This is a genomic window from Streptomyces sp. NPDC048417 (assembly GCF_040651615.1).
Lineage (GTDB): Bacteria > Actinomycetota > Actinomycetes > Streptomycetales > Streptomycetaceae > Streptomyces.
This window is the reverse complement of the sequence record NZ_JBEZKI010000006.1, coordinates 172,340-228,535: the sequence shown is the minus strand read 5'-3', so window position 1 is coordinate 228,535 and position 56,196 is coordinate 172,340. Positions and strand designations below refer to the sequence as shown.

Annotated in this window: 48 protein-coding genes; 30 read left to right on the top strand and 18 right to left on the bottom strand. The window is 71.5% G+C overall.

Translation table 11 applies throughout. The annotated features are described in order from the left end of the window. Positions 1 to 363 precede the first annotated feature (363 nt). From AB0D59_RS12020 to AB0D59_RS12010, 3 genes are all read left to right on the top strand, one after another. On the top strand, positions 364 to 1,890 hold the full coding sequence (locus tag AB0D59_RS12020) for a tetratricopeptide repeat protein (protein WP_362563987.1): 1,527 nt from the start codon (positions 364 to 366) through the stop codon (positions 1,888 to 1,890). 124 nt (positions 1,891 to 2,014) lie between these two features. Beyond that, positions 2,015 to 2,710, top strand: a complete 696-nt coding sequence (locus AB0D59_RS12015; RefSeq protein ID WP_362563985.1) for an alpha/beta hydrolase — start codon at positions 2,015 to 2,017, stop codon at positions 2,708 to 2,710. 99 nt (positions 2,711 to 2,809) lie between these two features. Then, complete coding sequence (locus AB0D59_RS12010) at positions 2,810 to 3,652, top strand: alpha/beta hydrolase (RefSeq protein ID WP_362563983.1); 843 nt, start codon at positions 2,810 to 2,812, stop codon at positions 3,650 to 3,652. 58 nt (positions 3,653 to 3,710) lie between these two features. On the opposite strand, the gene AB0D59_RS12005 is transcribed toward AB0D59_RS12010, so the two are convergent. The 6 genes from AB0D59_RS12005 to AB0D59_RS11980 form a co-directional block, all read right to left on the bottom strand. Further along, a complete protein-coding gene (locus tag AB0D59_RS12005; RefSeq protein ID WP_362563982.1) occupies positions 3,711 to 4,376 on the bottom strand; it encodes a TMEM175 family protein in 666 nt (221 codons plus the stop codon). Positions 4,377 to 4,522: 146 nt separating this feature from the next. Continuing rightward, positions 4,523 to 6,367, bottom strand: a complete 1,845-nt coding sequence (locus tag AB0D59_RS12000; protein ID WP_362563980.1) for a M1 family aminopeptidase — start codon at positions 6,365 to 6,367, stop codon at positions 4,523 to 4,525. 160 nt (positions 6,368 to 6,527) lie between these two features. Next, entirely contained in the window at positions 6,528 to 7,127 is a 600-nt protein-coding gene (locus AB0D59_RS11995) for a hypothetical protein (protein ID WP_362563978.1), read from the bottom strand. Beyond that, entirely contained in the window at positions 7,124 to 8,824 is a 1,701-nt protein-coding gene (locus tag AB0D59_RS11990; RefSeq protein WP_362563977.1) for a PHP domain-containing protein, read from the bottom strand. Before AB0D59_RS11990 ends, AB0D59_RS11995 begins: the two co-directional genes overlap by 4 nt. Positions 8,825 to 9,150: 326 nt before the next feature. Beyond that, positions 9,151 to 11,343 carry a catalase/peroxidase HPI gene (gene katG / locus AB0D59_RS11985; RefSeq protein ID WP_362563975.1) on the bottom strand — a complete coding sequence of 731 codons (2,193 nt, stop codon included), beginning with the start codon at positions 11,341 to 11,343 and terminating at the stop codon, positions 9,151 to 9,153. A 36-nt stretch (positions 11,344 to 11,379) separates the two neighbouring features. Beyond that, a complete protein-coding gene (locus tag AB0D59_RS11980; RefSeq protein WP_362563973.1) occupies positions 11,380 to 11,817 on the bottom strand; it encodes a Fur family transcriptional regulator in 438 nt (145 codons plus the stop codon). Positions 11,818 to 12,027: 210 nt separating this feature from the next. Between AB0D59_RS11980 and AB0D59_RS11975 the strand changes: the two genes are divergently transcribed. From AB0D59_RS11975 to AB0D59_RS11955, 5 genes are all read left to right on the top strand, one after another. Next, positions 12,028 to 12,402, top strand: coding sequence for a sortase-dependent protein (locus AB0D59_RS11975; RefSeq protein WP_362563971.1), 375 nt, complete (start codon positions 12,028 to 12,030; stop codon positions 12,400 to 12,402). Then, positions 12,399 to 13,007 (top strand): class F sortase, encoded by a 609-nt coding sequence (locus AB0D59_RS11970; protein WP_362563970.1) that lies wholly within the window; start codon positions 12,399 to 12,401, stop codon positions 13,005 to 13,007. The genes AB0D59_RS11975 and AB0D59_RS11970 overlap by 4 nt, the downstream gene beginning before the upstream one ends. 94 nt (positions 13,008 to 13,101) lie before the next feature. Continuing rightward, entirely contained in the window at positions 13,102 to 13,593 is a 492-nt protein-coding gene (locus AB0D59_RS11965; protein ID WP_362563968.1) for an RNA polymerase sigma factor, read from the top strand. Further along, positions 13,577 to 14,035, top strand: coding sequence for a hypothetical protein (locus AB0D59_RS11960; RefSeq protein ID WP_362563967.1), 459 nt, complete (start codon positions 13,577 to 13,579; stop codon positions 14,033 to 14,035). The genes AB0D59_RS11965 and AB0D59_RS11960 overlap by 17 nt, the downstream gene beginning before the upstream one ends. Positions 14,036 to 14,397: 362 nt before the next feature. Continuing rightward, a complete protein-coding gene (locus tag AB0D59_RS11955) occupies positions 14,398 to 15,519 on the top strand; it encodes an acyltransferase (protein WP_362563965.1) in 1,122 nt (373 codons plus the stop codon). A gap of 4 nt (positions 15,520 to 15,523) precedes the next feature. Here AB0D59_RS11955 and AB0D59_RS11950 read toward each other — a convergent pair whose 3' ends face one another. Together AB0D59_RS11950 and AB0D59_RS11945 are read right to left on the bottom strand one after the other, a co-directional pair. Continuing rightward, positions 15,524 to 17,656 (bottom strand): discoidin domain-containing protein, encoded by a 2,133-nt coding sequence (locus tag AB0D59_RS11950; RefSeq protein ID WP_362563964.1) that lies wholly within the window; start codon positions 17,654 to 17,656, stop codon positions 15,524 to 15,526. Positions 17,657 to 17,833: 177 nt separating this feature from the next. After that, the gene (locus AB0D59_RS11945) at positions 17,834 to 18,538 is read right to left on the bottom strand and encodes an SDR family oxidoreductase (RefSeq protein WP_362563961.1); all 705 of its coding nucleotides are present in this window, start codon (positions 18,536 to 18,538) and stop codon (positions 17,834 to 17,836) included. A gap of 289 nt (positions 18,539 to 18,827) precedes the next feature. Here AB0D59_RS11945 and AB0D59_RS11940 point away from each other — a divergent pair, with 289 nt between their 5' ends. Together AB0D59_RS11940 and AB0D59_RS11935 are read left to right on the top strand one after the other, a co-directional pair. Further along, positions 18,828 to 19,748, top strand: coding sequence for an SGNH/GDSL hydrolase family protein (locus AB0D59_RS11940; protein ID WP_362563959.1), 921 nt, complete (start codon positions 18,828 to 18,830; stop codon positions 19,746 to 19,748). Positions 19,749 to 19,882: 134 nt separating this feature from the next. Then, positions 19,883 to 20,374, top strand: coding sequence for a peptidylprolyl isomerase (locus AB0D59_RS11935; RefSeq protein WP_360478482.1), 492 nt, complete (start codon positions 19,883 to 19,885; stop codon positions 20,372 to 20,374). 43 nt (positions 20,375 to 20,417) lie between these two features. Here AB0D59_RS11935 and AB0D59_RS11930 read toward each other — a convergent pair whose 3' ends face one another. The 4 genes from AB0D59_RS11930 to AB0D59_RS11915 all read right to left on the bottom strand — a co-directional run bounded on the left by AB0D59_RS11930 (position 20,418) and on the right by AB0D59_RS11915 (position 25,851). After that, a complete protein-coding gene (locus AB0D59_RS11930; RefSeq protein ID WP_362564176.1) occupies positions 20,418 to 21,422 on the bottom strand; it encodes an MASE1 domain-containing protein in 1,005 nt (334 codons plus the stop codon). Positions 21,423 to 21,612: 190 nt separating this feature from the next. Further along, positions 21,613 to 22,440, bottom strand: a complete 828-nt coding sequence (locus AB0D59_RS11925; protein ID WP_362563956.1) for a PP2C family protein-serine/threonine phosphatase — start codon at positions 22,438 to 22,440, stop codon at positions 21,613 to 21,615. Between the two features lie 185 nt (positions 22,441 to 22,625). Further along, positions 22,626 to 23,729 (bottom strand): GNAT family N-acetyltransferase, encoded by a 1,104-nt coding sequence (locus tag AB0D59_RS11920; RefSeq protein WP_362563953.1) that lies wholly within the window; start codon positions 23,727 to 23,729, stop codon positions 22,626 to 22,628. A 310-nt stretch (positions 23,730 to 24,039) separates the two neighbouring features. After that, complete coding sequence (locus AB0D59_RS11915; RefSeq protein ID WP_362563951.1) at positions 24,040 to 25,851, bottom strand: FAD-binding dehydrogenase; 1,812 nt, start codon at positions 25,849 to 25,851, stop codon at positions 24,040 to 24,042. Between the two features lie 329 nt (positions 25,852 to 26,180). On the opposite strand from AB0D59_RS11915, the gene AB0D59_RS11910 reads away from it, so the two are divergent. From AB0D59_RS11910 to AB0D59_RS11890, 5 genes are read left to right on the top strand one after another with little or no spacing between them, the layout of a single operon-like run. Next, positions 26,181 to 27,272, top strand: a complete 1,092-nt coding sequence (locus AB0D59_RS11910; RefSeq protein WP_362563949.1) for a substrate-binding domain-containing protein — start codon at positions 26,181 to 26,183, stop codon at positions 27,270 to 27,272. A gap of 23 nt (positions 27,273 to 27,295) precedes the next feature. Beyond that, a complete protein-coding gene (locus AB0D59_RS11905) occupies positions 27,296 to 28,384 on the top strand; it encodes a mandelate racemase/muconate lactonizing enzyme family protein (protein ID WP_362563946.1) in 1,089 nt (362 codons plus the stop codon). Then, entirely contained in the window at positions 28,381 to 29,445 is a 1,065-nt protein-coding gene (locus AB0D59_RS11900) for an ABC transporter permease (RefSeq protein WP_362563944.1), read from the top strand. The genes AB0D59_RS11905 and AB0D59_RS11900 overlap by 4 nt, the downstream gene beginning before the upstream one ends. Continuing rightward, a complete protein-coding gene (locus AB0D59_RS11895; protein ID WP_362563942.1) occupies positions 29,442 to 30,461 on the top strand; it encodes an ABC transporter permease in 1,020 nt (339 codons plus the stop codon). The genes AB0D59_RS11900 and AB0D59_RS11895 overlap by 4 nt, the downstream gene beginning before the upstream one ends. Beyond that, entirely contained in the window at positions 30,458 to 31,981 is a 1,524-nt protein-coding gene (locus AB0D59_RS11890) for a sugar ABC transporter ATP-binding protein (RefSeq protein WP_362563939.1), read from the top strand. Before AB0D59_RS11895 ends, AB0D59_RS11890 begins: the two co-directional genes overlap by 4 nt. Before the next feature lie 73 nt (positions 31,982 to 32,054). Here the strand turns inward: AB0D59_RS11890 and AB0D59_RS11885 are convergent, their stop codons facing one another. Then, a complete protein-coding gene (locus tag AB0D59_RS11885) occupies positions 32,055 to 32,813 on the bottom strand; it encodes a GntR family transcriptional regulator (protein ID WP_362563936.1) in 759 nt (252 codons plus the stop codon). A gap of 158 nt (positions 32,814 to 32,971) precedes the next feature. On the opposite strand from AB0D59_RS11885, the gene AB0D59_RS11880 reads away from it, so the two are divergent. The 6 genes from AB0D59_RS11880 (at position 32,972) to AB0D59_RS11855 (ending at position 38,470) form a co-directional block, all read left to right on the top strand. After that, positions 32,972 to 33,706 (top strand): DUF2071 domain-containing protein, encoded by a 735-nt coding sequence (locus tag AB0D59_RS11880; RefSeq protein ID WP_362563933.1) that lies wholly within the window; start codon positions 32,972 to 32,974, stop codon positions 33,704 to 33,706. A 119-nt stretch (positions 33,707 to 33,825) separates the two neighbouring features. Next, complete coding sequence (locus AB0D59_RS11875; protein WP_362563931.1) at positions 33,826 to 35,046, top strand: chitinase; 1,221 nt, start codon at positions 33,826 to 33,828, stop codon at positions 35,044 to 35,046. 129 nt (positions 35,047 to 35,175) lie between these two features. Further along, complete coding sequence (locus AB0D59_RS11870) at positions 35,176 to 35,952, top strand: polysaccharide lyase family 7 protein (RefSeq protein ID WP_362563928.1); 777 nt, start codon at positions 35,176 to 35,178, stop codon at positions 35,950 to 35,952. Between the two features lie 87 nt (positions 35,953 to 36,039). Continuing rightward, positions 36,040 to 36,840 carry a DUF4389 domain-containing protein gene (locus AB0D59_RS11865; RefSeq protein WP_362563925.1) on the top strand — a complete coding sequence of 267 codons (801 nt, stop codon included), beginning with the start codon at positions 36,040 to 36,042 and terminating at the stop codon, positions 36,838 to 36,840. Between the two features lie 42 nt (positions 36,841 to 36,882). Further along, positions 36,883 to 37,338 carry a hypothetical protein gene (locus AB0D59_RS11860; protein ID WP_362563924.1) on the top strand — a complete coding sequence of 152 codons (456 nt, stop codon included), beginning with the start codon at positions 36,883 to 36,885 and terminating at the stop codon, positions 37,336 to 37,338. A 154-nt stretch (positions 37,339 to 37,492) separates the two neighbouring features. After that, positions 37,493 to 38,470: a hypothetical protein gene (locus tag AB0D59_RS11855; protein ID WP_362563921.1), complete on the top strand. Its 978-nt coding sequence runs from the start codon at positions 37,493 to 37,495 to the stop codon at positions 38,468 to 38,470. Between the two features lie 57 nt (positions 38,471 to 38,527). Here AB0D59_RS11855 and AB0D59_RS11850 read toward each other — a convergent pair whose 3' ends face one another. Both AB0D59_RS11850 and AB0D59_RS11845 read right to left on the bottom strand, forming a co-directional pair. Continuing rightward, positions 38,528 to 41,902, bottom strand: coding sequence for a pyruvate carboxylase (locus tag AB0D59_RS11850; RefSeq protein WP_362563919.1), 3,375 nt, complete (start codon positions 41,900 to 41,902; stop codon positions 38,528 to 38,530). A gap of 190 nt (positions 41,903 to 42,092) precedes the next feature. Then, complete coding sequence (locus tag AB0D59_RS11845; RefSeq protein ID WP_362563917.1) at positions 42,093 to 42,914, bottom strand: hypothetical protein; 822 nt, start codon at positions 42,912 to 42,914, stop codon at positions 42,093 to 42,095. A 263-nt stretch (positions 42,915 to 43,177) separates the two neighbouring features. On the opposite strand from AB0D59_RS11845, the gene bla reads away from it, so the two are divergent. From bla to AB0D59_RS11810, 7 genes are all read left to right on the top strand, one after another. After that, on the top strand, positions 43,178 to 44,053 hold the full coding sequence (gene bla, locus AB0D59_RS11840) for a class A beta-lactamase (RefSeq protein ID WP_362563914.1): 876 nt from the start codon (positions 43,178 to 43,180) through the stop codon (positions 44,051 to 44,053). Between the two features lie 181 nt (positions 44,054 to 44,234). Further along, positions 44,235 to 45,833 carry an ATP-binding protein gene (locus AB0D59_RS11835; protein WP_362563911.1) on the top strand — a complete coding sequence of 533 codons (1,599 nt, stop codon included), beginning with the start codon at positions 44,235 to 44,237 and terminating at the stop codon, positions 45,831 to 45,833. Further along, positions 45,830 to 46,237 (top strand): roadblock/LC7 domain-containing protein, encoded by a 408-nt coding sequence (locus tag AB0D59_RS11830; protein WP_362563908.1) that lies wholly within the window; start codon positions 45,830 to 45,832, stop codon positions 46,235 to 46,237. The genes AB0D59_RS11835 and AB0D59_RS11830 overlap by 4 nt, the downstream gene beginning before the upstream one ends. Next, positions 46,234 to 46,581: a DUF742 domain-containing protein gene (locus tag AB0D59_RS11825; protein WP_362563906.1), complete on the top strand. Its 348-nt coding sequence runs from the start codon at positions 46,234 to 46,236 to the stop codon at positions 46,579 to 46,581. Before AB0D59_RS11830 ends, AB0D59_RS11825 begins: the two co-directional genes overlap by 4 nt. 13 nt (positions 46,582 to 46,594) lie before the next feature. Then, positions 46,595 to 47,188 (top strand): ATP/GTP-binding protein, encoded by a 594-nt coding sequence (locus AB0D59_RS11820; protein WP_362564175.1) that lies wholly within the window; start codon positions 46,595 to 46,597, stop codon positions 47,186 to 47,188. Then, positions 47,185 to 48,393 carry a cytochrome P450 gene (locus tag AB0D59_RS11815; protein ID WP_362563904.1) on the top strand — a complete coding sequence of 403 codons (1,209 nt, stop codon included), beginning with the start codon at positions 47,185 to 47,187 and terminating at the stop codon, positions 48,391 to 48,393. The genes AB0D59_RS11820 and AB0D59_RS11815 overlap by 4 nt, the downstream gene beginning before the upstream one ends. Positions 48,394 to 48,465: 72 nt before the next feature. Continuing rightward, on the top strand, positions 48,466 to 49,692 hold the full coding sequence (locus tag AB0D59_RS11810) for a cytochrome P450 (protein ID WP_362563901.1): 1,227 nt from the start codon (positions 48,466 to 48,468) through the stop codon (positions 49,690 to 49,692). Here AB0D59_RS11810 and AB0D59_RS11805 read toward each other — a convergent pair. Continuing rightward, the gene (locus AB0D59_RS11805) at positions 49,689 to 50,852 is read right to left on the bottom strand and encodes an NAD-dependent formate dehydrogenase (protein ID WP_362563898.1); all 1,164 of its coding nucleotides are present in this window, start codon (positions 50,850 to 50,852) and stop codon (positions 49,689 to 49,691) included. The two genes, AB0D59_RS11810 and AB0D59_RS11805, sit on opposite strands and share 4 nt — an antisense overlap. A gap of 106 nt (positions 50,853 to 50,958) precedes the next feature. Continuing rightward, positions 50,959 to 51,891: a LysR substrate-binding domain-containing protein gene (locus tag AB0D59_RS11800; protein ID WP_362563896.1), complete on the bottom strand. Its 933-nt coding sequence runs from the start codon at positions 51,889 to 51,891 to the stop codon at positions 50,959 to 50,961. A 274-nt stretch (positions 51,892 to 52,165) separates the two neighbouring features. Here AB0D59_RS11800 and AB0D59_RS11795 point away from each other — a divergent pair, with 274 nt between their 5' ends. After that, on the top strand, positions 52,166 to 53,155 hold the full coding sequence (locus AB0D59_RS11795; protein ID WP_362563893.1) for an aldo/keto reductase: 990 nt from the start codon (positions 52,166 to 52,168) through the stop codon (positions 53,153 to 53,155). Between the two features lie 214 nt (positions 53,156 to 53,369). Next, entirely contained in the window at positions 53,370 to 54,554 is a 1,185-nt protein-coding gene (locus tag AB0D59_RS11790; protein WP_362563891.1) for a PP2C family protein-serine/threonine phosphatase, read from the top strand. On the opposite strand, the gene AB0D59_RS11785 is transcribed toward AB0D59_RS11790, so the two are convergent. Continuing rightward, positions 54,534 to 56,189 carry a carboxylesterase family protein gene (locus AB0D59_RS11785; protein WP_362563890.1) on the bottom strand — a complete coding sequence of 552 codons (1,656 nt, stop codon included), beginning with the start codon at positions 56,187 to 56,189 and terminating at the stop codon, positions 54,534 to 54,536. The genes AB0D59_RS11790 and AB0D59_RS11785 overlap by 21 nt on opposite strands. Positions 56,190 to 56,196 lie beyond the last annotated feature (7 nt).

The window sequence follows — 56,196 nt, the reverse complement described above, 5'->3', positions numbered from 1 at the left end:
GGCTCGTCACCGGCTCGGCCGGGCTCGGCAAGACCACCTTCGCCGTCCGCGCCGCCCACGCCGTGCGGCCGGGCTTTCCCGACGGGGTGCTCTTCCTCGACCTGTTCGGCATGTCCCAGCGGCCGCTGGCCGTCGACGACGCCCTGGCGCTGCTGCTGGGAGCGCTCGGTGTCGCGGAGCAGCAGTTGCCGGCCGACGCCCACGCGCGTGCCTCCCTGTACCGCTCGCTGCTGCGGGACCGGCGGGTCCTCGTCGTCCTCGACAACGCCGCGTCCGAGGAGCAGGTGCGCCCGCTGCTGCCGGGCGGGGGGCGCGGCCCGGGCGCTGGTCACCAGCCGGCGGCTGCTGTCCGGCCTGGAGGGCGTGCGCAGGCTCGTCCTGGGCCCGCTGCAGATGCCGGAGGCCACCGAACTGCTGACCGGCATTCTCGGCGCACGGTCCGCCACGGACGGGGAGTCGGCGCTCACCCGGCTCGCGCAGCTGTGCGGCGGGCTGCCGCTGGCACTGCGGATCATCGGCAACCGGCTGGTGAGCCGGCCCGGCTGGAGCGCCGACGAACTCGCCCACCGGCTGGCCGACGAGGAGCGCCGCCTCGACCAGTTCAGGGCCGGCGACCTCAAGATCGCCAACGCGTTCGGGATGTCGTACGAGCAACTCGCCCCCACCGCGCGGCGGATCTTCCGCAGGCTCGCCGTCGTGCCCGGGCGGGACTTCGACGCCGCCCTCGCCGCGGTGGTCGGCGGGACCTCGGCCGAGGACGCCTGGGACGCGCTCGACGACCTCGTCGACCTGGGCCTGTTGCAGGACACCGCCGCGGGCCGGTACCGCTTCCACGATCTGGTCAGGCTCTTCGCCCGTGACCGGTTGCAGCAGGAGGAGACCGCCACCGAGAGCGAGGCGCTCACCGAGCGGACCACGTCCTGGCTGCTGCGCACCGCCACGACGGCGGGTGCCTGGTTCGGGCCCGTGCACGGCCGCCCGGACAAGGAGGGCACCGGCCTGGCCTTGCCCGCGTCCCCGGAGGAGGCCGACGGGTGGCTGCGTGCCAACGCGGACAACTGGCTGGGCGCGTTGCGGCTCGCGGCTGCCGACGGCCGGCATGCCGTGGTGCTGGACTGCGCCGAGGCGATGGAGTGGTACTCCGACCGGTGGCTGCACGGTCCGCACTGGAACGAGGTCTTCACCCTCGGCGCGCGGGCCGCCGCCGCCCTCGGTGACCGGGCGCGGCACGCGGCCCAGCTGAACCACGTGGCCTGGGTGCACGGGGTCCAGACCCGGGACGCGGAGGCCGTCCTGCGGTACACGGCCGAGGCGATGGACCTGGCCACCCTCAGCGGCGCGACGGCGCAGGTCGCGTGGGCGCACTGCTACGCCGTACCGGGGTACCGGCTGCTCGGGCGGCTCGACGAGGCCGCCGCGTCGGCGTCCCGGGCGGCGGAGATGTTCAAGGGGCTCGGTGACGCCGACGCCTACTGTTCGAGCCTGATCAACCTCGGGCTCTGCCTGCGGGATCTGGGGCGCTACGAGGAGGCGCTGGAGAGTCTGCGTGAGGTGGTCGCCCTGGCGAGCGACGAGGGCTCGGGGATGACCCCGGGCACCGCGGAGTTCATCCGGCGGCACACGCTGGTCCCGCTCGGCAAGTGCCTGGCGCTGCTGGGCCGTCGGGGCGAGGCCATCGCGGCGCTGGTCGAGGCCACCGCTCCCGGGGAGCGGTTCGATCCCAGCCACTGGTATGCCGACGGTCTGGAGAACCTCGCGGCGCTGCTGGCCGAGGAGGGCCGGACCGGCGAGAGCAGGCGGGCCTACACGGTCGCGGCCAGGATGTTCGAGGCGCTCGGCGACGCCGCGGCGCACACCCGCTGTGCGGCGCGGGCGGCCGCCATGCCGTGATCCACCGGACGGTGTGAAGTGCCGTGGTTCTGCGTGCTGTTCTGCGTGGTCCACCCGGGCCCGCGCGACTTGACTGGGGCGCATCGGACAGGCGTGGGGCCTGTCCCTCCAGGTCAGGGGCATCATGACGACCATCAGGAACATCGTGCTCGTACACGGTGGCTTCGTGGACGGATCGGGCTGGCAGGGCGTGCACGAGCAGCTGACCGCCGACGGCTACCGGGTCGCGATCGTCCAGAATCCGACGCTGTCGCTCGCGGGTGACGTGGCCGCCACCCATCAGGTCCTCGACGACCTCGACGGTCCCGCCGTCCTGGTCGGGCACTCCTACGGCGGTGCCGTCATCACCGAGGCGGGCCACCACCCCGGTGTCGCCGCGCTCGTCTACATCGCCGCGTTCGCCCCCGACAAGGGCGAGTCAGTCAACATGCTGGTCTCCGACCCGGCGCCCGGCGCACCGGTGCCGCCGATCCTGCCGCCCCGGGACGGGTTCCTGTTCCTGGACCGGGAGAAGTTCGCGGCCTCCTTCGCCGCCGACGTGCCCGAGGCGCAGGCGGCGTTCATGGCAGACGCGCAGGTGCCGTGGGGCCTGGACGCGGCCGGCGGGGCGGTCACCGAACCGGCCTGGCGGGTCAGGCCGTCCTGGTACCTGGTCGCCACCGACGACCGGATGATCCCGCCACCCGTGCAGCACACCATGGCCGAACGCGCCGGGGCGACGGTCACCGAGACCCCGGGCAGCCACGCCGTCTACGTCTCGCGCCCGGCCTCGGTGGCGGCCGTCATCGCCCAGGCCGCCGAGGGCACCGACAAGTCCTGACCTGCGCCGAGGGTTTCCGGGCAGCGTACGACCGCCTCGCCGGACGGCCCCTCGGCCCGGCGAGGCGCACTTCCCCGCACATCACACAGGAGCCACCTCATGCAGGACCGTCCCACGTTCTCGCGCCGCAGCGTGCTCGCCACCGGAGCGGCCGCAGCCGCGACGTCGGCCCTCCTCACCCCGTCCGTCGCCTCCGCCGCGACCACCGAGCGGAGCGCGTCCAGGGTCAAGCCGACCGTCGTGCTGGTGCACGGCGGCTTCGCCGACGCCTCCGGCTGGAACGGCGTCGTCGCCGAGCTCCAGCACGCCGGTTACGACTGCATCGCGCCCGCCAACCCGCTGCGCGGCCTGCCCACGGACGTGCCCTACCTGGCCAGTGTCCTCGCCTCGATCGAGGGTCCGATCGTCCTGGTCGCGCACTCCTACGGCGGCGCCGTCATGACCAACGCGGCGGCCGGCAACGACAACGTCAAGGCGCTGGTCTACATCGCCTCGTTCGCCCCAGCCGAGGGCGAGCAGCTCGGCGTCCTGCTCAACAAGTACCCGGGTTCGCTGATCGCGGACGCCAGCAGGGCGGTCCCCTTCACCAACGCCGACGGCTCCACCGGAACCGACCTCTACCTGACGGCGGACAAGTTCCGGGCGGCCTTCTGCGCCGACCTGCCCGTCGCCACCACGCGGCTGATGCAGGCGACCCAGCGGCCCTTCAGCGCCTCCTCGCTGACCGACGTCACCCAGGCCGCCGCCTGGCGCACCATCCCGTCCTTCGGCCTGGTGGCCGGCGAGGACAAGGCCATCCCGCCGGCGCTGGAGCGCTTCTTCTACGAGCGCGCGGGCGCCAAGAAGGTCATCGAGGTGCCGGGCGCGTCCCACGTGCCGATGATCAGCCACCCGAGGACCACCGCGCGCTTCGTCGAGACGGCCGTCAGGGCGACCTGCTGACCGTCCGCCGCCCCGTCGCCCCGGCCCGCATCCAGCGGGCCGGGGCTGCGCGCCGCCCTCAGCTCCCGGGCTCTTCCTCGGCCGGCACCCCGGCGGGGCTCTCCGCGGGCCTGCGGTGCACGGCGCGGACCGGGATCGACAGCAGCCACCAGTACTTGGCGAGGCCCGGTGACCAGAACGCCACCGGGATCGCCGTGGCGAAGACCAGCACGACCAGGAGGTTGCCGCGGACCACCTTCCGCAGCCGCCCGGGGTCCGTGTCCGGGGTGGCCAGCGAGGGTGCGGTCAGCAGCCGCAGGTACATCGCGCACAGGAGGCCGAGGGACAGGGCGATCGCGCCCGAGTAGCAGGCCGTCGCCGTGGTCGTCTCCCCGTACTGGCTGAGCAGCTTGGTCGGGAACGGCAGCGCTGCCACGACCGCGAGCAGGGCGAAGTACAGGTAGAGCAGCCGGCGGTCGACTTCGGCGATCAGCGTGAACAGGGCGTGCTGGGTCAGCCAGAGCACGCCGATGACGGCGAAGCTCAGCAGGTACGCGCCGATCGCGGGGAACAACTCCCGCACGGCGTGGGCGACTTCGGAGTTGTGCAGGCCCTCTGGGACATTGATGTCGAGGGCGAGCAGGGTGATGGCGATGGCGAACACGGCGTCGCCGAGCATCGCCAGCCGTTCCGGTGCCACGGAGACCTCGCGGCGACGGAGGGCAAGGGGGCGGGACTGGTTCATGGAGGCTGTACCACGGCATTCCTCGGCGTACGGGACGACGGAAGGATTACCACACCGCGGTGTACGCCAGGATCGGGAACGGCCCCGACGTGGGACGGCCTTGACCAACGGCCGTCCCACGCCCGGGCGTACGGGCCGGTCGTGCGTCAGCCGATGATGCGGTGGGTGGTCCAGAACGACGTCAGGTCGGTGGTCGTGGCCGCCTGTGCGGCGGCCTTGAACTCGGCCGTGGTCGAGACGCCGTACCAGTGCGAAGTGGCGTAGTCCTTCAGGAGTTTGGCCATCACCGTGTCACCCAGGGTGCGGCGCAGATCGTGCAGGGCGCACTTGCCGTAGCCGTAGACGACGGTGGAGTAGCGGGACGAGTGGGCGTCCCAGTAGGCCATCGAGTTGGTGATGTTCTCCGCGGACGAGGCCCAGGAGACGCTGTTCCAGCAGTTCGTGCCGGTGCTGCCCAGGGCCAGGTCGGTGGCGTAGTCGGTGAACGCCTCGTCCAGCCAGGGGCTGTTGTACTCGTCGTCGCCGACGATGCCGTAGAACCACTGGTGGCCGATCTCATGGGTGAGCGCCGTGGTGCTGACCAGGTCGAGGACGAAGCCGGGGTACTCCATGCCGCCGAACCAGAAGTTGTTGTCGATGACGGCGTCCAGCTCGCCGTACGGGTAGGCGCCGAAGCGGCCCGCGTGGGCGTCGACCGCGGTCTTGGCGGTGGTGAGCATGGACTGCGCGCTGGACGAACTGATGCCCGAGACCGAGTAGATGTTGATCGGGGTGCCCGCCGTCGAGGTACCCGAGATCTTGGTGAACGGGCCCGCCGCCCACGCGAAGTCGCGGACCTTGGACGCGGTGGCCGTGGTGACCGTGCGTCCGCTGGTGCCGGGGGTGTCGACCGAGGTGCCGGTGGCCGGGACCAGCAGGGTGGTCGGGTGGTCCAGGGTCACCTTGAAGTCGGCGGCCAGGGAGTAGAAGGACTCACCGTTGTTCGTGTACGGGTCCAGGTGCCAGCCCGAGCCGTCCTTGATGGCGAGGACCGGCAGCGCGTTGCCGATCATGCTGAACGCGCCGTCGTAGCCGAACCGGTCGGCGCCGCTCGGGACGGTGATCCCCAGGTCGAAGCCGATCGTGGTCGACTGGCCCTGGGCCAGCGGGGTCGGCAGCGCGATCTGGAGGGCCGTGCAGGCGACCGAGAGGGCGCCCGCGGTGCCGCCGGTGACGTTGGTGACCGTGATCGGCGGCGCGGAGCAGGTGCCGTGGTAGTTGTCCCACAGCCGCAGGTACACCTCGGTGAGCGGGGTGGCCGAGGCGTTGGTGAAGGTCGCGCTCTCGTGTCCGGTCCAGACGGTACCGGCGGTGTTGCTGCTGAGACTGACGGTGTACGACGGGGCGGCCGGCGTGCGCGTCGAGTCGGCCGGCGGGGCGGTGTCGCCGGAGGTGTTGAGGGCGATGTCGTCCAGGACGAAGCTCGTCTGGAGACTGGAGTCCTCGGTGCCGGTGAAGGCAAGGCTCACGGTCTGGCCGGCGAACGCCGACACGTCGAACGACTTCTGGACGTAGCCGGTGGCCTTGTTCAGGTTCGAGTACGTCGCCAGGGTCGTGCTGCCGATCTTCGCCGTGAGTTTGTCGTACGCGGTGGACGAGGTCGTCTCGGCGGTGTCGATGTGCAGCCAGAAGGTGAGGGTGGCGCTGCTGCACCCGGACGGGATCGTGACGCTCTGGGAGAGCGTGTCGGTGTGCGTGCTGCCGACGCCGTCGAGCCAGGCGAAGCTCGTGCCGCCGTGGGCGCTCTGCCCGGTGCGGCTGGTGATCACACTGGTCGAGGACTGGGTCCAGGACGAAGTGCCGCTCTCCAAGCCGCCGTTGGCGACCACCTGGGTCGGAGTGCAGGCCGCCTCCTCGGCGGCCGACGCCGTGCTGCCGGGGAGCAGGGCCGCGGCCAGCGCCGCGATGGCCAACGCACTGGTGACGAAGGCCTTGTGGGGGGTCGATCTCACACGAAACTCCTTTGCGGCGACCGGGATCCCGGTCTGCTCGGTGATCGCCTGTCCGGCTGGGGTGCGCCGGGGAGCGGCCACGGGTAACGCGTTACGAGTGGTGCGAGTCCGAAGCCTGACAGAGTTGACCAGGCCATGTCACTAAGGGATATCCCGCGCGTCAGAGATGGTCCGCGCAGCACGGGGTGGGGTTGGGGACCTCGAAGGGGGCCAGCAGGCCGCCTGCCGCCGGGACCAGGGGCAGGGTGAGGACACCGTCCCGCCACTCCGGGCGAACGTGGTCCTGCGTCAGGACCCCGGTGCCGGGCGGGATTTCGTCGGCCGGTGCGCCGAGTACCACGAGGCGTTCGATGGCGGTGCGGTCGAGTACGGCGCCCGCGGTGACCGTGCCGGTGAGGTGCCGCACGCCCGGGTAGACCACGGCCCGGCCGGAGGCGCGGGGTGCGGCGGCCGCCCGGCGGGCGGCGTCCACCACGTCGCCCGGGCCGTGGGTGCGGTCGGCCCAGGCGAGGCCGGTGCCCTCCGGAAGCGCTGTCAGCAGCTCCCGCCACACCGCGTCCGGGTCCGGGACGGCCAGCGAAACCGCCGTACCCCGGCGCTCGTCGGTGCGGTACAGGTGGGTGCAGGCGAACGCGCTCCCCGGGAGCGCCAGTCGGTCCAGCAGCTCATGGATCAGGTGGTCCGCCTCGCGCAGGGTCGCCGTACCGGCGTCCACCCCGATGACGGAGTGGACGGCGGCGACGTGGTGCGGGAACGTCATGCGGGCAGGACCCACATCGGGTTGGAGTAGAACCACAGGTCCTTCCACGGGTCGGCGTCGCCGAGGACGTCGATGGCCGGGCCCGCCGGGTCCACGGACGCACCGTGGATGCCGACCGCCGAACGGTTGCCGTCGGTGCCGCGCAGCCGGACGTAGACCGGCTTGTCGAGGCGGCCGAGGGAGTACGTCAGCCGGACCGCACCGGTGGCCTTGTTGACCTCGAAGGACTTCACGACCTTGGTGGCGGGCGTGGCGAAGGTGTCCTTGTCGCTCACCTTGCCGGTGACATCGCCCTGGATGACGTCGACGCGGGCCAGGGACGGCACGAACTGGGACCAGTTGGGGCCGTTGGCGAGGCTGATCTCGATGACCAGGTCGACCTTGCTGCCCTTGCGGACCTGGAGCACCCCGCCCAGGGTCACCTCGTGGGAGCCGGAGCGCAGCTGGGCGTTCAGGCCGCTGATCAGGCCTCCGTGGTCGACCCAGACCCGGCCGGCCCGGATGCCGTCCATGACGGCCTGGTAGGAGAAGGAGGCGGCGCCGACGTGGGTGCGGGAGTACTGGCCGGGCCAGAAGTCGGTGTCGGTGAGGCTGATGCCGCCGCCGTAGACCGGGGCGTTGTAACGGCCGTTGGCGTTGAAGTCGCTGTTCGGACCGCGGACGGCGGCGTCGGCGTACACGTTGTGGGAGTCGGAGTTGGCGGTGATCCACCAGGGCCTGCCCTCGGCGAGCAGGCTGTCCCACAGGCCGCCGACGGTGGCGGTCATCCAGTCGAAGCCGCCCCAGGTGCGGTAACTCTCCAGCGGGTAGCCGGCGAAGGAGTCGGCGCTCGGGCTGCCGTCGTAGATGCCACGCGCGCCGCCGGGGCCGTTCGGCTTGGGCAGGCCGCCGGCCTGGTGGCCGGGGGCGCCCTCCATGCCGACGGCGATCGACGGCTGGGCGTCGCGCCAGGCGCGGATCTCGTGCGGGGAGTCGATGCCCTTGCGCGCCGGGTGGTTGGCGAGGAACAGGGCGTCCCTGACCTTGCGGCGCTGCACCTGCTCGGCGAGGAAGTCGAGGCCGGAGATGGCCAGCGCCTCGTTCGCGGGGGTGCTCGCGGAGGCGCCCTTCACCGAGCCGTCGAAGGAGTTCTCGAACTCCTTGAGTACGGCCACCTCGTTCCTGCCGGGGTGCACGAAGACCGTGCCGTGCTCGGCGGCCGGGATGTTCCACTCCAGGCCCTGGAAGACCAGGGTGTCGTCGATCTCGTCACGGGCCGCGACGATGTCCGGGTTGACCTTCTCGACACCGATCTTGGCGTGCGCCTCGCTGCCGTGGTCGGTGATGACCATCCAGTCCAGGCCGTTCGCGTTGCCCTGCCGGACGTGGTCGACGACCCGGTACTTGGCGTCCGAGCTGTACTGGGTGTGGATGTGGTGGTCACCGGCCAGCCACAGGTAGCCGCCGGAGCGGCCGCCCTGGGAGTGGGAGGAGGAGACCGAGGCGGCGGCCTGACCCGCGCCGGCGAGGACGCTGCCGGCCGCGAGACCCGCGCCGAGCAGACCGGTGCGGCGCAGCATCGAGCGGCGGGAGAGCTGACCGGGCGTCAGCTCCTCGTCGGGGACCGCCAGATCGAGAGCGGGCGGCAGCGACGAGGCGTCGGCGTCCGTGTGGTGATGGTGGTGATGACCGTGGTCGTGGCTGTGACCGTGGCTCATGCGCGAACTCCCGCGGGCGGTCGGTACGGGGGGTGACTCCGGGACGTGCAGAGTCTGCGAAGGTCGCGTGAACAACGGGAGTCGAGGTCATGGTGAGGTAAAGAACCGCTGATGTGCAGCACACTACGGGGAGTTGGAACGTAAAGCCGCGCACGCGGACGGTAAAGCCGACCGCGTCGGCCGTACGGCCGCGCACGCGTGGACCGTGCGGCCGCACACGCGTGGACCGTGCGGCCGCACACGCGTGGACCGTGCGGCCGCGCACGAAGACGCCCGGGCCGGCCGATGTGGCCGGCCCGGGCGTCGGGCACCGGGCTTCGCCGGGATCAGACCAGGTCGAACCGGTCCGCGTTGGCGACCTTCGTCCAGGCGGCGACGAAGTCCTTCACGAACTTCTCCTTGGCGTCGTCGCTCGCGTAGACCTCGGCGACCGCGCGCAGCTCGGAGTTGGAGCCGAAGACCAGGTCGGCACGGGTGCCGGTCCACTTGACCGCGCCGGTGGCGAGGTCACGGCCCTCGAAGGTGGTCTGGTCCTCGGAGGTCGACTTCCACTCCGTGCCGTAGTCGAGCAGGTTGGCGAAGAAGTCGTTGGTCAGCACGCCCGGGGTCGCGGTGAGGACACCGTGCTTCGACCCACCCTGGTTGGCGCCGAGCACCCGCAGACCGCCGACCAGGACGGTCAGCTCGGGGGCGCTGAGGCCGAGCAGGTTGGCGCGGTCCAGGAGCAGGTACTCGGCCGGCAGGCGGTTGCCCTTGCCGAGGTAGTTGCGGAAGCCGTCGGCCTTCGGCTCCAGGGCCGCGAAGGACTCGGCGTCCGTGTGCTCGTCGGTCGCGTCGACCCGGCCCGCGGTGAAGGGCACCTCGATGTCGACGCCGGCGTCCTTGGCGGCCTTCTCCACCGCGGCGGCACCACCGAGGACGATCAGGTCGGCGAGGGAGACCTTCCTGGCACCGGAGTTGAACTCCTGCTGGACGCCCTCGAGGACGCGCAGCACCTGGGCCAGCTCGTCGGGGTCGTTCGCCTCCCAGCCGCGCTGCGGCTCCAGGCGGATCCGGGCGCCGTTGGCACCGCCGCGCTTGTCGCTGCCGCGGTACGTCGAGGCCGACGCCCAGGCGGTGGAGACCAGCTGCGAGACCGTCAGGCCCGAGTCGAGGAGCTTGGCCTTGAGAGCCGCCACGTCGGCGGCGTCGATGACCTCGCCCTCGGCCGCCGGCAGCGGGTCCTGCCACAGCAGGGTCTCCGCCGGGACCTCCGGGCCGAGGTACAGGGACTTCGGGCCCATGTCACGGTGGGTCAGCTTGTACCAGGCGCGGGCGAAGGCGTCCGCGAACTCCGCGGGGTTCTCGTGGAACCGGCGGGAGATGGGCTCGTAGATCGGGTCGAAGCGCAGCGACAGGTCGGTGGTGAGCATCGTGGGCAGACGCTTCTTCGACGGGTCGTGCGCGTCGGGGATGATCGCCTCGGCATCCTTGGCGACCCACTGCTTGGCGCCTGCCGGGGACTCGGTCAGCTCCCACTCGTAGCCGAAGAGGATGTCGAAGAAGTCGTTGCTCCACCGGGTGGGCTTGGTGGTCCAGGTGACCTCCAGGCCGCTGGTGATCGCGTCCCCGCCCTTGCCGGTGCCGTAGGTGCTCTTCCAGCCGAGGCCCTGCTGCTCGATCGGGGCGCCCTCGGGGTCGGCGCCCACGTTCTCCGCGGGGCCGGCGCCGTGGGTCTTGCCGAAGGTGTGGCCACCGGCGATGAGGGCGACGGTCTCCTCGTCGTTCATCGCCATGCGGCGGAAGGTCTCGCGGATGTCGCGAGCCGCGGCGATCGGGTCCGGGTTGCCGTTGGGGCCCTCCGGGTTGACGTAGATGAGGCCCATCTGGACGGCGCCGAGCGGGCTCTCCAGGTCACGGTCGCCGGTGTAACGCTGGTCGTCCAGCCAGACCTTCTCGGGACCCCAGTAGACGTCCTCCTCCGGCTCCCAGACGTCCTCGCGGCCGCCGCCGAAGCCGAAGGTCTCGAAGCCCATCGACTCCAGGGCCACGTTGCCGGTGAGGATCATGAGGTCGGCCCAGGAGATGGCCTGGCCGTACTTCTTCTTGACCGGCCACAGCAGGCGGCGGGCCTTGTCCAGGTTGCCGTTGTCCGGCCAGCTGTTGAGCGGGGCGAAGCGCTGCTGGCCGGCGCCGGCGCCGCCGCGGCCGTCGGAGATGCGGTAGGTGCCCGCGCTGTGCCAGGCCATCCGGATCATCAGCGGGCCGTAGTTGCCGAAGTCGGCCGGCCACCAGTCCTGCGACGTGGTGAGCACCTCCGCGATGTCCCGTTTCACGGCCGCGAGATCAAGGCCCTGGAACGCCTCGGCGTAGTCGAAACCCTCGTCGAGCGGGTTCGCGACGGCGGGGTTCTTGGCAAGGATCTTCAGGTTGAGGCCCTCGGGCCACCACTGGCGGTTGCCGCCGCCCTGGGTGGGGTGCGGGGCACGGTCGTGCGCGACCGGGCACTTGCCCGCGGCGTTCTCCTGGGTCTCCGACATGGGGGAAATCCTTCCGGAAGGGGCGGATCAACGTACTCAGGAATTACTGACGGTGGAGCAGTCGGGGCACAGGCCCCAGTAGATGACCTCGGCCTCGTCGATGGCGAAGCCGTGGTCGTCCGAGGCGGTCAGGCAGGGGGCGTCGCCGACCGCGCAGTCGACGTCGGCGACGGCACCGCACGACCGGCACAGGACGTGGTGGTGGTTGTCACCGACGCGCCCCTCGAACCGGGCCGGGCTGCCGGCCGGTTCGATACGGCGCACGAGTCCTGCCGTGGTGAGCGCGTGCAGCGCGTCGTACACGGCCTGAAGCGATATGTGGCCCACGCGCTGGCGGACGCCCGAGGCGACCCCTTCGACGTCGAGATGGTCGCCGTTGCGAACGGTCTCCAGCAGCGCGACGCGGGCGGCCGTCACCCGCAGGCCGGCACCACGCAGCTCGTCGGCGGTGGTCGGGGGCTGGGATGCGGTCATGGCGCCAACCTATCCTCATAAACACGAGTGATTCAAGAAAACAAACCGTTCAAGTTTGGTGCGGAGGCGGACAACCCCCACCTCTCGGCCACCATCCTTCGCGGGCTTTGCCATCTCTTTACAACCCGTCCCGGCGCCGGGTCGTCTCTCCGCTCGATCCGTTACTCAGCCCGCCCTGACCACCGCGGGCCGACGAAAGAGAGCGTCTCCATGCGCCGAACTGTCCTGAGCGCCACGGCACTCGCCTGCACCGCCGTCCTGGCCGGCACCGTGCCCGCGTTCGCCGCCGGCACCAGCCCCAGCCCGGTGCCCACCGTGGCACCGTCCGCCGCCGCCTCCGCGGAACCCTCCGCCGTCCCCTCCCAGGCGCGGTCCGCCGAGCCCACCCGGGCCTCGACCCCCGCACCGACCCGGGACAGCGGCCAGGTCGCGGCCGTGCCCCAGGGCGCGCCCGACACCGGGGTGGCGGAGCCGTCCTCGGACTCCGAGACCGAGAGCGCCCTGATCGGCGGCGGCACGGCGGCGGCGCTCGCCGCGGGCGCCGTGGTGTTCGCCGTGCGTCGCCGCCGGGCGACCGGGGCATGACCTCGCTCTCCAGGCGCGCCTTCGTCACCGCCGCGACGGCCTCGCTGCTGGCGGGCTGTGCGGGCCAGGCGGCCCACTCGACGGCCACCACCGTCCGCCGCGAGCAGCCGCCGGCGCCCTCGTCGTCCGCCACGCCGACCGCGCTCGGGCGTTCCGCGCCGGTCCGGCTGCGCATCCCGGCGATCGGCGTCGACACCCCGCTGCTGCGGCTGGGTCTGGCGGCCGACGGCACGGTGCAGGTACCGCCGATCACCGCGCACGACCGGGCCGGCTGGTACCGCCACTCCCCCACCCCGGGGCAGGTCGGCCCGTCGGTGATCCTCGGCCATGTCACGGTCGGCGCCTACGGTGACGGCGTCTTCCGCCGCCTCGCGGAGCTGCACCGGGGCGAGCAGGCCGTGGCACGTCTGGAGAACGGCCGGTCGGCGGTGTTCACCGTCGACGAGGTGCGTACGGTCGCCAAAACCGAGTTCCCGACCGAGGACGTGTACGGGGACGTGGACCGCCCGGAGCTGCGGCTGATCACCTGCGGCGGCCCGCGCGGCGGCGACGGCTACCTCGACAACGTGATCGTCTTCGCCACGCTGACCGGCACGACAGCCTGACCCGGCGGACAGGGATGCGGGACCGGTGGAACGTACCGAACCGGTTCCGCATCCTCCTCATCGTCCCCGACGAGTCCTTCGACCCTGGAGAACGTTGAAACGGTCCCGTGACAAGGCTGCGTCCGAGCTGTTCGCCGCCCTGTACCCGCGCCTGGCCGGCTGGTGCCGCCGTCTGGTCGACGACGACGAGACGGCGCACGAGATCGCCTCGGAGGCGTTCACCCGGCTGTGGGCCCGGTGGACGTCGGTGGAGGAGCCCCGCGGGTTCCTCTACGTCACCGCGGCCAATCTCGTCCGGGACCACTGGCGCAAGCTGGAGCGCGAGCGCCGGGCCGTGCGCCGCGTCGGCTCGGAGGCCGCGACCCGCCCGCACCCCGAGCAGGCGGATCCCTCGGTACGGCTGCTGGTGCAGTCGCTGCCGGAGCGACTGCGCGTCCCGATCCTGCTGCACTACTACGCTGACATGCCGATCCGGGAGGTGTCCGAGCTGACCGGGCGCAAGGAGGGAACCGTCAAGGCCGATCTGCACGCGGCCCGTGAACTGCTCCGCGGCCATCTGAGGAGAAGCCTTGACCACACGCTTTGACGAGGAGCCGGAGTTCGACGGCCCCGACGATCCCCTCACCGTCGTCATGCGGCCGCCGGCCGCCTATCTGGGCCCGCCGCCGGGCCGCTACGAGGAGATCCGGCGGGCCGCGGGCCGCCGCCGGCTGGTGCGCGCGGCGGCCGGGGCGGGGGTGACCTGTGCCGTCGCCCTCCTGGTCGCCCTGCCGCTGCGTCTGACGGCGCCCTCGGCGCCGGTGACCCCGCGGGTGCCCCTCGCGCCGCCGGCCGTCAGTCCCACCGCCCCGCACCGCCCTCCGGCGACCCAGGCACCCGCCAGCCCCACACCGAGCCCCAGCACCGCGCCCGGGCAGCGCCGCTCCACCCAGGTCCCCACCCGTGGAGCGTCGACGGCTCCCTCGGCGGTGCGGGTCGCGCCTTCCGAGGACCGGCGGAGCGCCGACGCCACGCCGTCCCCGTCATAACGTCAGAACGGCATAGGCGGCAGAGGCGGCGGAGGCGGCAGAGGCGGCAGAGGCGGCAGAGCGGCGTCAATATGACGAAGGGTGACATCACCCGTTCGTGCCCCCGTGTTTCGGCGCGCCGCCTGTACTGCGAACGCGCGGGCCAGGGCGTCAGGGCGGGGGGTACGGCGCCCCGTGAGGGCCGCGGTCCCTGTCCGCCGTCCGGGTAGGGTCGCACCCGCCCGTCCGGCCGCCGCGGCCCGTTTGGCCGAGGCCACTGCTCGGCGTTGGTGTGATGTTTCATACGAGGCCGGAATGAAAGGTGTGGAACGGGCAACGTTCCGTTTCATGCTCCACGCGCGAACCCTCCGGCAGGTGACTCGATGACGACGGCGACCACGGCCCCTCCGACCGCTCCGGCCGCCGCGCCACCCTCCCGTACCCAGCCGTCCGCCCCCGCCCCCTCGCTGCCGTCCCTCACCGGGCTGAGATGGATGGCGGCACTGCTGGTCTTCGGACTGCACGTGCACAACTTCCGTTACTTCGGCGGCACCGGCGCCCGCTTCATGTCCTGGGGATTCGAGGCCGGCGCCTCAGGGGTGTCGTTCTTCTTCGTGCTGTCCGGGTTCGTCCTGATGTGGTCCGGGCGGCCGGGCGACCGGGCACGGCGTTTCTGGTGGCGACGCGTCGCCCGGGTCTACCCGGTGCACCTGGTGACCGTCGTCATCGCCCTGGTGATGGCCCTCACGCTGCCCCGCCAGCCGAAGCCGACCCTGCCGCAGGGCCTGGCCGACGTCTTCCTGGTGCACTCCTGGTGGCGGCCGTGGTGGCAGACGCTGGACCCGGTCAGCTGGTCGCTGGCCTGCGAGGCCTTCTTCTACGCCGCGTTCCCGCTGCTGGCCCTGGTGCTGCGCCGACTGGACGTGCGGGGCGCCAGACTGCTGGCCGGGCTGTCCGTGCTCGCGGTGCTGGTGCTGGCCTGGACGGACTCCCACCACTGGTGGGACCAGCCGATCAGCTCCTTCCCCGCGGCCCGGCTGCCCGAGTTCGTGCTCGGCGCGGCCGCCGCGCGGCTGGTGCAGCTCGGCCGCTGGCGCGGCCCCGGTCTGGAGGCATCGCTCGCGCTGGCGATCATCGGTTACTTCCTGGTCCCGCAGTTCACCGACGAGTACGCGGCCACCGCCTGCACCATCATGGGCTTCGCGCTGCTCATCCCGGCGGCCGCCCTCGCGGACCTGCGCGGGCTGCCCTCGCTGTGGCGCCGTCGGTGGCTGGTGCGCCTCGGGGAGCTGTCGTTCGCGTTCTACATGGTCCATCTGCTGGTGCTGCGGGCGGGCACCCACCTGCTCGGCACCCGCCCGCGCTTCGGCCTGCTCACCGGGGCGGCCGCCGCCACCGTCGCGTTCGCCGTGTCGCTGGGCCTGTCCTGGCTCCTCTACGAGGGCGTGGAGCGGCCCGCACGACGGCTGCTGCTGCGGCGCCCGGCCCGGCGGACGACGGCCTAGCCGGCTACGGGAACTGCGTCACCTTGGAGGGGGTCGTGCTGGTCCCCGAGGTCGGCGATCCGGTGGTGTTGACGACGTGGGCGTACTGGCCCATGCCACCCAGCGAAATCACCAGCAGGTCGTGCATCTTGATCCCCGAACCGGTCGGCACCTGGAAGCCGTTGGACTGCACGATCGACGGATCGGCCGTGTAGTTGCAGTAGCTGCCAAGACCCCATGCCTCATGGCTGGTCACGGTGTCGGCGACCTTGTAGGCCGCGTAGCCGACGACGCCGTCGTGGGTGATGGCGGCGGCGTTCGGGGCGTCGTAGGCCTTCTCGTTCTGGAAGAAGATCGTGCGCCCTCTCTCCCCGTTCCAGTAGACGTCGTACTTGTTGAAGTGCTCGACGAACAGGCCGGTGGCGAGGACGTCGTTGCCGTTGACCCTGAGGCCGTAGTCGGCGCGGTTGGTGTCCCAGCCGACCCCGCTGCCGTGGTCGGCGCGCCAGAGCCAGGTGTGGTCGATGATGACGTTGTTGCTGTTGACGACCACGGAGTTGGTGGCGAGGCCGGGTCCGGCACCGCCGACGCGGACGAACACGTCCTGCATGCTGGTCGGGTTGGCGGAGTGGTCTGCGGTGGAGCCGGGGTCGCCGATCCGCAGCAGGGTGTCGGAGTTGACCGAGCCGGCGTCGATGAGGAACCCGGCGAGCTTCACGCCGTCGACGTCGGCCACGTGCATGGCGTCGATGCCGTTGTCCGGAACCAGGGTGGCCAGGCCCAGGCCGAGGACAACGGTGTTGGCGCGGGTGACGTTGATGGTCTGGTTGAGGTGGTAGACGCCCGGGGTGAAGAGCAGGTTGAGGCCCTGGGCGAGGGCCTGGTTGATGGTGGCGGCGGTGGCGCCGGCCTTGACGACGTAGAACTGGTCAAGCGGCAGCGAGGTGCCCGCGTTGGTCGGCCAGGAGACACCCCGGGCGTTGGTGCGCTTCGCCGGGACGAAGACCTTGTAGGTGCTGCCGTCCAGGTACAGGAACGGCTTCTCGCGCGAGACCGGGGTTGTGTCCAGCGTGGTGTACGGGCCGGAGTCGAAGTTGGTCGCGGGTGCGCCCTGGACGCCGGAGAAGGTCATGTTCCAGACGCCGTTGGTCCAGCCGCCGACCGAGCTGTCACGGGTGTACCACTGCTGCTGGGAGTACGGGCCGACCGTGCCGTCGATCTTCGAGTCGGCGATGTAGCCGCCCGAGGCCCAGCCGTAGCCGTTCGGGGCCAGGTTGAGGCCGCCCTTGACGTGGATGCGACGGAAGGGGGCCGCCTGAGCCACGGCCCAGCGGTCCGTCCCGTTCGACGGTGTGATGGCGAGGTTCTCCGCCGAACGCCAGAAGTTCTGCGTGGCGTTGCCGTTGAACCAGCCGGCGTCGACCGTCACATCACCGTTGATCTGGGTGTCGTCGGGGTTGAGACCGAGGCCGGAGATCGAGGTGTAGAAGCCGATCTGGGCGTTGATGCCGTTGTAGGTGCCCGGCTTGAGCAGGAACTGGTAGCGGCCGGTGCCGAACTGGGCCGACTCCTGCTGGGCGAAGACGGAGTCGAACTTCTGCTGGAGGTTCGGCGTGGACGGGTCGACGACGATCACGTTGGGGCCGAGGTCGCCGCCGCCCTGGACCGGGGGTGTGCCGGTGGTGGTGCCGAAGACCTGGAACTCCCAGAGCGAGTAGCCGTACTGGGTGGCGCGGTGCACGCCCTGCATCCGGACGTAACGGCCCTGGCCGGAGACGGAGAGGGTGTCGGTGCCGCCGTCCCCGCCGGTGACCGACGTGAGGTCGGTCCAGCTGCTGCCGTTCGCGGAGATCTGGACCTTGTAGTCCTTGCCGTAGGCGGTCTCCCAGTTGAGGACCACCTGGGAGACCGTGGCGGTGGCGCCGAGGTCGACCTGAAGCCACTGGTCGTCGGTGAATGCCGACGACCAGCGGGTGCCGGTGTTGCCGTCGACCGCGTTCGCCGCGGCGGTGCCGGCGTTCTCCTCGGAGGAGGCGGTGGCCGTCTTCCCCTGGGACAGGGGCGTGTCGGCGGCCTGGGCCGCCGGCGCGTGCACGGTGGGCAGGGCGAGCAGCGCCGCCATGGCGGCGAGCGCTACGCCCAGGGATCTCAGTCTCATCAGCGGCTCCCTGAGATGGGCACGGGACACGCCCGACGGGCGTGCCTCCGTGCTTAGTTCAGGATTTGATTTAAGTGATGAGGCAACCGGGGGACAACCCTTCGGCACCGGAATTCTCGACGGCCGCCCCTTCGCGACCGGGCGAAGGGAGGCCGACGGGCGGTCAGGGGGACCGGGTCACCGGGCGGCGAGTTGCCGGTACATGGCGGCGGGGTCGCCGGACAGGGCGCCCTTGGCCCAGCGGGTGAGCTCGTCGGCGAGTACCTCGAAGGCGTCCGACTCGACGCCGTCGAGGGCGGCCGCGGCGATGTCCCGCGCCTTCGCCTTGGGCGCGTCGACGTGGGCCGCCATGTCGGTGTCGACATAGCCCATGTGCAGGCCGGTGACGCCGATGCCCTGCGGCTGGAGCGCCAGGCGCAGGCTGTTGGTCTGCGACCAGAAGGCCGATTTGGAGGCGCTGTAGGCACCGCCTTCGGCCACCCAGGACAGCACCGAGTGGACGTTCAGGATGTGGCCGCCGCCATTGCGCTCGATCAGCGGGACGAAGGCGCGGGTGAGCAGCAGCGGCCCGTAGAAGTTGATCTCGAACTCGCGGCGGATGTCGTCGAGCGAGGAGGTCAGGAAGCGGGTGCCGGTGGCGACCCCCGCGTTGTTGACCAGGATGGTGACGTCCTGGGCCTGCTCGGCGACCGCGGCCACCGAGTCGGGGTCGGTCACCTCCAGCGCCAGCGCCACCGCGTCGGGGTGGGTGACGGAGCGCGGGTCGCGGGCGGTGGCGTAGACCTTGCTCGCGCCGCGTGCGTACAACTCCTCCACCAGCGCCTTTCCGACGCCCCGGCTGCCGCCGGTGACGAGGACGACGGAACCCTTGATCGCGGTCATGACACTCACACTCCAGAGTAGGGACAGAGTCAGGAAACCGATCGGTTTCCGACGACTGCGACCATCGTAAACCGATCGGTTTCCCCTTTCAATCGCGGAGGGTGACACCTGCCCCCGGGGCACACCGGATGCCCTTACGGGCAGGGCGGGTTACTCGATCCAGTTCATTGCGTCCGACCTCTGGCTCCGGACTCCTACCGGGCGGTATACAGACCCCCGACACACACACGCGTGCGGGCCGCCCGTCGGGACCGGTTCCGTGCGCGTCCTGGTTCCAGGGGGGATCTCCATGGCGTACGGCACCTCGTCCGACGGTTCGGCGAGACGGCACCGGCGCAAGGCCGCCGTGGCGGCGGCGCTGGGCGGCTGCGCCCTGGTGGCCGCGTCCACGACACCGGCCGCGGCGCACGGCGGCGACCACCACGGCGGTCACGACCGCGGTACGAGCTACGCGGCGCTCGGCGATTCCTACACCTCGGGCCCCGTGATCCCGACGCAGGTCGACGCCGACTGCGCCCGCTCCGACCACAACTACCCCTCGCTGGTGGCGGCGGCGCGGCATGTCAGCGCGTTCAAGGACGTGAGCTGCGGCGGTGCGACGACCGCGGAGATGTGGAAGGCGCAGGGCACCAACGGCCCTCAGCTCGACGCCGTCCGGCGGGACACCGACCTGGTGACGGTCCAGATCGGCGGCAACGACATCGGGTTCAGCTCCATTATCGGCACCTGCGCGACGCTCGGTGCCACGGACCTGACGGGCAACCCCTGCCAGCGGTACTACAACGCCTCCGGCACCGACCAGCTGACGATCAGGATCGCGCAGACCGCGCCCAAGGTCGACAAGGTGCTGCGGGCCGTCCGCGCCCGGGCCCCGCACGCCCGGATCCTGGTCGTCGGCTACCCCGACCTGCTGCCCGACGACGGCAGCGGCTGCTATCCGACGGTGCCCTTCGCCGCCAAGGACTTCCCCTACCTCCGGGACGTCGGCAAGCGGCTGAACCTCATGCTGCGCATGGTGGCCGCGTGGAACGGCGCCCGCTACGTGGACACCTACGGCCCGACCGTCGGCCACGACATGTGCAAGGCCCCCGCCGACCGCTGGATCGAGCCCCTCCAGCCGACCTCACCGGCGGCTCCCGCCCACCCCAACGCCAAGGGCGAGGCGGCCATGGCCGGGGCGGTACTGGAGCGGCTGGACAGTCGCTACTAGCCGCCGGTCGGTAGCGGCTCGGGCCCCGTGTCCCACCGGGATGCCGGCGCCCGAGCGGCTCGGACGGCCCGACACCCCGGTCCGTCCGCACCCATGGGAGGGACCGGGGGACGGTTCGCGATAGGTTGACCTGCATGAGCGACAACGTTTATTTCGACATCTCGATCAACAACGAGCCGGCCGGCCGGATCGTGTTCAACCTGTTCGACGACGTGGTCCCGAAGACGGCCCGCAACTTCCGTGAGCTCGCCACCGGGCAGAACGGCTTCGGCTACGCCGGTTCGGGGTTCCACCGGGTCATCCCCCAGTTCATGCTCCAGGGCGGTGACTTCACCCGCGGTGACGGCACCGGCGGCAAGAGCATCTACGGCGAGAAGTTCCAGGACGAGAACTTCCAGCTCAAGCACGACCGCAAGTACCTGCTGAGCATGGCCAACGCGGGCCCGCACACCAACGGCTCGCAGTTCTTCGTCACCACCGTGCTGACGCCGTGGCTGGACGGCAAGCACGTGGTCTTCGGCGAGGTCGTCGAGGGCTCGGAGATCGTCGACAAGATCGAGGGCTACGGCAGCTCCAGCGGTGCGCCGAAGGCCAAGATCGAGATCACGGCCAGCGGCACCGTCTGACAACGGCCCCCCACACGTGAACGGTGACCGGGCGACCGCCCGGTCACCGTTCGTCCCGTGCGCGCCGGAGTTCCTCGACCTCCGGCGGGGCGCGACCGGCCGGGTGATCGTGCGCGCTGAGGTGTTCCAGGGCCTCGGCGAGTTCCTGGCAGGCCTCCTCGACGGAGAGCCGGGTGTGGTGCTGCTCGGTGATCACGGCTGAGAGCAGCAGCGCGGTCAGGGCCAGCGCGCCGTTGAACAACTGCAGCTTCAGCATCACCTCGACGGGGGACAGCCCGGCGAACGCGCCGACGCCGTCCGTCGCGGCGACCGTGGCCATGACAGAGGTGAACAGGGCGGACAGCATGCTTCCCGCCAGCCGGAACCGCAACGCGGCCCAGATCAGCAGCGGGTAGACGAGGAAGAGCGCGCTCAACGAGCTGTGCGTGGCCACCGGGACCAGGACGGCCGTGACCACCGCGAGGGCCAGCGCCTCCTTCCGGCGGGCCGGCGAGGGGAACCGGCGGGCTTCGAGCAGCACCAGCAGGACCGGGGCGACGATCAGGACGCCCATCGCGTCGCCGGCCCACCACGCCAGCCAGATCGGCCAGACGCCGCTCACGGCGAGCTTCCCGGCGAGGATCAGCGTGACCACGTCGATGGTGGAGCTGATCAGCATGGCGGCGAGCGCCCCGAGGAACACCAGGGCGAGGCCGTCCCGCAGCCGGCTCAGGTCGGTCCGGAACCCGACCCGCCGCAGCATCACGTAGGCGCAGACCGGCCCGGCCGTGTTGCCGAGCAGAATGCCCACGATGTCGGGCCCGGGCGTGCCGATGGACAGCACGAGGAACAGGGCGCCGAGCGAGATGCCCGGCCAGCAGGCCAGACCGAGGACCAGCAAGCAGGCCAGCGCCACGCCGGTCGGCGGATAGATCGGGGTGAAGACGGCGCCCTCGACGGTGAGCCGGCGCAGCAGGCCGAGCCGCCCGGACGCGAAGTAGCAGGCGGCGACGGCCAGCGTCCGAAGGGCGTAGACGGCCGGGCGGCGCGGATCCTGGATACCCACCACAGCAGCCATCAGACACCGAGGCGGCCGGGTCGGCGAGGCGGGAGCCGCCTGCGGCTGACGTGCCGGGCCCAGGCCGGCCGCCGACGCCCCCGCGTTCGAGGGGAACAACCACCGCCGGGCCGTCGCCCACGCCCCCCAGCTGACGTACCCGGCCGACGGCCGTGCCGCCGGCGCGTGGGGTCGAGGGCCCTTACGGTGTGAGGTCGAGGCCGTCGTGCCCCACGACCAGGACCGCCGCGTCGTCCTCGTGGCCCACCTGTTCCGCGCCCTTGATCACGGCGGCGGCCAGGGAGTGTGCCTCGATGCCGGCGACGGCGGCGATACCGGCGAGCCGTACCACCTGGTCGAGCCCCTCCTCGATGCTCATCGACGGCCCTTCCACCACCCCGTCCGTGAGCAGGACGAACATGCCCCCGGTGGTGAGCCGGAACCGGGACACCGGGTACTCGATGCCCGGTTCGATGCCCAGCGGCGGCCCGCCCTCGTCCTCGCCGACCCCGGACTTTCCGTCGGCGGTGGCCCAGACGAACGGGATGTGGCCGGCCCGGGCGCTCTCCAGGACCCCGGTCTCCGGGTCGAGCCGCATGAACGTGCAGGTGGCGAAGAGGTCGCTGCCGAGGGAGACCAGCAGGTCGTTCGTCCGGGCGAGCAGTTCCCCCGGCTCGCTGGTCACCGAGGCGAGCGCCCGTAGCGCCGCCCTGACCTGGCCCATGAAGGCGGCCGCCTCGATGTTGTGGCCCTGGACGTCGCCTATGGACAGGCCTATGCGCCCGTCGGGCAGGGTGAAGGCGTCGTACCAGTCGCCGCCCACGTTGAGCCCGTAGGTGGCGGGCGCGTACCGGACGGCCAGGTGGAAGCGGGGGGTGTCGGGCAGGTCGCGCGGCAGCATGCCGCGCTGGAGTGCGATGGCCAGCTCGACCTGGGAGCGCTGGTACTCGGCCCGCTCGCGTGCCTGTGCGGTGAGCGACCTGAGTCTGACCAGCAGCTCGTCGTCGTCCATTGAGCGCTTGCGGGGCATGGATCACTCCGGCCGAGGCGGCAGCCTTCCAGGGCAAACCCCTGAATTCTCACCTTTACAGGATCATAGTGCGAATGGCGGGCGGGAGGTCGGCCGCCCCGGCGACGGCCGGGCGTGGCCGGCCGTCGCCGTCCTGACCACGGGACGGCCCGGCGGGCGGGGCTCGCGGTCAGGACCGGGGGGGTTCACCCCTGGCGGATCCCGTCGGGGCGGCGCGAGGCGCGCAGCGTGCCGACCGTCTTGAGCAGCCGGTCCGCCGGATCGCGCAGCCGGGGATGGGCGAGGACGGTGTTGCGCAGGCCGCGGACCGGGCGGCGCCACAGCCGGTGCGCGGCCGCCACCGGATGGGTGCGGGTGGCGAATCCCTCACCCACCCGCAGTTCGCGGGTCTTGAGCCAGTCCTTGTACTCCTTGTCCCCGCGCCCGAGGTCGACGAGGGTCACACCGCCACGCGCCGCGCCCTCGGCGGTGCGCAGATGCATCATCAACCCGGGCGAGTAGTAGTGCAGTTCGGGGTCGTAGGCGGTGAACCAGGCAGCCAGTACGGTGCCCGAGCGCGGCCCGAAGTGCGCGGCCACCGGGCGGTCACCCGCGTAGAGCACGGACAGCACGCCGGTGAAGTGTTCCTCGCGGACATGGAAGAGATGGTCCACGAGGTCGACGATCCAGGGGCGGGCGAAGCGGTCCATGCGTCCGGTCCGCCGGTACTGGGCGGACTTCCAGCGCATCAGGGTGCGCAGGGCCGCCGGGTCGCGCTCGTCGAACTCGAAGCGCAGGTCGCCGATGTCGCGGCCGAGGCGCCGTTCCTTCTTCAGCGTGGTCTTCGCCAGGCCGGGGTAGGTGGCGCGCAGCCACTCGGGGTAACCACCGTCGCCGGGTTTGACGTCGATCACCGGCGAGGCGAACGTCCCGGTGACATGGCCGGCGAACGGTCCCTGCTCGGCGACCAGATGGTCGAACTCGAAGATGGACATCCCGCACGCGCTCAGCAACTCCTGGGCGTCCCAGGTGACTCCGGGACGGTGCACCAGTGCCTGGCAGTCGGAGAGGCCGAGGCCGACGGCCCGGCCCACGCCGAAGGCGTTGCGCTCGTACGGGAGGAAGCCGACGGGTTCGCCGCCGTCGCGCAGGACCGCCACCCGTACGCCCCCGCGGTGTCTGCCGACACCGATCGTGAACTCCGGGGCCAGAAAGGGATTGGCGTACTCCGGTGAATCGTCCATCGCGTGGTGCCAGGCCCGGCGGAGTGACTGGGTCAGCTCGCCGGGTCTGTGGATCGTGATGTCCACCTCAGATCAACCGCCCTTCGGTTGACGAGGTGTGTGGCGCATGACTCCGGGACCGACTCCCGGACGGGCCTCTGCACTGGCCTCTGGATCGCACGGGCGACCACTCCCCCCCATAACGCGGATTCCGCGTTCCGCCGTTGCTACGAACAGCTCCTGTTCCCCGCCGTACACCTGCTGTCCGCGACCGGCGACGGGGTCGCCGGTCCGGAGGTGTCGCTCAAACGTCGCGAAACAGTACGCACGCTGTCAAGGGTGCCACTGTCACGGCGGGATGGGGGTGGGGTGACTCGGACTTTCCCGGTGCTTTCCGTCAGGTCGCCGTCGCCGCGGCCGCCGCCCGGCCCGCCTGCCGGCCCGAGAAGAGGCAACCGCCGAGGAAGGTGCCCTCCAGCGAGCGGTAGCCGTGCACCCCGCCGCCGCCGAAGCCGGCGACCTCACCGGCGGCGTACAGACCGGCGATCGGGGAGCCGTCGCTGTTCAGGACGCGTCCGGAGAGGTCGGTCTGGAGGCCGCCGAGGGTCTTGCGGGTCAGGATGTTGAGCCGGACGGCGATCAGCGGGCCGGCGCTGGAGTCCAGGATCCGGTGGATCGGCGCCGTACGGCTGAGGGAGTCGCCGATGTAGCTCAGGGCGTTGCGGATGCCCTGGACCTGGACGTCCTTGGTGTACGGGTTGTCGATCTCGCGGTCGCGGGCCTCGATCTGCCGTTTGAGGTCGGCGAGGTCGATGAGGTGGTCGCCGGTCAGCTTGTTCATGCCGGTGACGAGGTCGGTGAGGTTGTCGGCGACCACGAAGTCGACGCCGTTGTTCTTGAACTTCTCGATGGGCTCCGGGGTCTGCCAGATCCGGGACAGCAGTTGCCAGACGTTCTTGTTGGTGAGGTCGGGGTTCTGCTCGGAGCCGGAGAGCGCGAACTCCTTGGCGATGATCTTCTGGGTGGTGACGAACCAGGAGTAGTCGTAGCCGGAGGCGGTGATCGACCCCAGCGTGTGCAGGGTGTCGTAACCAGGTACGTCGGGGGTGTTGAAGCGTCGGCCCTTCGCGTCGAACCACATCGAGGACGGGCCGGGCAGGATGCGGATGCCGTGGTTCGGCCAGATCGGGGCGTAGTTGCGCAGGCCCTCGGTGTAGTGCCACATCCGGTCGGGGTTGACGATCCGGCCGCCCGCCTGCTGGGTGATGGCCAGCATCCGGCCGTCCACGTGCGCGGGGACCCCGGTCACCATGAACTTGGGCGGGTTGCCGAGCCGCGCCGGCCAGTTCTGCCGTACGAGGTCGTGGTTGGCTCCGATGCCGCCCGAGGTGACCACCACGACCGGGGCCCGCAGTTCGAAGTCGCCGACGACGGTACGGCTGCTCGGGGTGCCCCGGGCCGCGCTGCTGGGCTCCAGGATCGCGCCCCGCACGCCGGTCACGGCACCCGCGGTGGTCACCAACTCGTCCACCCGGTGGCGGAACCTGAAGGTCACCTTGCCGGCGGCGACCGCCGCCCGCACCTTCTTCTCGAAGGGTTCGACGACGGCCGGCCCGGTGCCCCAGGTGACGTGGAAGCGGGGCACCGAGTTGCCGTGGCCGTCCGCGAGGCCGCCGCCGCGCTCGGCCCAGCCCACGATCGGGAACCACTGCACGCCGAGGCCGGAGAGCCACGAGCGCTTCTCGCCGGAGGCGAAGTCCACATACGACTGGGCCCACTTGTAGGCCCAGTAGTCCTGGCCCCTCGGGTCGTCGACGTCCCGGTCGAAGCCGGCCGTGCCGAGCCAGTCCTGCCAGGCGAGGTCGTGGGAGTCCTTGACGCCCATCAGCCGCTGTTCGTCGGAGTCGACGAAGAAGAGCCCGCCGAAGGACCAGAACGCCTGGCCGCCCAGGCTCGCCTCCGGTTCCTGGTCGAGGAGCAGCACCTTGCGGCCGGCAGCGGCGAGTTCGGCGGTGGCGACCAGGCCGGCGAGGCCGTGGCCGACGACGATCGCGTCCGCGTCCTGGGACTCGGCGGCGGACGCCCCCGCCTGACTGAGGGCCATTCCGGCGAGCGTGCCGCCTGCCACCGTCAGCACCTGACGGCGGGTGAAACGGGACGACTGCTCGGCGCCGTTGGTCGCGTCGGCGCCTGCTCTGGGATTCTCCATGGGTGGGGGTGCCTTCCGTACGGATGCGGGCGGTGCGGGAGACATGTCCGAGACTGCCGAGACGGCAGGGTGTTACCGACGGTAGCCCAAGGTGGCGGGCGGCGGCCAGAGTTCTGCACAGAGGGATTGTCAGATAGCCCAAGGCAGCGACAGGCCCACCATGAGCAAGCGGTTTCCTATAGGATTCTGCGCGTGCCGGGTGAATCCGGACCGAGATCGGCCTACGTCTCCGCTGATCAAAACCGTTCTTGTCACAAACCTTGACGCACGCGCCTCCCTGACCCACGATCTCCGCATCGATTTCCTATCTGATTCAGCAGGGGTGGGCGATGCGCTTCCCGACCAGATCCGTCCTGCCCGGGCTTCTCACAGCGGCCTTGCTCGTCGCGGGGACGGCGGCCTGCACCTACCGCAACGCCCCCGGCCCCGCCGCCGGTCAGGCCACGACGGGCCAACGGACCGGCGGCGGTGCCGAGTTGACGGACGGCTCCCGGACCGAGGTCGCCCTCGTGCCCGGGGGTGCCCATCCCTACTTCCAGCCCTGGAAGGCGGCGGGCGCCGGCGCGAAGAAGACGTACCGACTCGGGGCCGTCACCTTCGACGAGACGGCCGAGTGGGACCAGCAGAAGCAGAACAACCTGCTGTCCACGCTCGCGGCGCGCGGCTACAACGCCTTCGGCGTGTTCGGGGTCTCCCCCACGGACATCAACACGACCTTCGCGGACCTCAAGTCGCAGGGCTTCCCGGTGGCCTCCCTCGGCTCCTGTCCGGCGGGCGGCACGGACGAGGCCGACTTCTGCCTCTCCACGAACGTCGAACTCGCCGCCTACAAGGCCACGAAGGCGGCCATCGAGGCCATGGGCGGCAAGGGCACCCTGGTCCATCTGACCGGCAACAACGTGGATGCCAACACCCAGTTGCGGATCAAGGGCGTCGCCCGGGCGGTCAAGGAGTCCGGCGGCAAGGTTCGGCTTCTGCAGACCGTCACCGACATCGACACCGACCTGGGGACCGCGCAGAAGGCGGTGTCCGACCTGATGGCGGCGAAGGGCGCTCAGATCACCGGCATCGTCGCCACCGCCTACAACCCGGCCGTCGCCGCCGCCGACGCCGTCAAGTCGTCCGGGTCGAAGGCGAAGGTCATCGCCATCGACGACGACGCCAAGATCCTCAGCGGCATCAGACAGGGCACGGTCACGGCCACCGTCGTACAGAACCCGGTCGGCCAGGCCGAGATCGGCGTCTGGGCCCTGGCCCTGCTCCAGACGAAGCAGTGCACCGTGCGCGACCCCGGGGTGGAGGTGGACTCCGGCTCGTTCGTCGTCGACGAGGCGAACGTGGCCGACTACGACAAGGCCCGGCAGGCGAAGACCGCGCAGCTCAAGCAGGATTTCGCCGACAAGATCCTCGCGTGCGGCTGACCGCCCCGACAGAACGGACATCGATGACCCTCATCACGACCGCCACCGCCAGGCTGGCCGACATCGCCGTCGAGACGAACCGTACCGACGCGGTGCAGTCCTTCGTCAAACAGGAGACCGTCCTGGTCGACCTGGAGACGGCGGACGGCCTCACGGGCACCGGCTACGCCTATACGATCGGTACCGGCGGCACCTCCGTACTGGCTCTGTTGCGCGACCATCTGCTCCCCGCCCTGGTCGGGCAGGATGCCCGCAACGTCGAGGCCCTGTGGCAGCGACTGTTCGCGCTCACCCGGGCCACCACCACCGGAGCCATCACCTCCCTCGCACTCGCCGCCGTGGACACCGCCCTGTGGGACGTGCGCTGCAAGCGGGCGGGCGAGCCACTGTGGCGGCTGGCCGGCGGACACCGTCAGGAGGTCCCGGTCTACGACACCGAGGGCGGCTGGCTCCATCTGAGCACCGAGGAACTGGTCAAGAGCGCCCTGCGGGCCCAGGAGGCAGGCTGGGCGGGCGTCAAGATCAAGGTGGGCCGGCCGCATCCCGCCGAGGACGCGGAGCGGCTGCGCGCGGTGCGCGAGGCCGTCGGCCCCGCGCTGCACATCATGACCGACGCCAACCAGTCCCAGACGGCGTCCTCGGTGCTCCGGCTCGCGGCCGCGCTGGAGCCGTACGCCCCCTACTGGCTGGAGGAGCCGCTCCCGGCGGACGACATCAGCGGTCATGCCCGGCTCGCCCGGGCCACCGGGATCCCCGTGGCGGTCGGCGAGTCCATGTACTCGCTGACGCAGTTCCGGAGTTACCTGGAGGCCGGCGCCGCCTCCGTCGTCCAGGTCGACGCCGCCCGGATCGGCGGCATCACCCCGTGGCTGAAGGTCGCGCACCTGGCGGAGAGCCACAACGTGATGGTCTGCCCGCACTTCCTGATGGAGCTGCACGTCAGCCTGGCCGCAGCGGTACCCAACGGCAGCTTCGTCGAGTACATCCCGCAACTGCGGGCCGTGACCCGGACCGAGCTGACCATCCGCGACGGCATGGCGGTGGCCCCGGACGTACCGGGCATCGGCATCGACTGGGACCGGGACGCCCTCGACGACCGGAGGGTGGCATGACGACCTCGATCAGCCCACCGGAAACCGTGCCGGAGGAGAAGACAGCCGGTCACCGCATGCCGTTCTGGGTCAACCAGCGGCTCGGCCTGCTGGTCCTGGTCATCGCGCTCGGCATCCTGTTCGGCGTGCTGCGCCCTGCCTTCCTCGACCAGCGCCTGGTGCTCTTCCCGCTGCTGCGGGACGTCGCCACACTGACCGTGGTGGCGCTCGCCCAGATGGTCGCCCTGTCCGTGGGGCACATGAACCTCGCGGTCGGGCGGATGGCGGCGTTCGGTGCCATGTTCGCGGGGCTCGGCTACGACCGGCTCCATCTGCCCATGCAGGCCGGGCTGTTGCTGTGCCTGGTCGCGGGCGCGGTGATCGGCGCGGTCACCGGCTGGCTGATCGCCCGGACCGGGGTGAGTTCCTTCGTCGTGACGCTGGCGATGGACTTCGCCCTGCTGGGCCTGGTCTCCCTCATGTACTCGGCCCTCACCGAGGACGCCGCCTTCACCACCCGGCCGGCCGGAATCGACGCACTGAGGTCCTACTCCCTCGCCGACATCTGCGTCGGACCGATCTGCGGCTCACCGGCGATCCCGCAGCTGGCCCAGTTCACCGTGCTGGCCATGCTGGGTCTCGGCTTCCTGTACGGCTGTACGCGCATCGGCAGGGAGCTGCTGCTCACCGGGGCGAACCCGGCCGCCGCCGAGCTGTCCGGCATCCCCACCGGACGCCGGGTCCTGCTCGCCCACACCCTCTCCGGGCTGCTGGCGGCGCTCGCCGGCTTCATGGCCGCCGCCGGGACGGGCACGTTCCGCGCCTCCATCGGCGACGACTTCATGCTGCCGTCCTTCCTGGGCGCGGTGCTCGGCGGCACCCTGCTCACCGGCGGGGTGGTGTCCGTCCTTGGCACGCTCCTCGGCACCGCGCTGGTCGGCGTCATCCGCAAGGGGCTGGACCTGCTAGGCGTCGGCCTGGAAAGCCTCAACATCTACCTCGGCTGCATCCTGCTGCTGGCCCTGTCGGCCGACCGGATCCGCACCGTGGTGTCCTATCGCAAGGTGGTGCGCTCCACATGAGTACGATCCGCGATCAGCGGAGCCGGGCCGCGGCGGTGCTGCACCGGTTCTCCCGTACGACGGCGGCCATGCTGCTGCTGGTGGTCGTGGCCGGCTCGGTGGCGCTGGAGGTGGCGTCGTCGGGTTCCTTCTTCGAGGGCCCCTCGGTGCGGGTCTTCCTGCAGTACCTGGCCACGCCCATCCTGATCGGCCTGGCGCAGATGGTGGCACTGTGCGTGGGCCAGCTCAATCTCGCCGTGGGCGCCCTGGGCGGTTTCACCGCCTGTCTGACGGGGGTCCTGATGGCCGATCACGGGGTGCCGGCCGTGGTCGCCGTGCCGGTGGGGCTGCTGACGGCGACGGCCGTCGGACTGGTGACCGGTGTCGTCATCGTGGCCACGCAGATCAACGGCTTCATCGTCACCCTCGCCACGATGACGATCCTGCTGGGCGCGCAGTACCGGCTCGTCGGCACCCGGACCGTCGACGGCTACTCCGCCACGCTGCGCGACCTGGGCACGGCGGCGCCGCTGGACATCCCGCTCGTCTTCGTCACGGCGATCATCGCGGCGGTCCTGCTGGGCGGGTTCATGTACCGCACGGTCGCGGGACGGCGGCTGCTGGCCGCCGGCGGCAATCCGCTGGCCGCCCGACTGTCCGGTATCTCCACGAACCGGCAGATCGTGGCCGCGCACACGCTGTCCGGGCTGCTGGTCGGGGTGGCCGCCGTGACGGCGACCGCCGCGCTGCCGGGCGTCAACCGCAGCGTCGGCGGTGACTGGCTGCTGCCGAGCTTCGCGGCGCCGATCATCGGCGGTGTCGCGCTGACCGGCGGCTCCATCGCCGTGTTCGGGACCGTGCTGGCGGCCTTCGTGACCCGGCTCATCGACGCGGCACGCGCCCAGTTCTCGCTGGACCCGAGCTGGGTGAACCTCCTGATCGGCCTGGTGGTCCTCGGCACGGTCGCCGGCGGGCACCTGAACCAGACCCGGTTGGCGAAGACCACGCCGTCCCCGCAGCCAGGAGGTGCACGGTGAACACGGTCCTCCTCGAATGCCGCGACCTGGTCAAGGTCTTCCCCGGCGTCCGCGCGCTGGACGGCGTGGGGCTGCGGCTCACCGCCGGCAGCGTGCACGCGCTTCTCGGTGAGAACGGCGCCGGCAAGTCCACCCTCATCAAGGTCCTTACCGGGGTGCACGCCCCCGACGGCGGCGCCCTCACCTGGTGCGGCGAACCGGTGCAGCTGCGCTCGCCGCTGGAGGCGACCCGCACCGGCATCGGCGTCGTCCACCAGGAACGCAATCTGATCCCCGGCTTCTCGGTGGCCGAGAACATCACCCTGCAGAAGCCGCCCTCGCGCCGTGGACTGGTCGACTACGCGGCCATGACCGAGCCGGCCGTCGCCTGCCTCACCGAGCTGGGCGTCGACCTCGATCCGGACCGGCCGGTGCGTGAACTGTCGGTCGCCCAGCAGCAGTTGGTGGAGATCGCCAAGGCCCTGTACACCGAGAGCCGGGTGCTGCTCCTGGACGAGCCCACCGCCTCCCTGTCCCCCGAGGAGACGGAGCGCCTGTTCGAGGTGATCCGCCGGCTGGCCGAGCGCGGCGCCTGTGTCGTGTTCGTCAGTCACAAGCTGGAGGAGGTCTTCGCCGTCTGCGACACCGTCACCGTGCTGCGGGACGGGAGGTCGGTGCTGGAGTCCTCGCCGCTGGCCGACCACTCCCACGACGACATCGTGGGCCTCATGGTGGGCCGCGCCCACGCGGCGGCCGAGATGCGGCCGCGTACGGTCGACCGGTCCGCCGCGCCGGTCCTGGAGCTGGAGGCGGTCGCCACGGCCGGCGGGCACCGGGACATCAGCCTGGCGGTGCGGCCCGGGGAGATCGTCGGTCTGTACGGGCTGGTGGGCGCCGGGCGGAGCGAGCTGGTCAAGGCGGTGCTCGGCCTGGACCGCATCACCGGCGGCGAGGTACGGGTGCACGGCAGGCCGGCCCGGATCGCCTCGCCGCGGCAGGCGCTGCACGAGTTCGGCATCGGGTATGTGACCGAGAACCGCAAGGAGGAAGGCGTCTTCCTGGAGCAGCCGATCGTCCGGAACATCACCGTGACGGTGTGGCAACGGCTCGCGAAGGCGCTCGGATTCGTCTCGGCACGCGAGGAGCGCGAGGTCGCCCAGGACCTCGTCGGCCGGCTCGGTATCCGGATCACCGGGCTCGCGCAGAACGCCGGTGAACTCTCCGGTGGCAACCAGCAGAAGGTCAGCCTCGCCAAGTGGCTGGCCGCCGACACCCGGCTGCTCGTCGTGGACGAGCCGACGGTCGGCGTGGACGTCCGCACCAAGCGGGCCTTCCACGAACTGATCTGGGATCTCGCCCACGACGGCCTGCCCATCCTGCTGATCAGCAGCGATCTCGCGGAGATGGTCACCCTCGCCGACCGGATCGTGGTCATGACGGACCACCGCGTCCGCGGCGAGGTCGACAACGACCGTGACTACGACCGGATGAGCGGCCGGATCATCCGCCTGATCCACGCCCACGACACGGTGCGCTCGTGAGGCGCGGCGCGGCCGGGGTCGTGAAGCGCGGCGCGGCAAGGGTCATGGGATAGCCGGGCGGCTCGCGGTCGTCCTACCCCTGGTCTTGGCCCTCGCCCTCGATCTCGCCCTCGCCCTCGCCCTCGCCCTCGACGAGTTGGCGTTCCATGCTGCGGGTGAGGTGGTCGGTCATCGCCTCGGCCGCCCGCTCGGGGTTGCGCCGCAGTACGGCCCGGACGATCCGCTCGTGCTCGGCGACGGTCGGGCCACCGGCGCCGACCACGTTGCTGAGCCGGAAGATGTGCAGGTGGGCGTGGAGGCGTTCCACCGCGTCCACGAGGAGCGGGCGGTGCGCGGCCTGTCCGATGGCCTCGTGGAAGCGCTGGTCGAGCGCGGCGAAGTCGCGGTAGGAGGCGTACCGGCCGTTCGGGCTGGGCTGGACCTGCATCTCCTCGACGATCCGTTCGAGGGCGTCGAGCTGGTCCTCGGTGGCGTTGACGGCGGCCAGGGCGGCGGCTCTGGGCTCCAACAGCAGTCGCATCTCGAAGAGTTCCGCGAGGCCCTGGCGGGTGAGCAGCTCCGTGGCCCGGTATCCGGACAGGGCGCGTTTGACGACCAGTCCGTCGGACTCCAGCCGGGCCAGGGCCTCCCGGACCGGGGTGGGCGAGACCTTGAGGGTGCGGGAGAGCGCGTCGATGCCGACACGGGCGCCGGGGGCGATCTCGTGGTCCATGACCATCGCCTTGACGCTCTCGTACACGCTGTCCGACAGCGCCTGCCGGACGGGAGGCGGCTCGTCGTGCTCCTCGCCCTGCGCCGGGGCCCCGGCCGCGGAAGAGCTGTGCGACGGCATCCCGGCTCCTCTTTATCAAGGCCTGTGTGTCGCCTACAGTTTACCCAGGTGGGCGCGGTGAGAGGCCCGAAAGCCCTGATCACGCGGGGGCGGCGACGGCATCCGGTCCGCGCACCCCCCGCACCGCCGCCTCGTACTGGCGTGCTAGGACCCTGCCCATGGAACCCGAGCCGATCACCACCTCCACTCCTCGGCCCGTGCGACGGCCGACCCAGGTGCAGGGCTGGCACGAACTCACCTTCCTGCACTGGCCGGTGGAGCCGGATCGGGTGGCCGGGCTGCTGCCCGCCGGCACCCGGCCGGACACCCTGGACGGGGTCAGCTACGTCGGCCTCGTCCCGTTCCTGATGCGGGGCGTCGGCGCGGGCCCGGGACCCGGGATGCCGTACCTGGGGACCTTCTGCGAGACGAACGTACGGCTGTACTCGTTGGACGAGCGGGGCCGGCGCGGGGTGGTGTTCAAATCCCTGGACGCGGCCCGACTGCTCCCCGCGCTGGCAGGCCGGCTCGGGTTCCGCCTGCCGTATATCTGGTCCTCGATGCGGCTGCGCCGTGAGGGCCAAGTGATCACCTACACCTGCCGGCGGCGCGGACCGGCCGCCGCCAGCCGGGCGGTCATACGGAGCGGGCCGCCGATCGCCGAGCCGTCGCCGCTGGAGCACTTCCTGACCGCACGCTGGGGGCTGCACGCCACCTGGCACGGGCGCACCATGCATGTGCCGAACGAGCACGCACCCTGGCCGCTGCACCGGGCCGAACTCCTGGATCTGGACGACGACCTGGTGGAGGCAGCGGGCCTGCCCGCACCTGCCGGGCCGCCGGTCAGCGTGCTCTGGTCCCCCGGTGTGAAGGTGCGGTTCGGGCGGCCGACACTGCTCCGGCACCCTAGGTAAAGAATTCGTATGGTCTAGTCCAAAGTGCACTTTGGTCCAGTCCAATCTATTGACGTGATCGCGACACCTCCGGAAGCTGGGGCACCACCCCACCTCCCCCGCCCTCCCTGGAGGCACCAGTGAGACCCCTTCGCGCATGTCTGGGCGCGGCGGCCGCCGTCACCCTCGCCGCCGCCGGCACCACCGCGCTCGTCGCGAGCGACGCCTCGGGCGCGACCACCGCGCTGAGCAACCGGTGGTACGCGGCCGCCCCCTATCTGATGCCGCTGGACAACAACCCGCCGAACGCGGCCACCATCATGGACGCCACCGGACTCAAGGCCTTCCAGCTGGCGTTCGTCCTGGCCCCCAACGGCGGCGGCTGCTCCCCCACTTGGGGCGGCACCGCGGCGGTCTCCTCGGACACCGCCGTCCAGTCGGTCATCAACACCATCCGCGCCAAGGGCGGCGACGTCTCCGTCTCGATCGGCGGCTACGGCGGCACCAAGCTCGGCCAGACCTGCACGGACGCCGCCTCCACCGCGGCGGCCTACCAGCAGGTCATCACCAAGTACGGGCTGCACGCCATCGACTTCGACCTGGAGGAGCCGGAGTACGAGAACACCGCGGCGATCAAGAACGAGATCGGCGCCGCGAAGATCCTCCAGCAGAACAACCCGGGCCTGTACGTCTCCGTCACCACCGCCGGTACGGCGGACGGGACCGGCTGGTTCGGCAAGCAGATGCTGCTGGAGGCGAAGTCACAGGGGTTCACTCCGAACAACTTCTCCATCATGCCGTTCGACGGCGGCTTCAGCGGGGCGGCGGCGCAGACCAGCGCGCTCACCAACTTCAACTCGATCCTCCAGTCCACCTTCGGCTGGGACCAGGCGACCGCCTACGCCCACGAGGGCTTCTCCGGGATGAACGGCCGCAGCGACACCGGCGAGTACTTCACCCAGGCCGACTTCCAGACGGTGCTCGACTACGCCACGAGCCACAACATGGACCGCTTCACGTTCTGGTCCCTGAACCGCGACCGTCAGTGCACTCCGGCCGACAACAACGGCACCACCTCCGGGACCTGTTCCAGCGTGGCGCAGAGCGACTGGGACTTCGCCAAGTACTCGGTGAAGTTCGCCGGGGTCACCCCGCCGACCGGCACGCCCACACCCACCCCCACGCCGACCCCGACACCGACGCCCACCTCCTGCAAGACCGCGTGGAGTTCGACGGCGGTGTACACGGCCGGCAACGAGGTCTCGTACAACAGCCACAACTGGAAGGCCAAGTGGTGGACCCAGAACGAGGTGCCCGGCGCCTCGGAGTGGGGCCCCTGGCAGGACGAGGGCGCCTGCTGAACCTCTTGACGGGATTGGTTCGGACCTTTAGCTTCACGGGTCATCGACGGTTATGGATGCGTCCGGAGTTCACGGATCTGAACATCAGGTGAGTTCCGGACGCAGCCCTCTTCCGAAAGGACCCCCCACGTGAACCGTTCCCGGCTGCTCGCGGCTCCGGCCGCCGCGGGCCTCGCCCTCGCCCTCGTCCTGCTCACCGGCGGCAGCGCGGGCGCCGCGGACCCGAGCAAGGCGCCCGGCGGCAACTTCGACCTGTCCATATGGCAGCTCCAGGAGCCGGTGGGCTCCCCCGGCTCGCCGACCACCATCCCCTCGTCCCGGCTGCAGGGCGCAAGCGGCTACCAGGACGCGTACTTCTACACCGACACCCGCGACGGCGCGATGACCTTCTGGGCGCCCGAGAAGGGCGTCACGACCCCGAACTCCAACTACGCCCGCTCCGAGCTGCGCGAGATGAACCGCGACGGCAGCGCCGCCAACTGGTCGCTCAGCGGCAGCCACAGGATGAGCGCGACCCTGCGAGTGGTCTCGGTGACCAAGAACGTGTGCGTGGGCCAGATCCACCTGGGCACCGGCGGCTCCTCCACCAAGCCCCTGCTGGAGCTGTACTACCACTCCAACGGCGACATCGTCCTCGGCACCGAGAACTCCCCGTCCGGCGGCCAGACCACGCACACCGTGGGCCATGTGTCGATCGGCAAGACCTGGACCTACACCATCGCCGTCTCCGGCGGGAACACCATCGACCTGACCGTCAACGGCACTACGACCCACTACGCCATTCCGTCCTCCTTCAACCCGTACAAGCAGTACTTCAAGGCGGGCTCGTACAACCAGTCGTCCTCCGACAGCACGACCAACGGCGCCCGGGTCGCGTTCTACGGTCTGACCGTCCAACACGGCTGAGTTCGGCCGCACGGGCCTGGCGGGGGCGGAGGTTCCGCCGCACGATGGTGGTGCCATCCGGGCCGCGGCCCGACGACGGGAGGACTCATGAGTCAGAGCTGGGAACCACGTCCTCCCGTCACGGCCGACGGCGCCGAGTGGCGGCCCGCGCTGGACATCCCGGCACCCGGGCCGCAGCGCCGCTGGACGGTGCTGCTGCGCTGGCTGCTGCTGATCCCGCAGTTCATCGTGGTCTTCCTGCTGGGCATCGCCGCGTTCTTCGCGACGGTGGCCGGCTGGTTCGCGGCGCTCGTCCTGGGCCGGCTGCCCGACGGGATCGCCGAATTCCTGGGCAAGTACCTGGCGTACGAGACCCGGGTGGTGGCCGGCTCGATGCTCCTGGTGGACCGCTATCCGCCGTTCGCCCTGACCGCGCCGGAGTACCCGGTGCAGATCGAGCTGCGGCCCACCACCCTGAACCGGCTCGCGGTGCTGTTCCGGCTGATCCTGATGATCCCGGCGTGGATCGTCGCCAACTTCGCGGCGGCCGGCTGGTTCGCGATCGGCTGGATCTTCTGGATCATCGGGATCGTGCTGGGGCGGCTGCCCGGGCCGGTCTTCGCTGCGACTGCGGCGGTCGCCCGCTACCGGATGCGGTTCGGCGCCTACGCCGGCATGCTGACGCCCGTCTATCCCAAGGGGCTGTTCGGCGACCAGCCGGCCGCCAAGGCGGAGGAGGCCCGCTCCGCGACCCGGCCACTGCTTCTGGACACCGCCGCGAAGGTCCTCGTCTGGGTCTTCCTGGTACTCGGCCTGCTCACCCAGGTCTTCTCCCGCCCCTCCGGCGACTACGACGACAACGGGCTCGCGAACCCGGCGCAAGTGGTACATCCGGCGGGACGGTCGTAGCGTCGAAGGGAAGGAAGAACGGCGGAACTGGTGGGAGCGACCATGCGCAGACCAGTGGTGGGAACGGCGATCGGACTCGGGGCGGCCCTGCTGCTCACGGCGGGCATGACGACGGCCTCCGGGGCGACTCCGCCGACACCGGCCGCGTCGCGGGCGGTCCAGCACCCCGTGCTCGTCGACTGCCTCTGGCACCAGCGGTTCCGGCCGACCGACTTCATGCTGGCCTGCGGTGACGGCAACAGCCTGCTCACCGGCATGCGCTGGACCCAGTGGAACGACAACACGGCGGTCGCCCAGGGCGTGAACGCGGTCAACGACTGCAAGCCGTACTGCGCGGCCGGCCACTTCCACAAGTACCCGGTGACGATACGGCTCGACCGGCCGACGGCCTGGACGAAGCATCCGAACGTGGAGCAGTTCACGCGGATGAGCCTGAGCTACGCCGGTGCCAAGCCGGAGGGCTACACGCAGGTCATGAACTACCCGCTGTGGAACTGAGCGGGACCGTCACCCGGCTGCGCGGCAAGCGGGGCCACGCCGTGCGCCGGGCGGGCGACGTCCCGGCCGGGGCTGCCCCGGCCGGGGACCGACGAGCCGTCATGTTGGTGTGACCGGTACGCCGGAGCTTCGCGCTCCCGTCGAAAGAGGTCACATGCCCCGATTTCTCCGTCCGGCCGCCGTCGCCCCGGCCGCGGTCGCGATCGGCCTGTTCGCGGCGGCTCCGGCCGCGGGCGACGAGCCGGTCGTCTCCAATGCACACGTCATCGCGCACTTCGATCTGGCCGCCGGGCAGACGCCCGAGAACGTCGTCACCGAGCGGGGCGGCTCGGTCGACGTGACCTTCGCGTCCGCCCGGCAGGTCGCCAAGGTCACCCGGGAACGCCGGGTCCGGGTGCTGGCGACCCTGCCCGCCGAGGAACACCCCCGCACGTCCCTGATGGGCGGCGCCGTCACCCTCGGCCTGGCCCGCGCCCACGACGGCACGCTGTACGTCAACTACGCCACCGGCACCGGCAGGACCGGCGTCTGGCGCGTCCCGGCGGGCGGCGGCACGCCCGAGCAGATCGCCCAGTTGCCGTCGGACGGCCTGCCCAACGGCCTGGCCCTCGACGAACGGCACGGGGTGCTCTACGCCGCGGACTCGGCGCTGGGCACGATCTGGCGCATCCCGCAGGCCGGCGGCACGCCGACGGCCTGGGCCACGGGCACCGCCCTCACCGGGCTCCCGGCGCCGGCCAGCGGATTCGGCGCCAACGGGATCAAGGTGCACAAGGACGCGGTCTGGGTGACCAACAGCGACCGCGGGACCCTGCTGCGCATCCCGGTGGGCGCCGGCGGCTCGGCCGGGGCGACCGAGACGCGGGCGACCGGCCTCACCGGCGTCGACGACTTCGTCTTCCCCGGGCACTCGGACGTCGTGCTCGCCGCGCTGAACCCGACCAACGAGGTCGTCATGGTGCCCCCGGGCGGCGTCCGCAGCACCGTGCTCACCGTGCAGGACGGCCTGTCCAACCCGACCTCGCTGGCCGTGAACGGCCGTGAACTGTTCGTGGCGGGCGGCGCCTACTCCACCCAGCGCGACCCGAACCTGCTGAAGGCGCGTCTGGGCGCCCACTTCGCCCGCTCCTAGCCGACGAGAGGAGGACCGGCGGCGACCGACCGGTCCTCCCCTCGCGCGGGCCCCGACTCAGGCGATCTCGACCAGCAGGTCGCCGCCCTCCACCTGCTGGATGCGGTTGATGGCGAGCCGGGAGATCCGGCCGGCCTTCTGCGCCGTGATGGTGGCCTCCATCTTCATGGCCTCGATCGTGGCCACCGTGGCGCCCGCCTCGACCTCCGCGCCCTCCTGCACGGCGAGGGTGACGACGCCGGCGAACGGGGCCGCGACATGGCCGGTGTTGGCGCGGTCGGCCTTCTCGGTGACCGGGATGTCGGAGGCGGCCGACCGGTCGCGGATCTGGATGGGCCGCAGCTGGCCGTTGAGGCTGGACATCACCGTGCGCAGACCCCGCTCGTCGGCCTCGCCGACGGCCTGGAGTTCGATGAGCAGCCGGACGCCGGGCTCCAGGTCGACCGCGTACTCCTTGCCCGGGCGCAGGCCGTAGAAGAAGTCCTTGCTGTCGAGGACGCTGGTGTCGCCGTAGCTCTGGCGGTGCGTCTCGAACTCCCGGGTCGGGGCCGGGAACAGCAGCCGGTTGAGGGTGCTGCGACGGTCCTTGGCGAGACCCTCGCGGTCCTCGGTGCCCAGCTCCGGTGCCGGCTTGGCGGCGGCACGGCCCTGCAGGGCCTTGGTGCGGAACGGCTCGGGCCAGCCGCCGGGCGGGGTACCCAGCTCGCCGCGCAGGAAGCCGATGACCGAGTCCGGGATGTCGAACTTGTCGGGGGTCGCCTCGAAGTCCTCCGGCTGCACCCCGGCTCCCACCAGGTGCAGGGCGAGGTCGCCGACCACCTTGGAGGACGGGGTGACCTTGACCAGCCGGCCCAGGATGCGGTCGGCGGCCTCGTACATCGCCTCGATGTCCTCGAAGCGGTCGCCGAGCCCCAGCGCGACGGCCTGGGTGCGCAGGTTGGAGAGCTGGCCGCCGGGGATCTCGTGGTGGTAGACGCGGCCGGTCGGGGAGGCGAGGCCCGCCTCGAAGGGCGCGTAGACCTTGCGGACGCTCTCCCAGTACGGCTCCAGGTCCTCGACCGCCCGCAGGTCTAGCCCCGTGGGACGCTCCGAGTAGTCGGTGGCGGCCACGATCGCCGACAGGGAGGGCTGCGAGGTCGTGCCGGCCATGGAGGCCACCGCGCCGTCCACCGCGTCCGCGCCCGCCTGGATCGCGGCCAGGTAGGTGGCCAGCTGGCCGCCCGCCGTGTCGTGGGTGTGCAGGTGGACGGGCAGGTCGAACTCCCGGCGCAGCGCCGAGACCAGCTTCGCGGCGGCCGGGGCGCGCAGCAGGCCCGCCATGTCCTTGACGGCGATGATGTGCGCGCCGGCCTCGACGATCTGCTCGGCGAGCCGCAGGTAGTAGTCGAGGGTGTAGAGCCGCTCGTCCGGGTTGGACAGGTCGGCGGTGTAGCAGAGGGCGACCTCGGCGATCGCGGTGCCCGTCTCCCGTACCGCCTCGATGGCGGGGCGCATCTGGCCGACGTCGTTGAGGGCGTCGAAGATGCGGAAGATGTCGATGCCGGTGGCGGCGGCCTCCTGGACGAAGGCGTCGGTCACCTCGGTGGGGTACGGGGTGTAGCCGACGGTGTTGCGGCCGCGCAGCAGCATCTGGAGGCAGATGTTGGGGACCGCCTCGCGCAGGGCGGCCAGCCGCTCCCAGGGGTCCTCGGCGAGGAAGCGCAGCGCCACGTCGTAGGTGGCGCCGCCCCAGCACTCCAGGGAGAGCAGTTCGGGCAGGGTGCGGGCGACCACGGGGGCCACCGCGAGGAGGTCCTTGGTGCGCACGCGGGTGGCGAGCAGGGACTGGTGGGCGTCGCGGAAGGTGGTGTCCGTGATGCCGATGGTCGGGGACTCGCGCAGCCAGCGGGCGAAGCCCTCCGGGCCGAGCTCGACCAGCCGCTGGCGGGAGCCCGCGGGCGGCTCCCCGGCCGGCAGCGGGGGCAGCTTGGAAGTCGACTCGATCAGGTGCGGGCGCTCGCCGTGCGGCTTGTTGACGGTGACGTCGGCCAGGTAGGTGAGCAGCTTGGTGCCGCGGTCGGCGGAGGAGCGGGCGGTGAGCAGGTGCGGACGCTGCTCGATGAACGAGGTGGTGATCCGGCCCGCTTGGAAGTCCGGGTCGTCCAGGACGGCCTGGAGGAAGGGGATGTTGGTGGCGACACCGCGGATGCGGAACTCGGCGACGGCGCGCCGGGCGCGGCCGATGGCGGCCTTGAAGTCCCGGCCCCGGCAGGTGAGCTTCACCAGCATCGAGTCGAAGTGCGCGCTGATCTCCGTACCGGCGTGGGTGGTGCCGCCGTCGAGCCGGATGCCGGAGCCGCCCGGGGAGCGGTAGGCGCTGATCCGGCCGGTGTCGGGGCGGAAGCCGTTGGCGGGGTCCTCGGTGGTGATACGGCACTGGAGGGCGGCGCCGTGCAGCTTCACCGTCTCCTGCGACAGCCCGAGGTCGGCCAGGGTCTCGCCGGAGGCGATGCGCATCTGGGCCTGCACCAGGTCGACGTCGGTGACCTCCTCGGTGACCGTGTGCTCGACCTGGATGCGGGGGTTCATCTCGATGAAGACGTGCTTGCCCGAGCGGTCGAGGAGGAACTCGACGGTGCCGGCGTTGCGGTAGCCGATCTCCCGGGCGAAGCGGACGGCGTCGGCGCAGATGCGGTCGCGCAGCTCCGGGTCGAGGTTGGGCGCGGGGGCCAGCTCGATGACCTTCTGGTGGCGGCGCTGGAGCGAGCAGTCCCGCTCGAAGAGGTGGATGACGTTGCCCTCGCCGTCGGCGAGGATCTGCACCTCGATGTGGCGCGGGTCGACGACGGCCTTCTCCAGGAAGACGGTCGGGTCGCCGAACGCGGAGGCCGCCTCCCGGGAGGCCTGTTCGATGGACTCGCGCAGCGCGGCCGGGTCCTCGACCCGGCGCATCCCACGGCCACCACCGCCGGCGACGGCCTTCACGAACAGCGGGAACCCGATCTCGTCGGCGGCGCGGACCAGTTCGTCGATGTCGTTGGAGGGCTGGGAGGAGCCGAGCACCGGTACGCCGGCGGCGCGGGCGGCGGCGACCGCGCGGGCCTTGTTGCCGGTCAGCTCCAGCGTCTGGGCGCTCGGCCCGACGAACGTGATGCCCGCCTCCTCGCAGGCGCGGGCGAGTTCCGGGTTCTCGGAGAGGAAGCCGTAGCCCGGGTAGACGGCGTCGGCCCCGGCCCGGCGGGCGGCGCCCACGATCTCCTCGACGGAGAGGTAGGCCCGTACCGGATGGCCGGGTTCCCCGATCTCGTAGGCCTCGTCGGCCTTCAGCCTGTGCAGCGAGTTACGGTCTTCGTGGGGGAACACGGCGACCGTGCGCGCGCCCAGTTCATAGCCCGCGCGGAAAGCGCGGATGGCGATCTCTCCACGGTTGGCGACCAGCACCTTGCGGAACATCCCTGGATCCCTTCAGCCTGCCGGCGACAAACACCATGGTGTCAGCCGCGCCCTGCCGTAGCCCGCGCAACATTAGGGGTTGCCCGGACCGGCTGAAGTGCGAAAACCATCACATTGACGTTGTTGAGCACTTCGGCGGGTCGCCCGCGTGACGTATGGGTTTCGGGGAACCCTGAGGGGTTGGGGAGTCTCAGCGGACCCGGAGCGACGCTACGGGGTGGTGCTGCGGTGGGTCGGGCCGGGGCACGGGCGGGTCGGACCGGGGCGGGGACGGCGGGGTGCCGAGGCGTGCGGCGGGGGGTTCGGCGAGCCGGGCGGGGATCGGCAGCCGACGGCCGTGCAGCAGGCCGAGGACGATCGCCGCGGTCACCGCGATCAGGTGCTCGCGGCCGGCGAGGTTCGGTACGGCGACGGACTCCCACACCATCGAACCGCCGGTCAACGCGAAGACGACGGGCGCCCGGCGGACCACGGCCAGATAGGTGAACAGGCCCACCACGGCGGCGGACGGCCCCGTGTCGAGGATCCGGCCGGCCTCCGGGGGCAGGCCGAAGCCCCACCAGCCGGGGCCCAGCGCGACCATCACACGGGCCGTCATGGTGCCGGCCAGGGTGGTGAGGTACGCGACGGCGAGGGTCCGGGCGCGGCCGAGCGCGAGTTCGGCGAGGGCGAAGGCGAGGAAGAGCTGGGTGATGCCGGCCCACACCGGGAGGTCGAGCGCGGGAACGTAGAGCGAGACCGGGGTGCGCAGCAGGGACAGCCACAGGGGGAGGTCGGCGGTGACACCGCCGAGATGCCACACCAGCCTTCTGCCGACGGGGTGCTGGGCGACGTCATGGAAGAAGATGACGCCGAACGCGGCCACGAACGCGAGCACGATCCCGGAGAGACCACGCCGTACGAGCTGCCGTACCGGCTCCACCACGATGCTGTGCCATTCGTCGCGCAGTGTGCGCCCCACGAACCGGACGGCACGCACGGCCGCCGTCCCCCAGCTTCCGTTCCCCGTCATGAAGGCATCGTCCCCTCGACACCGGCTCCCGGCCCTCGGCCCTGAGCCCCTGAGCCCCTGAGCCCCTGAGCCCCTGAGCCCCTGAAGAGGCTCTCCGTTCCCCGGCCGTCCCACGCGTCATCGTATAGACGTTTGGATCATTTGCGACGATGCGGAAGTTACTGCTGGTCGAATATCGGCGTCGGGTTTATCACCCGTCCACCACGCAACCCCCAGGGGCGTGATCGCGTCCCCCTCATCGAAACCTCGGCAAAGGAGTGGTAATGCAGCAGCCGTCGCGCCGTGTTGTGCTGACCGCGGCCCTGGGAACCGCACTGCCCGCCGGCACCGCGCCGGACGCCGCGAGCAGATTCCGGGCGCTGGAGCGCGAACACGGGGCCCGGCTGGGGGTGTTCGCCTGGGACACCGGCTCGGGCGCCCGGGTCAGGCACCGTTGCGGCGAACTCTTCCCGATGTGCTCGGTGTTCAAGACGCTCGCGGTCTCCGCGGTGCTGCGGGACCTGGACGAGGACGTGCTCGGCGAGGTCGTCCACTACGACGCGAGCGATGTCGAGAAGTCGGGCGGCGCGCCCGTCACGGGCAGGCCCGAGAATCTCGCCGCGGGAATGACGGTCGCGGAGCTGTGCGCAGCGGCGATCTCGTACAGCGACAACACCGCGGCGAACCTGTTGCTGGAGCAACTGGGCGGGCCGGTGGCGGTGACGCGGCTGTGCCGTTCGATCGGGGACCGGGTGACCCGGCTCGACCGGTGGGAGCCGGAGCTGAACTCGGCGGAGCCCGGACGGGTCACGGACACCACCACTCCCCTGGCCATCGGCACCAGCTACGCGCGACTGGCCGTCGGGAACGCCCTGGACGGCGCGGACCGGCGGCGGCTCACCGGCTGGCTGCTCGCCAACACCACCGGAGGGGAGCGGATCCGCGCGGGGCTCCCCGCGGACTGGACCGTCGGCGACAAAACCGGAACGGGCGCCTATGGCACCGCCAACGACGTCGCGATCGCCTGGCCCCCGCGGCGCGCCCCGGTCGTCGTCGCCGTTCTGTCCACGCACACCGACCCCGCCGCCCAGGCCGACTCGGCGCTGGTGAAGGAGGCGGCCGCCGTGGTGGCGGACACGCTCACGCGAGGCGCTTCGTAAGATCGTGCGCGGTTCGGGACACGGCGAGTCGCCGTCGCTGACAGCGGTTTCCCACAAGGGGACCGGAACTGTTCTGTTTCGATCACGAACTCTCGTATAGTGACGGCCAGTTCAGTACCGAGCGTCACATCTCCCTCACCGGAACCACATCCCTACCCGCTCCCAGGACCAGACCGGACCGATGACCGCGCCCACGCATACCGGCGATCGACCTGCCCTCCGTACGCTCGTCCCGACTCTCGCGCTGACCGCGCTGGTCTCGGCCCTCGTGGTCGTCGCCGCGGTGACGGCCGCGCCGGCCTCGGTCCGCATCCCCCTCGCCCTCGGGGCCAGTGCGGCCGCGCTGGTGCTGTGCGCGGCGGTGACCTGGGCCGTCCACGCGGCGCGGGCCGCCCGGCGCGCCCGGCGCCGACTGGAGACGGTGAGCCAGGACATCGGACGGCTGCTCCAGCAACAGGCCCGTACGACCGAGGAGGCGCGCCAGGAGCAGCAGCGACTGATCGACGAACTGGCCCAGCAGCGCAGCGAGTTCGCCGACTCCTTCGAGCAGGAGCGGGTGCGGATCCACGAGGGCAGCAGCCAGCAGCTGGACTGGTACCGGCAGGAGAACGGCCGGCTCGCCGCCGACCTGGAACAGGCCTTGCGGGAGCGGGCCGCGGCGATCGCCGCGGCCGGCAACGCGGCCGGGCGGATGCAGGCCCTGGCCACCGCCACCCTCGCCGACCTACGGGCCATGGAGGAACGGCACACCGACGAGGAAGTGCTCGCCGACCTGCTGCACCTCGACCACCGCACCGCCCAGGCGGGCCGGATCGCCGACTCCATCGCCGTCCTGACCGGGGCGCGCTCCGGCCGCCGCTGGGCGCGTCCGATCAGCATGGAGTCCATCCTGCGCGGTGCGATGGGCCGCATCAGCGGCTACCGCCGGGTGCGGGTGCACTCGGTGAGCGAGACCGCCGTCACCGGCCACGCGGCCGAGGGGGTCATGCACGCGCTCGCCGAACTCCTCGACAACGCGGCCAACTTCTCGCCCCCGACGGCCGAGGTCCACGTCTATGTGGAGGAGGTGCCGGCGGGAGTCATCGTGTCCGTGGAGGACAGCGGGCTGGTGATGGGCGATGTGCAGCTGCGCCGCGCCGAGCGGGCGGTCGCCGGTGACACCACCGAGCTCGGCGGCCTCACCGGTACCCGGCTCGGGCTGGCGGTGGTCGGCCGGCTGGCCGGCAAGCACGGTCTGAAGGTGTCGTTCCGGCCGTCGGCGCGCGGCGGCACCGGGGTGCTGATGCTGGTCCCCCAGGACCTGCTGACCCGTCCGGTCGCCGACGAACCCGCGCTGCCCAAGCAGCCGGAGTCGGCCGAACCGGTGCCGGCCCCGGCGGACCCGATACCCGTGCACGAGTCCGCGGAGCCCGACGAGGACGAGGAAGGACCCACCGGGCTGCCCAGGCGGCGCCGCGGCCGGACCCTCGCCGAGGCCGAGCGCCGGTCGGCGCCCCAGCCGGCGGAGCCGCGCCCGGTGCCCGCCGCCGAGGACGCCCGGCTCCGCGCCACCCGCTTCAACAGCTTCCGGCAGGCCGTCCGCCCGGCCGCGTCCGACGCCGCCGAGCCCTCCGGCGCAACCGGCCACGCCGACGCGCCCGGCGCCGCCGAGGCCGACACGGCCTCGGCCCCCTACACCCCCACCCCGGCGCACGATCCGGCCCCCGCGCCCCACCCGGAGTCCGGTCCCGAGCCCACGTCCCACCCGCACGCGCACCCGGAAGGCGACACCACTCCATGACCGGCAGGACCACCGCCGACGATAAGCTCACCTGGCTCATCGAGGGCCTCCTGGAGCGCACCCCCGGCGCGCGGCACGCCCTGGTGCTCTCCCGCGACGGCCTGAAGCTCTGCCGTACCCCGGAGCTCTCCGTCGACCAGGCCGACCAGCTCGCGGCGATCGCCGCCGGCATCCAGTCGCTGTCGCACGGGGCGTCCGTCGAGTTCGGCGACGGCAGCGGTGGCGTGCGGTCGGCGATGACCGAGTTCTACGGGGGCGTGCTGTTCATCGTGGAGGCCGGCGAGGGCGCCCATCTGGCCGTGGTGACCAGCGAGGACGCGGACCCGGGGCTGGTCGGGCACAACATGAGCGAACTGGTCGAGCAGCTCGGCGAACACCTGACCGCGCCGCCCCGTACGTCATGAGCCGGCCCGGCAGGGACGACGCGCCCGACCGCCTGTACACCATCACCGGCGGCCGCAGCAGCTCCGGGCCGGACAGTCCCTTCGACCTGGTCACGCTGGTCGTCGCCGAGTCGGAGCCGACCCCCGGCATGCAGTCGGAACACGCGGCGATCCTGCGGCTGGCCGAGTTCCCGACCTCCGTGGTGGAGATCGCCGCGGAGCTGAAGCTGCCGGTGAGCATCACCAAGGTCCTGCTGGGCGACCTGCAGGCGGCCGGCCGGGTCAGCGCCCGCCATCCCTACCGGCCTGCCATCACCGACCCCGACATCCTGGAGCAGGTGCTCGTTGGACTCCGCAACCTCTGACGCGCGCACCCCGTTGGGTGCCTCCGCCGACAACGGTTTCAAGATCGTGGTCGTGGGCGGCTTCGGCGTCGGCAAGACCACCCTGGTCCGTTCCGTCAGCGAGATACGTCCCCTCAACACCGAGGAGACGATGACCCAGGCCGGCGAGGAGGTCGACGACGTCCGCGAGGTGCGCGGCAAGTCCGCCACCACCGTCGCCTTCGACTTCGGCCGGATCACGCTGGACGCCCGCAATGTGCTGTACCTGTTCGGCGCGCCGGGCCAGGAGCGGTTCTGGTTCCTGTGGGACCGGCTGTTCTCCGGCACCCTGGGCGCGGTGGTGCTCGTCGACACCCGGCGGATCGACGACTCCTGGTACGCCATCGACCGGCTGGAGAAGCACGGCACCCCGTTCATCGTGGCCTGCAACGACTTCGGCGGCCCCGTGCACGCGCCCGAGGACGTCCGGAACGCGCTCGACCTGGACCCGCACATCCCGCTGGTCACCTGTGACGCCCGGTCCCGGGAGTCCGGCAAGCAGGTGCTCATCCAGCTGGTCCAGCACGTCAAGAACCGGTACGCCGGCCCCTCGGCACCGGCGGACCTGCCCCGACAGGAGTTCGTGTGATTCCCGAAGCCGTGCCGCTCGGCGGCCCCCGGTTCCAGACCGAACCGGCGCGTCTGTACCGCGAGATGCGGCGCGACCACGGCGCCGTCACCCCCGTCGTGCTCGACGGGGACGTGCCCGCCTGGCTGGTCGTCGGCTACCGCGAGCTGCACCAGGTGACCGGGGACCCGGTGCTGTTCAGCCGGGACTCCGACCTGTGGAACCAGTGGGACGTGATCCCCGACGACTGGCCGCTGCTGCCGATGATCGGCCGCAAGCAGCCGTCGATCCTGTACACCGTCGGCGAGCGGCACCGCGAGCGCGCCGGGATGATCAGCGACGCGCTGGAGGCCGTCGACCCCTTCGAACTGCGGGGCCACGCCGAGCGGTTCGCGGACGAGCTGATCGACGGGCTGTGCACCAGCGGCGAGGCGGACCTGGTCGGCCAGTACGCGATGCTGCTGCCGGTGCGGGTCCTGGCGCGACTGTACGGCTTCTCCGACGAGGAGGGCCCCGGCCTGGTCACCGCGCTCAACGACATGATCGACGGACGCGAGCGGGCGATCGCCGGGCAGACGCATCTGGCCACGTCCATGGCGCAGTTGCTGGCCGACCGGAAGGCGGACCCGGCCGACGACGTGGTGTCGCGGATGCTCCAGGACAAGAGCGGGTTCACCGACGAGGAGATCTCCCAGGACCTGATGGTCATGATGGCGGCCGGGCACCAGCCGACCGCCGACTGGATCGGCAACTCGCTGCGCCTGATGCTCACCGACGACCGGTTCGCGGCCTCCCTGTTCGGCGGCCGCAACAGTGTCGCCGAGGCGATGAACGAGGTGCTGTGGGAGGACACTCCCAGCCAGAACATAGCGGGCCGCTGGGCCTCCCGTGACACCCAGCTGGGCGGCCGCCGGATCCGCGCCGGTGACCTGCTGATCCTCGGCCTCCAGGGCGCCAATTCCGATCCGCAGGTGCGCACCGACGCCTCCGCGCTGACCGGCGGCAACAGCGCGCACTTCTCCTTCGGGCACGGCGAGCACCGCTGCCCGTTCCCCGCCCAGGAGGTCGCCGAGGTGATCGCCCGGACGGGCATCGAGGTCGTCCTGGACCGGCTGCCGGACATCGACCTGGCGGTGCCCGCCGACTCCCTCACCCGGCGGCCCTCGCCCTGGCTGCGGGGGCTGACCGAGCTTCCCGTCCGGTTCACGCCCGTACCCACCCTGTAATCCGACACCGACGGTCAGGCGCAGCACCGATTTGGCGCAGTACTCCAACCCTGCCCTGGGAGGCACGTCACGATGACGACCGGTACCGAACAAGCCCGGATCGCCCTCGACCCCTTCGTCACCGACCTGGACGGCGAGAGCGCGCGGCTGCGCGCCGCGGGTCCGCTCGCCGCCGTGGAGCTGCCCGGCGGGGTGCCCGTCTGGGCGGTCACCCGCCATGCCGAGGCCAAGGCGCTGCTCACCGACCCGCGTCTGGTCAAGGACATCAACGTGTGGGGCGCCTGGCAGCGCGGGGAGATACCGCCGGACTGGCCGCTGATCGGCCTCGCCAACCCCGGCCGTTCCATGCTGACCGTGGACGGCGCGGACCACCGCCGGATGCGCGGACTGGTCGCCCAGGCGCTCACCCCGCGCCGGGTGGAGCAGATGCGGGAGCGGATCGAGAAGCTCACCCAGGACCTGCTGGACGCCCTGCCGGCGGACCAGGAGACCCTGGACCTCAAGGCGGCCTTCGCCTATCCGCTGCCCATGTTCGTGGTCGCCGACCTGATGGGCATCGACGAGGCCGAACTGCCCCGTCTGAAGGTGCTGTTCGAGAAGTTCTTCTCGACCCAGACCCCGCCCGCGGAGGTCATCGCCACCCTCACCGAGCTGGCCGGGATCATGGCGGCGACGGTCGCCGCCAAACGGGCCGAGCCCGGCGACGATCTGACCAGCGCGCTGATCCTGGCCTCCGAGGACGGCGACCACCTCACGGACGAGGAGATCGTCTCCACCCTCCAGCTGATGGTGGCGGCCGGCCACGAGACGACGATCTCCCTGATCGTCAACGCCGTGGTCAACCTCTCCACCCACCCCGGCCAGCGGGCCGAGGTGCTCTCCGGCGAGGTGGACTGGTCGGCGGTGGTCGAGGAGACCCTGCGCTGGTCCACCCCGACCTCGCACGTCCTGATCCGCTTCGCCACCGAGGATGTGCCGGTCGGCGACAAGGTGCTGCCGGCGGGCGACGCGCTGATCGTGTCGTACGCCGCGATCGGCCGCGACGAGGACGCGCACGGGTTGAGCGCCGGGGAGTTCGACATCACCCGGGAGTCGAAGAACCGGCACATCTCCTTCGGCCACGGCCCGCACGTCTGCCCCGGCGCGGCGCTGTCCCGGCTGGAGGCGGGCGTCGCGCTGCCCGCCCTGTACGACCGCTTCCCCGGGCTGGACCTCGCGGTACCGGCGTCCGAGCTGCGCAACAAGCCGGTGGTCACCCAGAACGACCTCTTCGAGCTGCCTGTCCGGCTGAACCCCTAACGGGTCTTGACGGAGTACGACTTGGCTCCCGTGCCGGCCAGCGCACCGCCGTCGACGATCAGGTACTCGTCGCGGATCGGCCGGCCGGCGAGCCAGGACTCCAGGATCTCCCGGGTGCCAGCCGCGTAGCGGGCCTGCGCGGAGAGGCTGGAGCCGGAGATGTGCGGGGTCATCCCGTGGTGCGGCATGGTGCGCCAGGGGTGGTCGGCGGGCGCGGGCTGCGGGAACCAGACGTCGCCCGCGTAACCGGCCAGCTGCCCGCTGCGCAGCGCCCGGTCGACGGCGTCCCGGTCGGCGATCTTGGCCCGCGCGGTGTTGATGAGATACGCGCCGCGTTTCATCGTGCCCAGCAGCTCGTCGCCGAACAGGCCCTCGGTCTCCGGGTGCAGCGGCGCGTTGACGGTGACGACGTCGCAGTGCGGGGCCATGGCGGCGGCGCTCTCGTGGAAGGTCAGGTTCAGCTCGCGTTCGACGGACTCGGGCAGCCGGGTGCGGTCGGTGTAGTGCAGCTTCACGTCGAAGGGCGCGAGGCGGCGCAGCACCGCGAGGCCGATCCGGCCGGCGGCGACGGTTCCGACGTGCATGCCTTCCAGGTCGTACGACCGGTTCACGCAGTCGGCGATGTTCCAGCCGCCGTCGAGCACCACCTGGTGCGAGGGCAGGTAGTTGCGGACGAGCCCCAGGATCATCATCACCACGTGCTCGGCGACGCTGATGCTGTTGCAGTACGTCACCTCGGCGACCGTCACACCGTGGGCGATCGCGGCGTCGAGGTCGACGTGGTCGGACCCGATGCCGGCGGTGACGGCCAGCTTGAGGTTCTTCGCGGCGGCGACGCGCTCCGGGGTGAGGTACGCCGGCCAGAACGGCTGGGAGATGACGACGTCCGCGTCGGGCAGCTCGCGGTCGAAGACCGAGCCCGCGCCGTCCTTGTCGGAGGTGACGACGAGGGTGTGGCCGGCCTTCTCCAGGAAGGAGCGCAGGCCGAGTTCGCCGGAGACGCTGCCGAGGAGATGACCGGGGGTGAAGTCGATCGCCTCGGGGGTGGGGGTGGTCTGACCGCCCGGGTAGTGGTCGATGACGGGGATGCCGTCGCGGGCGTAGCTCTTCGGGTATCCGTCGGTCGGGTCGTCGTACAGGACGCAGAGCACCTTGGCCATGGTGAGGGCTCCTCAACTCCGTTGCGGATGGTGTTCCCTTCACGATCCTCGGGGGCAACTGCGCTGGTCAAAGCGAACTTTGCTATGTGCTCATAGCCCGCGGCTATCAGTCGCGGCCGTCCAGGTGGGCGGTCAGCAGGTTGTCGAGCGCGTCCCGCAGCCGTGCCTGGCGGGCGACCTTCACCAGGGCCTGGGCGAGCACGGACTGCGGTTCGCTGCGGGCGACGACCAGGCCCACCCGGGGGCCGTGCGCCGGGCCCTCCAGCGGGACCACGCGCAGGCCCTCCGGTACGCCGAACATGTGCAGCCAGGCGTGCGAGATCACGCTGGACCAGCGGCCGCCGGGGAGGTGGGCGTAGAGGCCGGCGACGCTGTCGGACTCGATCGCCGGGACGGGTGCGGCGCCGTCGGCGGCGAAGCAGTCGTCGATGATCCGCCGGTTGCGCATCCGGGGCCCGAGCAGGCACAGCGGGAGGTCGGCGGCCTGGGACCAGCTGGCGGTGACCGCGTCGCCCAGGGGGCCGCCGACCGGGGTGAGCAGGACGTACCGCTCCTCGTAGAGCGGGAAGCGGCGGACCTGCCGCAGCTCCTCGTCGTCCAGGTAGGTCATGGCCGCGTCCAGCTCGAACTCGGCGAGGCCGCGCCGTATGTCGGCGGACGACAGGGACTCCATGGCCACCCGGGCGTGCGGATGCCGGTCGCAGAAGGGGCCGGTCAGGAGTGAGGTGACGGGGACGGCGGTGGGGACGATACCGAGGCGCAGGGTGCCGGTGAGGCCGTCCCGCAGCGCCGACAGCTCCTGGCGCAGCGCGTCCCGCTCGGCGAGGATGCGGTGTGCCCACGCCAGCACCACCTCGCCCTCGGGGGTCAGGCCCTCGTAGCGGCGGCCCCGGCGCACGATCGGGACGGCGAGTTCGTGTTCGAGTCGCCGGATCGCGGCGGACAGCGAGGGCTGCGAGACATGACAGGCGGCGGCCGCGCGGGCGAAGTGCCGCTCTCGGGCGAGCGCGACGAGGTATTCGAGCTGGCGCAGCAGCATGCGGGCTCCACCGGGGGGGCTCGGCGACGGATCGACGGCGGCCACCGTATCCGGGTCCACGTCCACCGGACGGGGAGCAGAGACCGGGTACGCACGGCCACGGCGGCCGTTTGACATCGAGTGCGCTCGAAGCCGTAGCGTCCAGAGCGCTCCTCCGGACGAGGCCCCGGCGCCGGGATGCCGATGCGGGGATTCCGCAGCTGAATGGAACAAGGCCCGTGGGCCCTCCGGAACCGGAGCCGAACCCGAGCAGGAACGAAAGGCTGGGAGTGACATGCGACAGCGCAGTCTGCGAGACCTTCAGGTGAGCAGCATCGGCCTCGGCTGCATGGGAATGTCCGCCTTCTACGGCACCGCCGACCAGGACGAGGGCGCGGAAACCATCCACCGCGCGCTGGAACTCGGCATCACCTTCCTCGACACCGCGCAGCTCTACGGGCCGCTCACCAACGAGACGCTGGTGGGCGAGGCGATCCGGGGACACCGGGACGAGTACGTGATCGCCACGAAGTTCAACTTCCGGATGGACGACGCCGTCCCCGGCGACATGAGCAGCATCGGCCCCCAGGACGGCTCCGCCGAGCACGTGCGCAGCTCGGTGCACGGCTCGCTCCAGCGTCTCGGCACCGACTACATCGACCTCTACTACCAGCACCGCGTCGACCCGAACGTGCCGATCGAGGAGACCGTCGGCGCCATGGCCGAACTGGTCGCCGAGGGCAAGGTGCGGCACATCGGGCTGAGCGAGGCGAGCCCGGAGACGATCCGGCGGGCCCACGCGGTACACCCGATCGCGGCCGTGCAGACCGAGTACTCGCTGTGGTCCCGCGACCCGGAGGACGAGGTGATCCCGACCTGCCGTGAGCTCGGCATCGGGTTCGTGCCGTACTCGCCGCTGGGCCGTGGGTTCCTGGCCGGCCGGTTCTCCTCCCCCGACGACCTCGACGCGAACGACTGGCGCCGCACCGGCCCCCGCTTCACCGGCGACAACCTGGAGGCCAACCTGCGGCTCGCCGACAAGGTGAAGGAGATCGCCGCGGAGAAGGACGTGACCCCGGCCCAGCTGGCCCTCGCCTGGGTACTGGCCCAGGGCGACGACATCGTCCCGATCCCGGGCACCAAGCGCCGTACCTACCTGGAGCAGAACGCCGGCGCCGTCGACGTGGAACTGACCAAGGAGGACCTGGCCCGCATCGACGCCGAGGTGCCCAAGGCCGCGGGCGAGCGCTACGACGAGGCCGGGATGAACAGCGTGAACCTCTAGTGCCGCGGCAGGCAACGTTTGCCCGTCAAGGAGCGGCGTCCGGTGCGTGCTCTCGGTGTGCCGGCCGGAAGTCGTCGTCCTGGATGTACTTGGGCTTTCGGCCGGTGCGGCGAGAGTGCGTGCCGGGCGTCGGGACGGGGCGAACGTTGCCTGCTGCGGCACTGGGTTTCCGCTCTCGGTGGCCGCTCGGTGGGGGGTGGCGCACGCTGGTGGCATGGGGAACCTGCGGAGCCGTGCGGCGGGCCTGCGGCGGTCGTGGCAGTCGTCCCACACGCTGCTGCTGCTCCCGATCGCACTCATCGTGGTGATCGCGGTGGCGGACCTCCGCGCGCCGAAGGACATCCATCTGGGCCCCGCCCTGGTCATCGCCCCGGCGCTCACCCCGTCCTTCGCAGGACCCCGGGCGACCGCGCTGGTCGGGGCGCTGGCGGTGGTCGCCCAGGTGGTGATCGCCGTGTTCCACGGCGGTCTGGCCACCGCGAACCACATCGTGCAGATCGTCACCCTGGCGGTGCTCTCGGTGATGGTGGTGATCTACAGCGCGGTCCGCGACCGGCGCCGTGCCCAGCTGGCCCAGGTCCGCTCGGTCGCCGAGGCCGCGCAGCACGTGCTGATGTGGCCGCTGCCCGAGCAGATCGGCCCGCTGCGGATCGCCTCGCTGTACCTGGCCGCCGAGGACGAGGCCCAGATCGGCGGCGATCTGTACGCGGTCACCCGCTCCGACGGCCAGGTCCGGGTGCTGATCGGCGATGTCCGGGGCAAGGGGCTGGCCGCGATCGGTGAGGCGGCGCTGCTGCTCAGCGCCTTCCGGGAGTCCGCCCACCGGGACATCACCCTGCCGGAGCTGGCCGCCGTCCTGGAGCAGAGCGTGACCCGGTACGCGGCGGACCTGGAGTCGCCGGAGGAGGCGGGCGAGCGGTTCGCGACCGCCCTGCTGCTCGAGATCCCGGACCTGGACCCGGTCACCCGGATGACGAGCTGTGGCCATCCGCCGCCCCTGCTGCTGAGCCCCGGGCACGCGGTCACCGTCCCGAGCCTGCATCCGGCGCCGCCGCTGGGCGTGCAGGGGACCCGGGCCACGGAACACACGCTGGACGTGTTCTCCTTCGAGCCGGGCGACACCCTGCTGCTGTACACCGACGGCGTCATCGAGGCGCGGGACGTCCGGCGCCGCTTCTATCCGCTCGCGGACCGGGTGGCGCAGTGGACCGACGCCTCTCCCGAGTCGCTGATCCACCGCGTCCGGCGCGATCTGCTGACCCACGCCGGCGGCCACCTCGGCGACGACGCGGCCTTGATCGCCCTGCACCGTACCCCGAGCGTGCACCGGCACCACCACGGGATACTCGGCCACGGCGGCGCCCGGACCGAGGACGTTTCAGAACTCCCTGGTCTGTGACTCCAGACAGGTCGTCAGGAAGGTGAGCTTCGCGTCGCTGTCCGCCACCGCGACCGTCCCGAAGTCCGCGCCGAGTTCCATCGTCCGCGGGGTGTCGGTGGCGAGGGCGGGCCAGTCGGTCAGGGAGCTGCCGTTCGGGTCACCGTTGGCGGCGAAGCGGGCGACGTAGGAGGCGGTGGTGTCGGCGATGTCGTAGTCCTTGGAGGTCCAGGGCCGGTCGGTGTTGTAGAGGTAGCCGAGCAGGTAGTAGACGTCGGAGCCCTGGAAGGCGCCGGTCGCATCGGTGCCGATGACCGGGTTGGTGCCGTCGTACCCGGGCGGGACGCGGGTCCAGAAGTAGGTGTGCACGGCGCTGGAATTGGCGGCCGTGTCCTTGAACTGGGTCGCCCACAGGAAGGCGGAAACGCGTTCCTGGTCGCGGGCGTAGGCGCTGTACTGCTGGGCGGCCGTGGTGTCGCTGTCCGCCGGGTACAGGCCCAGGAAGGTGTCCGCCAGCCCCAGCGGGCCGAACTCGGACCGGGCGTACGCCCTGAACGCGTCGAGCGTCAGCTTCAGGTCGGGCGAGGCGCCGTTGGCGTCCTTGCAGACGCCGGTCAGGACGGGCACGTCGGTCTCGGCGCAGGCCTTCAGCACGGCGGTGTAGGTGTCGGGCAGGACGTATCCGTCGAGGACATGGCCGAAGTCGGCGGTGGTGTCGGCGGCGGCGCCGGCGACGAGGTCGCCGGCGTCCAGCGCGCGCAGTTCGGCGAGGCTCCGGGCGCCCAGGTAGGCGGCGAAGTCGGTGCCGTTGGCCTCGGCGTCGGCGAGGCTGCGGTAGCGGCCGGTCCCCCGGGCCAACGCCGGGTCCTTGGTGTACCGGACGCCGGAGGAGAGCAGGGCACGGTGGTAGAGGCCCTCGGCGCGCCGGGAGGCGAGCAGGATGTTGACGAAGGACGCGCCCTGCGCCCAGCCGGCCAGCGTCACCCGGTCCGGGTCGCCGCCGAACGCGGCGATGTTCCGCTGGACCCACTCCAGCGCGGCGACGGCGTCCTGGACCCCCCAGTTGCCCGAGCCGCCGTACCCGGACTCGGCGGTCAGTCCGGGGTGGGCGAGACCACCGAGCGGGCCGACACGGTAGTTGGGGTTCACGACGACCACGCCCTTGGACGCGAGCAGGGAGCCGTCGTACATCTCCTGGCCCGACCACAGGGCCCGGTCGCCGCCGTAGAGCCAGACGAGGACGGGGCGGCCGTTGCCCGAACCGGTCGCCGCCGTCCAGATGTTGAGGTTCAGGCAGTCCTCGCCCAGCTCGGGCACCTGGTCGTCGGGGATGCCCGTGACCGGCTGCGGGCAGGCCGGGCCCCAGGAGTCGGCGGCGCGCACCCCGTCCCAGGTGGGGGCCGGCTGCGGCGGGCGCCAGCGGTTGGCTCCGGCGGTGGAGGCGGCATACGGGACGCCCTTGTAGACGGTGACGCCCCGCAGGCCGCCCTGGACTCCGGTGACCCGGCCGGACTCCGTGGTGACCGGGTCGGCGTCGGCCGCGCTGCGGGCCGCCTCGGCCGGCGTGGGCAGCGTGCCGAGCAGCCCGGCCGCGGCGGCGGCGCCGAGGAAGCCGCGCCGGTTCAGCGCGGCCGAAGGCATGTCTCTGTCGTTCACACGGGCT

What these genes read in the sequence shown, in the direction of transcription:
- AB0D59_RS12015 (WP_362563985.1), top strand. Translation starts at nt 2,015, where the DNA reads ATGACGACCATCAGGAACATCGTGCTCGTACACGGTGGCTTCGTGGAC.
- AB0D59_RS12010 (WP_362563983.1), top strand. Translation starts at nt 2,810, where the DNA reads ATGCAGGACCGTCCCACGTTCTCGCGCCGCAGCGTGCTCGCCACCGGA.
- AB0D59_RS12005 (WP_362563982.1), bottom strand. Translation starts at nt 4,376, where the DNA reads ATGAACCAGTCCCGCCCCCTTGCCCTCCGTCGCCGCGAGGTCTCCGTG.
- AB0D59_RS11995 (WP_362563978.1), bottom strand. Translation starts at nt 7,127, where the DNA reads ATGACGTTCCCGCACCACGTCGCCGCCGTCCACTCCGTCATCGGGGTG.
- AB0D59_RS11990 (WP_362563977.1), bottom strand. Translation starts at nt 8,824, where the DNA reads ATGAGCCACGGTCACAGCCACGACCACGGTCATCACCACCATCACCAC.
- katG (WP_362563975.1), bottom strand. Translation starts at nt 11,343, where the DNA reads ATGTCGGAGACCCAGGAGAACGCCGCGGGCAAGTGCCCGGTCGCGCAC.
- AB0D59_RS11980 (WP_362563973.1), bottom strand. Translation starts at nt 11,817, where the DNA reads ATGACCGCATCCCAGCCCCCGACCACCGCCGACGAGCTGCGTGGTGCC.
- AB0D59_RS11975 (WP_362563971.1), top strand. Translation starts at nt 12,028, where the DNA reads ATGCGCCGAACTGTCCTGAGCGCCACGGCACTCGCCTGCACCGCCGTC.
- AB0D59_RS11970 (WP_362563970.1), top strand. Translation starts at nt 12,399, where the DNA reads ATGACCTCGCTCTCCAGGCGCGCCTTCGTCACCGCCGCGACGGCCTCG.
- AB0D59_RS11955 (WP_362563965.1), top strand. Translation starts at nt 14,398, where the DNA reads ATGACGACGGCGACCACGGCCCCTCCGACCGCTCCGGCCGCCGCGCCA.
- AB0D59_RS11950 (WP_362563964.1), bottom strand. Translation starts at nt 17,656, where the DNA reads ATGAGACTGAGATCCCTGGGCGTAGCGCTCGCCGCCATGGCGGCGCTG.
- AB0D59_RS11945 (WP_362563961.1), bottom strand. Translation starts at nt 18,538, where the DNA reads ATGACCGCGATCAAGGGTTCCGTCGTCCTCGTCACCGGCGGCAGCCGG.
- AB0D59_RS11940 (WP_362563959.1), top strand. Translation starts at nt 18,828, where the DNA reads ATGGCGTACGGCACCTCGTCCGACGGTTCGGCGAGACGGCACCGGCGC.
- AB0D59_RS11935 (WP_360478482.1), top strand. Translation starts at nt 19,883, where the DNA reads ATGAGCGACAACGTTTATTTCGACATCTCGATCAACAACGAGCCGGCC.
- AB0D59_RS11925 (WP_362563956.1), bottom strand. Translation starts at nt 22,440, where the DNA reads ATGCCCCGCAAGCGCTCAATGGACGACGACGAGCTGCTGGTCAGACTC.
- AB0D59_RS11915 (WP_362563951.1), bottom strand. Translation starts at nt 25,851, where the DNA reads ATGGAGAATCCCAGAGCAGGCGCCGACGCGACCAACGGCGCCGAGCAG.
- AB0D59_RS11910 (WP_362563949.1), top strand. Translation starts at nt 26,181, where the DNA reads ATGCGCTTCCCGACCAGATCCGTCCTGCCCGGGCTTCTCACAGCGGCC.
- AB0D59_RS11905 (WP_362563946.1), top strand. Translation starts at nt 27,296, where the DNA reads ATGACCCTCATCACGACCGCCACCGCCAGGCTGGCCGACATCGCCGTC.
- AB0D59_RS11900 (WP_362563944.1), top strand. Translation starts at nt 28,381, where the DNA reads ATGACGACCTCGATCAGCCCACCGGAAACCGTGCCGGAGGAGAAGACA.
- AB0D59_RS11895 (WP_362563942.1), top strand. Translation starts at nt 29,442, where the DNA reads ATGAGTACGATCCGCGATCAGCGGAGCCGGGCCGCGGCGGTGCTGCAC.
- AB0D59_RS11885 (WP_362563936.1), bottom strand. Translation starts at nt 32,813, where the DNA reads ATGCCGTCGCACAGCTCTTCCGCGGCCGGGGCCCCGGCGCAGGGCGAG.
- AB0D59_RS11880 (WP_362563933.1), top strand. Translation starts at nt 32,972, where the DNA reads ATGGAACCCGAGCCGATCACCACCTCCACTCCTCGGCCCGTGCGACGG.
- AB0D59_RS11865 (WP_362563925.1), top strand. Translation starts at nt 36,040, where the DNA reads ATGAGTCAGAGCTGGGAACCACGTCCTCCCGTCACGGCCGACGGCGCC.
- AB0D59_RS11860 (WP_362563924.1), top strand. Translation starts at nt 36,883, where the DNA reads ATGCGCAGACCAGTGGTGGGAACGGCGATCGGACTCGGGGCGGCCCTG.
- AB0D59_RS11855 (WP_362563921.1), top strand. Translation starts at nt 37,493, where the DNA reads ATGCCCCGATTTCTCCGTCCGGCCGCCGTCGCCCCGGCCGCGGTCGCG.
- AB0D59_RS11850 (WP_362563919.1), bottom strand. Translation starts at nt 41,902, where the DNA reads ATGTTCCGCAAGGTGCTGGTCGCCAACCGTGGAGAGATCGCCATCCGC.
- AB0D59_RS11845 (WP_362563917.1), bottom strand. Translation starts at nt 42,914, where the DNA reads ATGACGGGGAACGGAAGCTGGGGGACGGCGGCCGTGCGTGCCGTCCGG.
- bla (WP_362563914.1), top strand. Translation starts at nt 43,178, where the DNA reads ATGCAGCAGCCGTCGCGCCGTGTTGTGCTGACCGCGGCCCTGGGAACC.
- AB0D59_RS11835 (WP_362563911.1), top strand. Translation starts at nt 44,235, where the DNA reads ATGACCGCGCCCACGCATACCGGCGATCGACCTGCCCTCCGTACGCTC.
- AB0D59_RS11830 (WP_362563908.1), top strand. Translation starts at nt 45,830, where the DNA reads ATGACCGGCAGGACCACCGCCGACGATAAGCTCACCTGGCTCATCGAG.
- AB0D59_RS11825 (WP_362563906.1), top strand. Translation starts at nt 46,234, where the DNA reads ATGAGCCGGCCCGGCAGGGACGACGCGCCCGACCGCCTGTACACCATC.
- AB0D59_RS11810 (WP_362563901.1), top strand. Translation starts at nt 48,466, where the DNA reads ATGACGACCGGTACCGAACAAGCCCGGATCGCCCTCGACCCCTTCGTC.
- AB0D59_RS11805 (WP_362563898.1), bottom strand. Translation starts at nt 50,852, where the DNA reads ATGGCCAAGGTGCTCTGCGTCCTGTACGACGACCCGACCGACGGATAC.
- AB0D59_RS11800 (WP_362563896.1), bottom strand. Translation starts at nt 51,891, where the DNA reads ATGCTGCTGCGCCAGCTCGAATACCTCGTCGCGCTCGCCCGAGAGCGG.
- AB0D59_RS11795 (WP_362563893.1), top strand. Translation starts at nt 52,166, where the DNA reads ATGCGACAGCGCAGTCTGCGAGACCTTCAGGTGAGCAGCATCGGCCTC.
- AB0D59_RS11790 (WP_362563891.1), top strand. Translation starts at nt 53,370, where the DNA reads ATGGGGAACCTGCGGAGCCGTGCGGCGGGCCTGCGGCGGTCGTGGCAG.